This window comes from Chryseobacterium sp. FG46 (assembly GCF_057809135.1).
This window is the reverse complement of the sequence record NZ_JBMDJJ010000031.1, coordinates 1-43,840: the sequence shown is the minus strand read 5'-3', so window position 1 is coordinate 43,840 and position 43,840 is coordinate 1. Positions and strand designations below refer to the sequence as shown.

The window sequence follows — 43,840 nt, the reverse complement described above, 5'->3', positions numbered from 1 at the left end:
ATATTGAATATCTAAAAACAAAAAGTCGGAAGAAAAATCTTCCGACCATGACTGGGCTAAAGCCCGTTTTTTTTATGTAGTAAGTAAAATCGGTAAAATTTAAAATTGATGGTCCAAACTATAAAAAGTGTTCATAAAAGATCCTGTTTTACCACATAAAAAAAGCATCTTTTTCAGATGCTTGTGTTTTTAGATATTCTTTTTAAACTTCGTCGTCAGAATCTATTGTGTAAGATCTGCTCTTAAAGTCTTTGTCATGTTTTTCTGAAATTACATCCTCACCCTTTTCATTAATGATGAAATCTGTGGACTCATTAAACATCTCCTGGAAACTCTTAAAATCTTCCTTGTAAAGGTAAATTTTATGCTTCTCGAATGTAGCTTCCCCATTCTCTCCGAAATTCTTCTTACTCTCAGTGATTGTAAGATAATAATCTCCTGCTTTCGTCTCGCGCACATCAAAGAAATAAGTTCTTCTCCCTGCTTTTAACACCTTCGTGAAAATCTCATTTTCATGGCGTTCCTTGTATTCACTCATTGTTAGATATTTTTTAATCTTGTTAAGAACAAATATAAAAGAATTCTTTTAATCACAAAATTTTTTTTATGATTTATTTAACAATTGAGAACGAAATGGCTATGCGGTTACAGAATTGGCAATTTCGGTAAGGTTGATAATTTGATGGGCTTTTTGAGCGCTAGACTCTCTGTGTGTGATAATTATGGAAGTAGCATTGCTGATTTTTTTATCAATATTTTCCAGAATATTCTGCTCCGTTTCAGTGTCTAATGCAGACAAAGAATCATCAAAAATAATGATATTAGGGTCTTTAATTAAGGCTCTTGCAATACAAATTCTTTGCTTTTGTCCCCCCGAAAGCATTACTCCGCGTTCACCTACAAGTGTTTTATATTGATCCTTAAATTCTACAATATTTTTGTGAACATCTGCAATATTTGAATACTCTACTACTTTATCGTGAGAAGGATTATCGATGGCAAAACCAATATTATTTTCGATAGAATCAGAGAATAGATAGCTCTCCTGGGGAATATACCCGATAAAGTTTCTGTAGTTCTCCAGATTATGGTCTTTCAGGTTTTTACCATCAATTAAAATTTCCCCTTCAGTAGGATCTATTAATCGGCATAATAGCAGGGCAATTGTTGACTTTCCACTACCGGTTTTCCCCATAATAGCCAATGATTCTCCGGCTTTTACCTTGAAACTTAGATTGTCCAGGGCTTTGATTCCTGTATTGGGATATACATAAGAAACATTTCTGAATTCTATATCTCCTTTGATCGGATAGTTTTCAAAATTTGTATTAATGATTTCAGATTTTTTATCCATGAACTCATTAATTCTTTGCATGGATGCTTCAGCTCTCTGGTTAACAGAAGTTACCCATCCTACCATAGAGAAAGGAAAAATCAGGGTGTTGATATACATGAAGAAATCGGCAATTTTACCAATGCTTAATTCTCCGGCAATATATTTTGTTCCTCCAATCAAGATAATGGCAACATTTAATAATCCGATGACAAAAAGAATAATGGTGAAGAAATAGGCTTCTGTTTTGGCAAGATCCAAAGCTTTATTCTGATAATCGGTGACTTTGATTCCATAGTTTTTTTCAATGTATTTTTCTCTGGCGAAAAATTTTACTACACGGATTCCGGAAAAGCTGTCCTGTACAAAAGTAGAAATTGCAGACTGGCTTTTCTGCATGATCTTTGACTTTTTGTTGATAATAGAACTTACCTTATAAATAGCAAAAGATAAAATAGGAAGAGGAAGCAGGGTCCACATCGTCATAGAAGCATCCGTTTTTACCATGTAAATGGCTGTAATCAGAACCAGTACAATAAGGTTGGCTACATACATCACCCCGGGGCCAAGATACATTCTTACCGCGACAACATCCTCACTTAATCTGTTCATTAAATCTCCAATGGTGGTTTGTTTATAATCCGTTAAAGATAAATCCTGATAATGTCTGTAGATTTTATTTTTAAGTTCATATTCTATTCTTCTGGAGGCAACAATGATAGTCTGTCTCATCATAAAAGTGAAGAATCCAGTCAAAAGAGAACATCCTACAATAATTCCGACATAAATCAGAACCTGATTGTTAAAGCCAAGATTCCCACTTTTTGTAAGTTCATCCACAGATTTTCCTACAAACTGGACTTTATATATATTAAAGAAATTACTGGCGATGATAAAGAGTACCCCCCAAAACAGTAGTATTTTGTGTTTCCAAAAATAAGGGTTTAAGGTTTTTAGCGCTTTCATATAGTTGCACAAATTTACAAAAATGTCATCACACTACGAATTTCATCAATTTTAAATTTTGTATCTTTGCACCCATAAAAAAGCTCTTTGAATGTTAGGAAGACGACAAATCCGTGAAAAAGTAGTACAGACCGTGTATTCTTACTACCAAAATCCTGTAAAATTTGATGTTTTAGAGAAAAACATGTTTGCCGGGATAGAGAAAATCTATTATCTATACATCTATCAGCTCAACTTTTTGGTGGGTCTGAAAGATTTGGCAGAGAATCAGATCGAAATTGGTAAGAATAAATTTCTTAAAACTGATGCTGATATTAATCCTAACCAAAAATTCATCAACAACCAGGTATTGCTTAAGCTGGAAGAAAATCCTGAAAGATTATTTTTTACAGGGCAGCATAAGCAGCTGAAATGGGATATGCATGATGATTTATTGGTAAAAACTTTCCAGAGAATTACTGCTGGGAAACGTTATCAGGATTTTATGAAAGAAGAAGGATACTCCTTTGAAGAAGATCAGAAATTTATCGGGAAATTATTCTTAAGATATATTGCTGAAAATGAAGATTTTCATGACTATTTGGGTGATAAGGAACTTTCATGGTATGATGATATCCATATCGCCAACTCAATGGTACAAAAAACAATCGGCTTCCTGAGAGAAGATGAAGAAAGCAGAACTTTGATCAAAATGATTAAAGATGAAGAAGATAAAACATTCGCTGCAAAATTGTTAAGAGATACCCTGAACAACTGGGAAAACAATGAAAAGAAACTGGAAGAAAGACTGGAAAACTGGGATTTGGAAAGAGTTTCTCTAATGGATAAAGTAATTTTATCTACAGCAATTGCAGAGCTTGATAACTTTGCTTTCACGCCTTCAAGAGTGATCATTAACGAATATATTGAAATTGCAAAAGTATTTGCTACAGACCGTTCCAATATCTTCATCAATGGTATTTTAGATAAATATTGTAAAGATCAAAATAGAATATAAAATGAAAAAGACGTTATCAATTATCGCCTTGTCAATTATAGGCTTTGGGTTAGTTTCATGTAAAAAAGAAAACAAAGAAACTCAAAGTGCTGAAACTGCAACTACTGATTCTTCATCTGTTGCGGCCTCGGTAACCACTGATTCTGCAGCAGCGCCTGTAACTGGTGAAACAGCTGCTCCGGTTTCTAACGAACCCTCTACCTCTGTTGCTCTATCTGAAAACAGCTTCGATTTTGGAAAAATCAAAAAAGGGGATAAAGTAGAACACATATACGAAATTACCAATACGGGTAAAAACCCATTAGTCATTTCTGAGGTGAAGCCAGGATGCGGATGTACGGCTCCAGACTTTACAAAAGAACCAATTATGCCTGGTAAAAAAGGAAAAGTTACGTTACACTTTGACTCTTCAAGCTTTGACGGAAACGTTCAGAAGTATGCAGATGTTTTTGCTAATGTAGAAAAAGCTCCAATCAGATTAACGTTCACAGCGAACATTCAACCATAATATTTAAAATATGTTGACACTATTTTTACAGGCACAGGGTGGGTCTTCACCTATGATGCTTATCATGATGGGGGTAATGTTTGTAGGGTTTTATTTCCTGATGATCAGACCTCAGATGAAAAAGCAAAAGCAGGAGAAAAACTTTCAGGAAAACCTTAAAGTGGGAACAAGAGTAGTTCTTACATCAGGTCTTCACGGAAGAATTGCTCAGGTTCAGGATGACGGTTTTGTTATCGAAACATTATCCGGAAAACTGAAATTCGAAAAAGCAGCAGTTTCAAGAGAAATGACAGAAGCTCGTTTTGGAGATAAAGCAAAAGCTGCTGAGAAGGCAGATGACAAAAAAGAAACAGCAACTGAAGAAAAAAAATAATTCAGTCTGAAGATATTGAGCTGCGGCGGGTGAACTTTGTTCACCCGCCGCATTTTTTTCTACACTAGTTTGAAAAATTGTGTCCATTTGTGAAAAACAATTAGTGAAATTAGTGTTTAATAAAAAATTATCTTTGCTTCATGAATCAAAACACAAACAAAACCGTTCTTATTCTGGGCGCTAATTCAGATGTAGCAAAACAATGTTTAGTACAATATGTTGAAAAGGGATTTACAGTTATTGCTGCTTCCCGAAATACAACCTCTTTGAATAATTTTATTGATTCAAACTATCTGGATCGCTCAAAAGTATTTGTTTTGTATTTTGATGCCGCTGATTTTGATTCTCATCATCAGTTTTATTCCAGTCTTTCTGTAAAGCCTCATATTGTAGTTTATGCCGCAGGTTTTTTAGTGGACAATCAAAAAGCTTTAACTGATTTCAAAGGAGCGAAACAAATGATGGAGGTTAATTATATGGGTGGAGTTTCTATCCTGAGTATTATTGGAATGGATAAGAGCAATACCAACCTGGAAAGAATAGTCGGGCTCTCTTCCTTGTCCGGAGTAAGAGGACGAAAAAGCAATTTTGTCTATGGCAGTACAAAGGCTGCGTTTACACAGTTTCTGGCAGGATTGAGACAGGAGCTGGCTTCCCGAAAAATAATTGTGAATGCCTTGGTGATTGGCTATATCAGAACAAAAATCAATGAAGGATTAGAACTGAATGAATCCCTGATCATGGAACCTGATTATGTGGCAAAATTTATTGTTAATGCAGGAAGTTCCTTTACCATTGTCCCGAACTTTAAATGGAAAATTATCTATCATATCCTTAGACTTTTACCTGAAAGCCTTGCTGCAAAATTACCTTAAGGAATGTCTACTAACATTATTTTTCTTTGAAGATAACTACACTTCGGTATCGTTTTTGTAATTCTATGACCGAAAAATTATTTCTTCCTGCAAGATTCAATTTCTGAATGATATTGAGTAAAGCGGAAATATTCTGTTCTGCTGCCAATCTATTTTAAAGGATAAAATATAATTTACTTTCACTCATTACAGTGCAAGGTAAATTCCTTTTTTCAAATCCTGCAGAAGATGTCAATGCTTTTATTGATATAAATAGTAAAACACATAGTAAACAATGGACGATTTAGAATTAAACAAGATTCAACAACACTGGGATACCTTAATTTCTTCAGCTATCTCATGGGCGCCGAGAATTTTTACAGCAATTATATCTGCATTATTAATTTATCTTATCGGATCATGGATGATCAGAATGATTAAGAAATTGGTGGAAAAAGCTTTCAAAAAAAGAAATATGGAAGCTTCACTGCAGCATTTTCTTTTAAATATTATCAATTGGGGACTTAATATTCTGCTGTTTATTGTTGTTGTTACACAGCTCGGAGTACAGACTTCTGCATTTGTTGCAATGATTGGTGCCGCAGGTCTTGCAGTAGGTTTAGCTTTGCAGGGATCCTTAACGAATTTTGCAGGCGGAATCTTAATTCTACTATTAAAACCTTTTAAGATTGGTGATTTTATTTCTACCAATTCAGGCGTTTCCGGAACTGTAGATGCCATAGATATCTTTCATACGAAACTGATCACCCCACAAAACCAACTGATCATTATTCCTAACGGAGTAGTTTCAAATAACAGTATTACCAATTTTACCCAGCTGGGGACAAGAAGAACATCACTGGATATCGGAATTGCCTATGATGCGGATCTTAGACAGACCAAGGACGTTTTAATGAATGTCATTAAGAATAATCAATATGCTCTCGCAACGCCTGCTCCACAGGTGGTGGTTACTGAACTTGGAGACAGTGCTGTCAATGTATCCGTAAGAGTAAGTACTTCCACTGAAAATTTCTGGGCAATGAACGAAGAACTAATCATAGGTTGTAAAGAGGCTCTCGATAAAGCTGGAATCGGAATTCCTTTTCCACAGAGAGATATCCATGTTTACAATCAATAATTATATTTAATTTTTTTAAGAAGCTCCTGCATTATTGTAATGTGGGAGTTTTTATTTGGAAGAAGATAAAGATGTCTTGTTTTTCTCTGTAAACATATTTATTAAGCTTTGTTGCCAAATGACAATTGTTTTTAACGTTGACTTTTATACCTTTATATTTCCGCAATCCGTGGGTACAACATAAATATGGAAGAGCTTTTTACTTATATCAAAAAATTTGGAACACTGAATCCTCAGGATGAAATTTTGATTGCTGAAGGAATTCAGGAAATTACTGTAAAGAAAGGAGATCCTTTTGTGGAAGCAGGAAAAGTGAGCCAAAGAATTGCTTTTGTAAAAAAAGGTGTTTTCCGGTCTTTGTATTATAACAAACAGGGTGACGATTTTACCCGGTATTTCATTTATGAAGGTAGATTTATAGGAGATTTTCAGGGTTTTACAGATCAGCTGCCCGCTCATGAAGATATTGAAGCCATTACTGATGCTGTACTGCTGGTGATTGATCTCCAACATTTTAAACTCCTGGAAGAGAAAATTGCCGTATGGCCGGTTTTGTTTGCAAGAATCCATGCGTTTGTTGTTGAGAATAAACTGAAAGTTGCCAGTATCATGCTCAATCAGGATGCAAAATCCCGTTACATTCATTTTTTAAATCATTATCCCGGCCTTGCCAACAGAGTTCCGCAATCTATGCTGGCTTCTTATCTTGGCGTGACACCTTCTTCACTGAGCAGGATCAGGAGAAATATCGTCTAGAATTATTAATAATAAATGATAAATGATCTTAATGAGTATGCAAGGTCAATAGAGTTTGTAGATTTTACAAACTTCAAACATCTCATAAATCTCTTTTTGTCAAATGACAATGGTCTTTCCCGCTGACTATCATAGTTTTGCTTCATAAAATTTAAAGTACAAATATGGATATTGTATTAGGACTGCAATGGGGAGATGAAGGAAAAGGAAAGTTCATTGATCTGATCAGTGAAAATTACGACATTACAGCACGTTTTAATGGTGGATCCAATGCTGGGCACAGCATTGAAAGAAACGGACGTATAATAACGCTTAAAATGATTCCTTCGGGAATCTTTATGAATGGTGTGCAGAATGTTATCGGTACCGGAACTGTTATTGATCCGGTAAGTTTTAAAAAGGAAATTCTGAATCTTCAGGTATTTGATAAAGCCATTCAGCCGGAAAACAATATCATTATTTCCCGGAAAGCACATCTGGTAATGCCAACGCATAAGCTTCTGGATATTTTTATGGAGGAAAGTTCTTACTATACCACGATCGGAACTACCAAAAATGGGATTGCTCAGGCATATTCAAACAAAATATTAAGACAGAATCTGAGAGTAGGGGATATATTTTCATCAGATTTTCAAAGCAGAGCGCAGCATATTCTGGATAGAGATTACAGAATGCTGGAAGAAGAAGGAATGATTGTTTTGCCTGCTTTAGAAGAAATCAGTAAAGAGTTTTTTGATGCAGTGGAATTCCTTAAAAAATTCAATTGTACAGAAACTGAAATTTATCTTAACAAAGCTTTATCTGAAGGTAAAAAAGTATTGGCAGAAGGATCTCAGGCAGCAATGTTGGATATTGATCATGGTACATACCCGTATGTGACATCTTCCTCAACGACAGCATCAGGAGCGAGTAGCGGCTTAGGTGTATCGCCGAAAAAGATCGGTGAAATTTACGGAATAGCGAAAGCGTATTGTACGCGTGTGGGAAATGGTGCATTTCCAACGGAACTTTTAGATGAATTTGGAGATGACCTCAGAATGAAGGGGAATGAATTTGGTTCCAATACAGGACGTCCGAGAAGAACAGGATGGCTGGATCTTCCTGCTCTAAAATATGCAGTAATGATCAACGGTGTAACTCAGCTGGTTCTGACGAAAGCTGATGTGTTAAGCGGATTGAAATCTGTAGCAGTTTGCACCCACTATGAACTGGAGAACGGCGAACTTGTAGCTGTTTCCGGGATTCTTCCAGAAAATGGCAAGCCTATATTTAAATGGTTTACTGGTTGGAAAGCCGATTTTTCCAGGATGAAAAGTTCTTCAGAATTGCCAAAAGAAGTTAATGAATTTCTGTCATTCTTAGAAACAGAATTGGAAATTCCGGTGGCTTATCTTTCTATCGGGCCGGGAAGAAATGAAATGTTGAAATTAACAGATAAACACTTATAATACAAGAATGATGTGCTAATCTCATAGAACAGAAGAGGTTGTCTCAAAAGTCAAATAAGTTGACGCTGTTATTCTGAACGAAATGTAGTGGAGTGAAGAATCTTGTATCATCAATTATGAATGAGATTCTTCCTTCGTCAGAATGATACTTTGAGACAGCCTCTTTGTCTGTAATAATAGTTTAGTTAACTTTTGTAAGTTTAAAGCGCTGTTTTACAGAAGGCTGAACTGTTTGATCCGTAGTTCCGATGACAATAGGGGTAAGATTGGTTGTTAAGCCGTCTTTTACCTCTAATCTCAATGCCGGTGCATTTTTAGGAGCAAATCCAAATCCGTTATTCCCTAAATTGAATAATAACCATTTTTGAGAATCTGTATTCGCATTGGTTCGTAATTCAACAGCTGTTCCATTCGTTGTTCCGTTACCCTTTACTGTAAGCACTTTTGCGGGGTCCAGTATAGATTTGATGATATAATACCCGTGATCTGATTTGCTGAAAGTAAATCTCTGGTTATTCCCTGTAGAAGCTGAATATAGAATTATACCGGTGCCATCAGTAGTGGAACTTCCTGTGATATCTACATTTTTATCATTTGCTAAAGCGGTCGTCATCGTATAAGTTCCGTTGATTGCAGAACTGGCATTAACAGGTCCGTACAAATGATTTATTCCGGCATAATCACCGGCAGACAATCCTGTCCTTTGCTTGGTAAATGTAGATCCGTCAAGCTTGGTCATTACAGGCTGGCTTGGATCTATCGCAAAGTCTGTAGACTGATACATCATCACTGAACCGAAATCGAATGCCCCATGTCCTGCATAATCATTATAAAGATTGAAATTATGGCGGCTTCCTTCCACCGCTTTATTAACATCTACGATAATGTACTGATCTCTATCTGGGCGGCACTGTTCGTGCATGATTCCCATAGAATGCATTATTTCGTGAGCGATAATGGCGGGATACGTGATATTATAAATTTTAATACCGTTTACTCTGTTTTTTTGCCATCCAAGTGGAGAGCTGTTGGAGGTTGTATAAGTAAAGGAGATGTATTCTGTTTGATTCGTTCGTTGAACAAACTGTATACTGGTTTGAGAAGAGATCATATCAAACGCTTTGTTGATATTGGTAAGGAATGTATTATAATTCTGAGTGCTCATAGTTCCCTGGCTGGGTAATGTGTAATAGACGATTGCATTGGGCCATGTCTTAATAAAGGAGCTTACAATGGTACTTTTTTCTGCTGTTGATGTTCCAGGGTTGGCCTGCTTTTGTAATGTATTAAACTGTTCGGGGCTGATCGTAATATCTTCTGCATAAAAATATTCACCATTTACTTCATTAACATAGGTGTATTTTCCGTCAATTAATAATTTGTGAATCTTTGCATTGTCTAGCTTTGTCGTTGTCTGGTCTATCGAATCTGACTGTGCATTTTCAATATCCGACCTGCATGAATTCAGTGCCAAAACAAGGCATCCTGATAAGAATAATAGTTTGCTTTTCATATTATTTAATATTGGTTTGGTGATCAAGGTGTAAAATATGAACAGCTATATTATTATCATACGCATGAGATTATAAAATACATCAATTCCTAAGTTTTGATTAAGTCTTCATTATAATTCAGCTGTGTAACGTAAATATATTAATAAAAATCATATTTACATATAACATAATATAATGATTGTTTTGTTGTTTTTTTATTTGAAAAATGTATTTATTTCGTTAATATAATTGTTTTAATTTAATTTTTACTATTAAAATTTAAATTAAGTTATTTCACGAATATTTGACATAGTGTATAAAAATGCGTATTTTACTAGTGTAAAGTTTGTTTTGTTAGTAAATTGATAAATTACAATGGGATTTGTAATGTTTTTTGATTCTAAATAATACTACTTTATTAATACTTGTTTTTCAAAAATAGTATTGTCTGTATAAAGCATCAGGAAGTTCAGGATAAACTTAAGGTTCCTGTATGAGAATATCAAAAAAGCGAGGCATTTGCCCCGCTTTACATTATGCTTTTAAATTCAATTGTAATTCCAGTTCGTCGAGCTGTGCATCTGCAATAGAAGCAGGTGCATCGATCATTACATCTCGTCCTGAATTGTTCTTAGGGAAAGCGATATAATCTCTGATTACTTCGTTTCCGTCAAGAATCGCTACCAGACGGTCAAATCCGAATGCTAAACCTCCGTGTGGCGGAGCACCATATTTGAATGCATTCATCAGGAATCCAAACTGAGCTTCTGCCTCTTCTCTGGTAAATCCTAATAAATCAAACATTTTAGACTGAAGATCTCTGTCAAAAATTCTGATAGATCCTCCTCCGATTTCGTTTCCGTTCAGAACCATATCATAGGCGTTGGCTCTTGCTTTTCCTGGATCAGTTTCCAGTAAGTGGATATCTTCCGGTTTTGGAGACGTGAAAGGATGGTGCATTGCATGATATCTTTCAGTGTCTTCATCCCATTCCAATAGAGGGAAGTCAACAACCCAAAGTGGTGCAAATTCGTTTCCTTTTCTTAATCCCAAACGGTTTCCAAGTTCCATTCTTAATGCAGAAAGCTGAGCTCTTACTTTATTTTCGTTTCCGGAAAGAATCAACATTAAGTCGCCTTCTTTTGCTCCGAATTTTTCAATAATTTTCGCTAGATCTTCTTCGTTATAGAATTTGTTTACCGATGAGGTTTTTACTCCGTCATTCTGGAATTTTACCCAAACCATTCCTGATGCTCCGATCTGAGGGCGTTTAACCCAATCAACAAGCTCATCGATTTGTTTTCTTGTATATTCTGCGCATCCTTCTACATTGATTCCGACAACCAATTCAGCATCATCAAATATTTTAAAGTCTTTTCCTTTTACCAGTTCATTCAGTTCTACGAACTCCATTCCGAAACGGATATCCGGTTTGTCATTTCCGTATTTTCTCATCGCATCAGCGAAAGTCATTCTTGGGAATTTTCCGAATTCCTGACCTGTAATATCTTTTAAAAGCGTTTTAGTCATTCCTTCGAATACGTTCATAACATCTTCCTGCTCTACAAAAGCCATTTCACAGTCGATTTGTGTAAACTCCGGCTGTCTGTCTGCTCTTAAATCCTCATCACGGAAACATTTTACAATCTGGAAGTATTTATCCATTCCACCTACCATCAAAAGTTGTTTAAAAGTTTGTGGAGACTGCGGCAATGCATAAAACTGTCCCGGGTTCATTCTGCTTGGTACCACAAAGTCTCTTGCTCCTTCCGGAGTAGACTTGATCAAAACAGGGGTTTCCACTTCAATGAAACCTTCTTCAGATAAATAATTTCTTACTTTCTGTGCCATTTTGTGGCGGAAGATCAGTTTATCTTTTACCGGATTTCTTCTGATATCCAGGTAACGGTATTTCATTCTTAATTCTTCACCTCCGTCTGTTTCATCCTCAATAGTGAAAGGTGGAAGCTGAGAGTCGTTCAGAATTGTCAGTTTTTCTACCAGAATTTCAATTTCCCCAGTTGGAATATTAGGGTTTTTGCTTACCCTTTCAATAACTCTTCCGGTAGCCTGAATCACAAATTCACGGCCCAGTTTTTTAGCTTCTTCCATCAATTGTGCAGAAGAACGCTCCTGATCAAAAACCAGCTGGGTAATTCCGTAACGATCCCGAAGATCTACCCAAATCATAAATCCTTTATCACGGATAGTCTGTACCCATCCTGATAGTGTAACTTCTTCATTCAGATTTTTCAGAGATAGCTCTCCGTTGGTGTGTGATCGAAACATAATTATTTGTTTAAAGTTCAATGTTTAAGGTCCAATTCCGGACCTTGAATTTTTCGTTGGCAAAGATAGGATTTTTGCAGGTTTTATAAATAAAAAAAACTTCCTTTCGGAAGTTTCATATATTGTTTTTAGTTTTTAATCTCTATTACCGCCTTTTGCAATAAGAATTCTTTTTACTTCTTCGCTGCCTTTAGTTTCATCAGCTACTTCAAGAGGTGTTTTGTTCTGGCATTTTTTATTTACATTAGCCTTGCTGTCCAAAAGGAAGTTGATAATATTCTTTCTGTCAGACATTACACTGAAACCAAGGGGTGAATAAAGTATATTTCCAACAAGGAAACATTTGTTGTAATCTCCCGGGGCAAACTGTTTTTTAAATGTTGCTACATCATCAGAATAAATGGCTTTCATCTTTTCCTGACTCATCTTCTGGGCAGAGAACATGCTGCCGGACAGTAACATTCCAAATAGAAAAGTAGTAGAGATTATTTTTTTCATAAGGATAATTTTTAAGAATATACAAATCTAAATTAAATTTTATTATCAATTGCTAAGTTTTTCTAATAATTGGATTTGTATTTTTGGGATTACATAAAATATTAATTGCGAAATGACAAAATATATTGAATTTTTGAAAAAAGCATTCAGCGGTGAAGAAACTGATTTTACGAAAGTGAATATCAGAAGTGCTGTGCTGCTTTTAGCAATTCCCATGATGCTGGAAATGGCAATGGAATCTGTATTTGCGCTTGTGGATCTCTATTTTGTCGGCCATCTGAAAGAAAGCGGATTTGCTATCCAGACCGTAGGACTTACAGAATCTGTACTTTCCATAATGTATTCTATTGCGATTGGAATGAGTATGGCAGCCACAGCGTTGGTGGCAAGACGAATTGGTGAGAAAAATCCGGAACAGGCTTCCAGAAGTGCGGCGCAGGTATTACTCGTTTCCTTTGCTGTCACTTTTGTTTTAAGCTTACTCGGAGTAATTTTTGCTGAAGAAATTCTGATTCTGATGGGGGCAAAACCGGAAGCAGCTGCTTATGGAAAGAATTTTACCAGAATTATGATGGGAAGCAGTACAATCATTATGCTTCTATTTTTAATTAATGGGATTTTCAGAGGAGCGGGAAATGCAATGATTGCGATGAAAAGTTTATGGATAGCGAATATTGCCAACATTATTCTCTGTCCGGTTCTGATAAAAGGCTTAGGACCTGTTCCGGCTTTAGGATTAACAGGAGCTGCTTTGGCAACAACGATAGGACGCAGCATTGGTGTTATTTATCAGTTGTACCATCTTTTGGTAGCCGATACTCAGATAAGAATTAAACTTCCTTATTTTAAACCGAATTACGAATTAATCAAATCTATTATAAAAATTGCAACTCCCGGTATTTTTCAGTTTGTCATTGCCTCGTGCAGCTGGATTTTCCTTGCGGAGCTGGTAGCGACCACGGGAGGGGAGAATGCATCGGCAGGTTATCAGACCGCTTTGAGACTGATGATGTTCTTTATGCTTCCTGCCTGGGGTTTGAGTAATGCTGCGTCTACATTGGTAGGACAGAATATGGGAGCAAATGAAATGATGAGAGCAGAGCAGTCCGTAATGAAAACCGTAAAGTATAATGTCATCTTTATGTTGATCGTAAGTCTGATCTTTCTTTTTATGGGGAACTTTTTAGTAGGCTTTTTTACTCAGGAAACTGCCATTAAAGATTTTGCTAAAAATGCTCTTCAGATTATGAGTATAGGGTTTATTTTCTATGGAATCGGGATGGTGATGATCAATGCTTTTAATGGAGCTGGTGATACATGGACTCCCACCTGGGTTAATCTTTTTGGATTCTGGCTGTTTCAGATTCCGCTGGCCTATTTTTTATCAAAGTATCTTGATATGGGGCCAAAAGGTGTTTTTATCTCAATTCCAGCCGCAGAAACTTTAATTACCATTGTTGCTTTTGTCTTGTTTAAAAAAGGAAAATGGAAGACAGTAAAAGTTTAAAAGGCTGGGTGCTGGAAGCTGGAAGAAGGAGGTACTGGTAGTTTGAAATATTTAATCTAGCCTTTGGTAACAAAATAAAAAAGATAAGTAATCTGCTGGTTGAGAATTGAAAATAGTAACCTGATAGTCACTTCCAGCTTCCCTCTTCCAGCTTCCATTCCTAATTTATAAAACTTTAACAGCTTCATGAATTGGATTTTAGTATTGTATTTTTTAAATTCGTAGAACAACAAATACATAATACTATGGGAAAAGGAGACAAAAAATCAAGAAGAGGAAAAATCAATTCCGGAAGTTATGGTAAAAGAAGACCTAAAAAAGCCTCAAAATCTTTTACAGCTTCTGAAGAAAAATCTAAAAAGTAATCAAAAATAAAAAGACCGAAGATCAGATCTCCGGTCTTTTTTATGAAAATTAAATTAATTATTTACCTCCCAGAATATTACCAAGGATGCTGCCTAATCCACCGCCGCCTTGTTGTTGGTTTCCACCACCGCCCAATACACTTCCAAGTATATCGTTCAGGGGATTTCCAGACGATTGAGATTGTCCTCCTCCTAAAACACTCCCAAGAATGTCATTCAAAGGGTTGGACTGCTGAGCTTGAGCCTGATTGGAAGCATTTCCAAGAATTCCTCCTAAAAGATCTCCCAAGCCGCCTGCTCCTACATTACTCTGTTGTTTCTGCTGTCCGATATAACCCATTACTACAGGTGCAAGCATCGCAAGGATAGGGCCTATTTTGTCAATTGAAATTCCTGTATTTTGTGACAATTGGTTTTCAACAGTACTTTTTTGCCCGCCAAAGATATGATCAAGAATAGATCCTCCTTCAGCCTGTCTTGCTTCAATTTGTGAGGCATCATTTAAAATACTGCCGTTATGGTCTTTATCTAAAGCATTATTTAAAGCTTCAGCTTCTTTAGCATCCTGAGATTTATTTCTAAGATAAGAAATGATAAGAGGTGTAGCAACAGCCAATAGGGCGATTACCTGATTTTTGCTGATCCCGAATTTGTTCTCAGCCTGTTCAGCAACCTGGTTGCCGGTGTTCCCTGTAAGTAGGTCAATTAAACTCATTTTTGTGTTTATTAAGTATTAAGTAACCAAAGTTATCAAAAAATATGTCTCAGAAAATGACCGGCATTCACAATTATTGTTAAAGTTTCGGATGGTACTTCAGAAGGTTTTAGTTTTTAATGATAGGAACGTTTGAACATGCTTCTCCGAACATCAGAGATTTTACAATAGGTTTTAGCTGTTCTACCAATTCAATATAAGCATTTTCGGGAATTTCTTTATCTGAACATCCTTTTACAAGGACTCTTTTTCCTCTCATTTCCTCAAAATCATGAGTCTGAATCGCATTGTGCATTAAAATAACTTCCATATCCTCGCGGCTTCCAAAAACTATTTTCTTCGCTACATCTGTAAGTTTTGCGGTTAAAACGAAATAAGCCCAAAGAGGAATGATAGTATCTACAGAGTTGTAGATGTATATGTATGAATCTTTATATTGTTCAGTATCTATTGCCTCTACCTTTTCGCGGAAATCTTTTTCTTTCAGTATCATTTCCTGAAAAAGAAAATCTTTAAGGTCAATACCTTTTCTTTCCCCTTTTGGCAGTAAAGTGGTAAGGTCAAAATTGATAAGGCCGCTTTCTGCAACTTTATTCCGGATTTCAAATTCTTCTGACATTTTTTATCATTATCTTTGAACAAATTTACGAATTAAGATCATATCTGTCTTAATTTGTTCTCTATCCTTACTATAGAAATGAAATATTATATTATTGCTGGAGAAGCTTCCGGTGATTTGCATGGAAGCAACCTGATGAAAGCTTTAAAACAAAAAGATCCCCATGCGGAATTCAGATTTTGGGGTGGTGACCTGATGAAAGCTCAGGGCGGAACTTTGGTGAAACATTACCGTGATCTTGCTTTTATGGGATTTCTGGAAGTAGTGATGAACCTCCGTACCATTCTGAATAACATTAAATACTGTAAAGAGGACATTCAGAAGAACAGGCCTGATGTCTTGATTTTGGTAGATTATCCAGGATTCAATCTGAGAATCGCAAGATTTGCGAAAGAGTTAGGAATCAAAGTTATTTATTATATTTCTCCACAACTTTGGGCATGGAAGGAAGGCCGCGTAGAAATTATCAAAAAATATGTGGATGAAATGATGGTGATTCTTCCTTTTGAAGAAGATTTTTACAGAAAACACGGTGTTCATTCTCATTTTGTAGGACATCCTTTGCTGGATGCTATTTCGGATCTGCAAGAAATCAGTATTGAAAATTTCAAATCGGAGCATGGGCTTAACGAAAAAGAAATTATTGCATTGCTGCCGGGTTCCAGAGAACAAGAGGTGGAAAAAATGCTTGAGATGATGCTTTCCGTAAGACCACACTTTAAAGATTATCAGTTTGTAATTGCCGGAGCACCAAGTCTTCCAAAAGAATTTTATCAGAAATATGTAGATGATAATGTTCATTTTGTCTCTAATAAAACCTATGATCTGCTGAGATGTTCAAAAGCTGCTCTGGTGACTTCCGGAACGGCAACGTTGGAAACTGCTTTGCTGAATATCCCTGAAGTAGTTTGCTATCGTGGAAGCAAAATTTCCTATGCTATTGCTAAAAGATTGGTGAAAAATATCAATTATATTTCTCTTGTTAATCTGATTATGGACAGGGAAGTGGTAAAAGAATTGATCCAGAATGATCTGAATACTAAAAATCTGGTAGAAGAGCTCAATAAAATTTTGTCAGGAGAGAAAAGGGAACAGGTTCTGAATGACTATCATCTTCTGAGAGAAAAGCTTGGCGGAAAAGGAGCCAGCGATCATGCTGCTGAGGTGATATTGAAAGTATAGTTCGTACTGAGTTTCTGATCATTTAATTTTTAACTATGAATTATTGTAACCGTTTTCTGTTATTACTAACTTTTACATTGTTTTTCTCAAACAGTTTTGCCCAGCAGAATACTGAAAGAGATAAAGTTCAGATATTTTATTACGGCTGGTACGCCAATCCGGCAACGGACGGAGATTATCAGCACTGGAATCACGAAATCCTTCCTCACTGGAGCAACCCGAAGTGGAATAATCTGGGGCATTATAAAGGAGTAGATGATATCGGAGCTAATTTTTATCCGGCCCTTGGCAATTACAGTTCCAATGATCCGAAAATCATTGAACAGCATATGAAAATGCTCAAAGACTCCGGAGTAGGAGTGGTTGTTGTAAGCTGGCTGGGAAAAGATTCATTCACGGATAAAAGTCTTACCAAATATCTGGATATTGCAGACCGTTTTGATTTAAAAATAGCCTTTCATATTGAGCCATTCTATAAAAATATATCAGAATTAAAGGAACAGCTTTCTTATCTGGTAAAAACGTATTCCAGTCATCATGCTTTTTATAAAAAAGAAGGAAAGCCTTTGTTTTATGTGTATGACAGCTATAAAATTCCTAAAGAAGAATGGGTGAAAATGTTGTCCGAAAATGGAGAAAAAACAGTCAGAAATACAGATTTAGATGCTCTTTATATCGGACTTTGGGTTGAAAAAGATGATGCTGAATTTTTTGATTCCTCTGGTTTTGATGGTTTCTATACCTATTTTGCCAGCGAAGGATTTGTATACGGAAGCACCACTGCGAATTGGGATTTTATGGCAAGCTTCGCTAAAGACCACCATCTGATATTTATTCCTTGTGTAGGACCAGGTTATTCCGATACAAGGATACGTCCATGGAACGAAGCGAATTTTAAAAGCAGAGATCATGGAAAATATTATGAGAAAATGTTTGATGCTGCTATTAAAGTGAATCCGGAGTTGATTGGCATTACATCATTCAATGAATGGCATGAGGGAACACAAATAGAGCCTGCTGTTCCTAAAAAAGCTGGTGTTTTCAAATATGAAGATTATGGGAAAGATCCTTTATTTTATATCAAAGAAACAAAGCGATTGACGGATAGATTTCTGAAAAAAAGATAGTATACTTTCAAATATTATTTTTAAAGAATAAAATTAAGCGTTCTGTTGACATTTTTAATGAAGGCAGAACGCTTTTTTAGTTTGTAAAGAGATCATAAATTTCCCATTCATTACCTATTTTGAAAGAATAATTAAGGGAAATTGGACAAGCAGCCTCTACTAATTCTGTCAGTATGTTTTATCCTTGGGATTTTTTTTCAGGATAAAATGATATTGTCGGAGACTGTTGTTTATGGAGTCTGCACAATCTGCTCAGCTCTGCTTGTCTTAATCTGTTTTCATTCTTATGTTCTGCATAAAACCAAAACTGTTTTACTGATGCTTCTGTTGTTTGGTGCAGGAATTATTCTTCATTTCTATAATACCAATTTGCTGGATGGGAAGCTTTCTGTCAAGAAAAATGAAACGCTTACATTTAAGATCTCTCAGAAATTAAATTCTTCAGGAAAATATAGAAAATACGAAGGCATTGCACAGGTGGGAAATACAGGTTTCAATTCAATTTTTTATGTTCCAAAAGATAGAAAAGAGCTGGATTTTATTCATTACTACAAAGCTGAGGCTTATATTGCGCAGCCTCAGGCATCATCATATGATTTTCAGTTCAATTATGCTCAATATCTTAAAAGAAAGCATATTGATTATCAGGTTTATCTTTCAAAAGAAATTGTATCTGCAGAACGGAATGACTTAACGTTGGCAGATCAGCTTAGGCAATATAGGTTTGAAGTTCTTAAGAAAATAGATAAAACAGAAATTTCGGAAAAAACCAAAGAATTTCTGAAAGGTATTATTCTGGCAGACCGAACAGAGATTGATGCAGGCACTGTAAGGGATTTCAATAAATCAGGATTGGTTCATTTTCTGGCTATTTCCGGAACTCATATTGTGGTTATTTTCGGGATGTTCTATTTTTTTCTGATTCGTTTTACTCCTTTACAATTCAGAAAATATGCTGTTGTTTTCAGTTTGGTTTTTATATGGCTGTTTGCTGTTTTTATTGGATTTGGTAATTCAGTATTGCGTTCCTGCATCATGTTGAGTGTTTATTTTATTTTTGTTCTGCTTCAGCGGAAACCAGATCTGCTTCACTCATTAGCCTTGTCTGCTTTTTTTATTCTAATCGGAGATACGCAGCAGCTTTTTGATGTGGGGTTTCAGCTTAGCTTTTTGGCTGTTTTGGGAATATATTGGCTGAACCAGCCTCTGTTGAAATACTTCCCGAAACAGGATAATTATGTCAAAAAACTTTTGTTTAATACCATTGCAATATCGTTATCAGCACAGCTGGCAACCCTTCCTCTGGTCCTGTATTATTTTCATCAGTTTTCATTCATATCAATCATTGCTAATGTTGTTATTGTTCCTTTTTCTGAGATCATTATCGTTTTCTCCTTTATAATGACTGGTCTTATTTCTTTTGGAGTTGATTTTGAATTTATAAATGGAATGTATGATGAGGTTATTTATGTCTTACTGAAGGTAATCCATTGGTTTGCTGAGATTGATCTGTTGTTTTTTGACAATATCCCAATGAATGGGATAGAAGTGATATCAGCATCAGTTTTTGTATATTTACTAAGACCCGTTATTCTGAATTTCAATTTTAAAAACAGGATAAGGCTGTTGATAGCAGCGTTACTATTTCTGGTGATAAGAACCGGAAGCACTGCGTTTGAAAATCAGAAAGAAGAGATATTGGTCCATCATTTTTATAAAAACAAAATTTTTTCCGTAAAAAATAATAATAGAGTATGTTTCTGGATTTCGGATATGAAAAATAAGACGAAGATTTTACAGTATATAGTCAATCCCTATTGTGCTTCCAGAAGAGTAGATCATTTTGAGATAAAACGCATGTCTTCCTCTGTTCAAAAAGTAGTTTTCAGGAATAAAACTTATGATCTGAAATGATGGTTCTTAATTTAGCCATTTTCCTGTATCTATAATGGATAAAGTTCTTATTTAGAAAGATTACAAACTGTCTATTTGTGAGATTTCTCACTTTTCGATATTGTTAAACTTTCTTAATTTTGTAGAAATTCAAATTTAAACTTATATGGCAGGTTTAACGAGTTCTACGATAGGTAGAAAATATGCTATGGCATTATCAGCTCTATTTTTGCTGATTTTTCTTATACTGCATTTGACGACCAATTTGTTATCAGTTCTAAACAAAGATGCATTTAATACAGCATCTGACTTTATGGGCTATAATCCTTTTGTGCAGTTCTTAATGCAGCCTATTCTTGGTTTTGCAGTAATTTTTCATTTTGTAATGGGATTTGTACTTGAAATCAAGAATAATAAAGCGCGTCCGGTAAAGTATGCAGCAAACAACGCATCAGTGAATTCTTCATGGATGTCCAGAAATATGATTATTTCAGGAGCTGTCATCTTAGCTTTTCTGGCGCTTCACTTATATGATTTCTGGTTGCATGAAATGAATTACAAGTATGTAGAAGGATTGACTCCTGATGCAGAACGTTTCTGGCCGGAACTTCATGAGAAGTTCGCTGATCTTTGGAGAGTGGCTTTATATGTGATCTCTTTTGTATTACTAGGATTACACCTGGCACACGGATTCCAGTCTTCATTCCAGTCTATCGGAGCAAGACATCCAAAATATACGCCGGTGATCAAAGCTTTCGGGACTTGGTATTCCATCCTTATTCCTGCAGGATTTATCATCGTAGCAGTTTTCCATTTTATAACTCAATAATATCAATATACTAATATGAGTAAATTAGATTCAAGAATTCCAGCGGGTCCTCTTAAAGACAAGTGGAAAAATCATAAAGACCATATGAACCTTGTTGCACCAAACAACAGAGATAAGATTGATATTATTGTTGTAGGTACAGGTTTGGCAGGAGGTTCTGCTGCGGCTACATTGGCTGAGCAGGGATATAACGTAAAAGCATTCTGCTACCAGGATTCTCCAAGAAGAGCGCACTCCATTGCCGCTCAGGGAGGGATCAACGCAGCGAAGAATTATCAGGGAGACGGTGACTCTACTTACAGATTATTCTATGATACCATTAAAGGTGGTGACTATAGAGCAAGAGAAGCCAACGTTTACAGATTAGCTGAAGTTTCGGCCAATATTATTGACCAGTGTGTTTCCCAGGGGGTTCCTTTCGGTAGAGATTACGGCGGACAGCTGGATAACCGTTCATTTGGTGGGGTTCAGGTAAAAAGAACGTTCTACGCAAAAGGACAGACAGGACAGCAGTTATTATTAGGTGCCTATTCTGCAATGAGCCGTCAGATCGGTAAAGGTAGAATCAAGATGTACAACCGTCATGAGATGTTAGATCTTGTTATTGTTGACGGAAAAGCAAGAGGGATTATCGCAAGAAACCTTGTAACAGGTGAAATTGAGAGACACTCTGCTCACGCAGTGGTAATTGCTTCAGGAGGATACGGAAACGTATACTTCCTTTCTACCAATGCAATGGGATCCAACGTTTCTGCGGCATGGAAAATTCACAAGAAAGGAGCTTACTTCGCAAATCCTTGCTACGTACAGATTCACCCGACTTGTATTCCTGTTCACGGAACACAACAGTCTAAACTGACTTTGATGTCTGAATCATTAAGAAACTCAGGAAGAATCTGGGTTCCTAAGAAAATTGAAGATTCAGTAGCGATCAGAGAAGGCAAATTAAGACCTGAAAATATTAAAGAAGAAGATAGAGATTATTATTTAGAAAGAAGATATCCTGCATTCGGTAACCTTGTACCTAGAGATGTAGCTTCCAGAGCTGCTAAGGAAAGATGTGATGCCGGATACGGAATTGAAAATAATGATACTAAAGAAGGTGTTTACCTTGATTTCTCTACAGAGATCATGAAAAAAGGTAAAGAAGCCGCTATCGAAAAACATATTCATAATCCTACAGATCAGCAGATCTATGATCTTGGTAAGAAGTGGGTTGAGGAGAAATACGGTAACTTATTCGTAATGTACGAAAAAATTACAGCTGATGATCCTTACAAAACTCCAATGAAGATCTATCCTGCAGTTCACTATACAATGGGTGGTGTATGGGTTGATTATAACCTTCAGTCTACGATCCCTGGATGTTTCGTAATTGGTGAGGCTAACTTCTCAGATCACGGAGCAAACAGATTGGGTGCTTCCGCATTGATGCAAGGTCTTGCTGACGGATATTTCGTACTTCCTTACACAATTGCAGACTACCTTTCTGCGGATATCAGAACAGGAACTATTCCTACTAATTCAGCACCTTTTGATGAGGCTGAAAAAGGAATTAAAGATAAAATTGATTTCTTCTTAAACAATAAGGGAACTCACTCTGTAGACTATTTCCACAAACAATTAGGAAACATTATGTGGAATAAAGTTGGAATGGGAAGAACTCCTGAAGGATTAAGAGAAGCAATCAAGGAAATTGAAGAAGTAAGAAACAATTTCTGGAAAAACGTAAAAGTACCAGGAGAAGGAGAAGGTATGAACACTGAGCTTGAAAAAGCATTCAGAGTAGCAGACTTCCTTGAACTTGGGCAATTAATGGCTATCGATGCACTACACAGAAACGAATCTTGTGGTGGACATTTCCGTGAAGACCATTCAACTCCGGATGGAGAAGCGGAAAGAGATGACGTAAACTACAAATACGTCGGAGCTTGGGAATATCAAGGGAGCGATATCAACGCGGAAGTGTTGCATAAAGAAGAATTGATATATGACAACATCGAGGTTAAAACTAGAAGTTATAAATAATCTCCAACCTATAAATATAACATTATGAGTGCAAAAAAAGGCTTACATCTTACGCTGAAAATTTGGAGACAAAAAAATAGTAAAACTAAAGGTCAGTTTGAGACCTATAAAATATCAGATGTATCTACAGACTCTTCATTTTTAGAGATGTTAGATATCCTGAACGAAAATTTAATTAACGAAGGAAAAGAACCTATCGCTTTCGACCACGACTGTCGTGAGGGAATCTGCGGGATGTGCTCTCTTTACATCAATGGTAGAGCTCACGGGCCTGATACGGGGATTACAACTTGTCAGCTTCACATGAGAATGTTCAAAGATGGAGAGACTATCGTTATTGAACCCTGGAGAAGTGCCGCTTTTCCTGTTATCAAAGACTTAATGGTAGACAGAAGCGCATTCGACAGAGTAATGGCAGCAGGAGGGTTTATTTCTGTAAACACCTCTGGTAATACATTGGATGCTAACGCAATTCCTGTTCCCAAAGAAGATGCAGATAAAGCAATGGATGCAGCAGCTTGTATCGGATGTGGAGCTTGTGTAGCTACATGTAAAAACGGATCTGCAATGTTATTCGTGGGAGCTAAAGTTTCTCAGTATGCATTACTTCCACAAGGTAGAGTAGAAGCTAAGAGAAGAGTTCTGAACATGGTGAAAGCTATGGACGAAGAAGGATTCGGAAACTGTTCAAACACCGGAGCATGTGAAGTAGAATGTCCTAAAGGTATTTCTCTTGAAAACATCGCAAGAATGAACAGAGAATACATGGCTGCTCTTGTAGATCAAGGATAGAATTGATTCAAATACATGAAAAATCGCCTTCACTTTTGGAGGCGATTTTTTTATGAAATAAATACCCCTGTTAAAGTTTGTTAACTTATTGACTGATCTTCGTTATTCTTTATTTATTAAGTATATATTTGAAAGGTAATTGAATCGTTTTCGGAAAAGACCTTCAAATACTTTTTACCTTCAAAAAGACAGTATTCCGTAATTGAAATATCCTTTTTGAACGGTAATAATAAAATTTTTAAAAAAAATAATTAGAGTGAATTAGCAAGCCCTAAAAAGCGTATTTTTGTGTAATATTAAAAATTGAAATGAAAAAATATCTTTTATTGTTTATCATCACATTCTTTGTGATGTCTTGTTCAAAAAAAGTAGAAGTAAAAGGAAAAATTACTGGAAGCTCACCATTAGAAAGAATTGAATTTGTAGAAGCTTCAGGAGTAGGAACCCTGCCTTTGATTAATATAGGTCTGGATAAAGACGGAAACTTTTCAGGAAATTTTGATGCTCCTAAAGATGGGATGTACGTAATCAACTACGCAGGCAGACAAAGTCTGATCTATCTTGAAGGAGGACAAAAAGTGAATATCTCAGGAAACGGAGCTACTTTCCCAAATGAATATGTAATTACCGGAGATGCTAAAAAGAACAATGATTTCCTTACGGCTTCTCAGAAGTTTTTAGCTGAGTATGGTAATAAAGTTAACTTAGGCGCTTTGATGGCAGGAGATGAAGCTGCATTCTTGAAAGGGATGCATAAAATCGAAGCGGATATTAATAAAAACGTAGATGACCTGGCTAAGAAAAATAATCCAAGCAAAGGATTATTAGAATGGAAGAAAAACGATGTGAAAGTAACCATTCTTAACTTGCTTGCGAACTATGAAATGTCTCACGGTCCAATGTCTGGAAATCCATCTTTCAAAGCTTCTAAGGCTTTCAAAGATTACGAAACCAAGTTGGAAACAGATAAAGAAGCAATGGTGAAAACTATTCCTCTTTACAGACAATATCTTCTTGTAAAAATGACTCCTGATTTCCAGAAGTATGCGGAAGCAAACAGCAAAGGAAAAACAGGGATTACAACTTCTGAGATGTTCGCTCAGTATTTAAAAACTAAAAAAGATTTATCTCAAACAACAAAAGATTATCTTCTTGCATTTGTAATGGCTCAGGCTGATATTCACCCAACAAGTCCGGCTGCCAATATCGACAAGATTAAAAAGATCATCGATTCAGATATTAAAGATGCTACTATTAAAAGTGACCTTTTAAAAATGCAGGTGGCTATTACAGGACTTAAAATCGGAGAAGCAGCTCCTGAAGCAGCTTTAGCAAAACAAGACGGAAAAGCTTACAAGCTTTCTGAAAACAAAGGGAAACCTTATATGTTATTCTTCTACGCTTCATGGAATCCTTACATCAGCGAAGCTACCGTACCTGTATTAAAAGAAGTGGTAAACTTTTATAAGTCTAAAATGAATTTTGTATTTGTAAATGTTGATGATACAAAAGATCAGTTCATTAAAACAAGTAATTCTTTATTGAAAGGAATTCAGGGAATAAATGTTTACGGAGAAGGAGGATTGAACTCAGATATTGCTAAGAAATATGGAGTATACGGATTCAAATTACCTTGTTTTGTAATCATTGATAAAGACGGTAAAATTGCCAGCAGATCTTTCGTAAATCTTGGTGAGCAGGAATTGGTAACGATTCTTGACAAGCAGACAGGTCTTTCGGCTCCGAAAGTAGATCCTAATGCTCAAATGCAGCCACAACTGCAGCTTGATCCATCTGCTATGCAGCAAGCACCACAGAAGGCAAATCCACAACCGGCTCCAACAAAATAATAAACTTTAACACAGTATAGAAACCTTATCTTCGGATAAGGTTTTTTTTATTGTATTTTTGCAAACTGGAACGTAAAAGTTTCAATTAGGAAAATAGAAAATTTTAGAATGAGTAGGAAGAAAAAAAGAGATCTAGTTCTTGAAAATATAAAACTATTGACAGCCGGAGCTAAAGGCGTGGCAATAGGGAAAACAGACGAAGGTAAAACTGTAATGGTTTCCGGGGCAATTCCCGGTGATATTGTGAATGTAAGAGTGAAAAAAGCAAAGTCAAAATATTATGAAGGCGAAGCAATTGAAGTTCTTGAAAAATCACCATACAGAGTAGAGCCTAAATGTATCCACTTTGGTACTTGCGGAGGATGCAAATGGCAGAATATGAGCTATGAAAAGCAGCTTGATTTTAAACAGGAAGAAGTATATAATAATATTAAAAGAATCGGAGGAATTGATGACTTTGTAACCGTGCCAATTCTAGGATCTGAAGAACAGTATTTTTATAGAAACAAAATGGAGTTTTCCTTCTCTAACGCAAGATGGCTTACTCAATACGAAATCAGTTCCGAAGAGAATTTCGGGAGCAAAGATGCTTTAGGTTTTCATATTCCTGGAATGTGGAGCAAAATTCTGGATTTGAAGGAGTGTTTCCTTCAGGAAGATCCTTCCAATGCTATAAGATTGGCTGTAAAAGAATACGGTGTTAATAATGGCTTGGATTTCTTTGATGTAAGAAATCAGGAAGGTTTCCTTAGAACCTTGATGATGAGACAGAACTCAAAAGGAGAGTGGATGGTTCTTTTCCAGCTTTACAGAGAAGAAAAAGAAAATAGAGAAAAACTTTTTGAATTCTTATTAGAAAAATTTCCGCAGATTAAAACGTTGGTATATGCCATCAACCCTAAACAGAATGACTCTATTTATGATTTAAATATCAATGTGTACTTCGGGGAAGGTTATCTTATGGAAGAGATGGACGGGCTGCAGTTTAAGATAGGACCGAAATCATTCTTCCAGACCAACTACAAACAGGCATTGGAACTATACAGAAAAACATTGGAATTTGCAGATCTGAAAGGTAATGAAGTAGTATATGACCTTTATACAGGAACAGGAACAATCGCCCAGTATGTAGCAAGAAATGCAAAACAGGTCATCGGGATAGAATCTGTACAGGAAGCCATAGATGCAGCAATAGAACATGCCGCATTGAACGGATTGACAAACACAACATTCTATTGTGGAGATATGAAAGATATTTTCAATGATGAATTCATGGCAAACCACCCTAAAGCAGATGTATTAATCACAGATCCACCAAGAGATGGAATGCATCAGAAGGTGGTAGAACAGATTCTTAAGCTTTCACCGGAAAAAGTAGTTTATGTAAGCTGTAATTCAGCAACACAGGCAAGAGATCTGGCATTGATGAAAGAACATTATACTTTAGTGAAGATCTTACCGGTAGATATGTTTCCGCAAACACACCATGTTGAGAATATTGCATTGCTGATTAAAAAATAAATTTATTTAAATTTGAATTTCAAATCTTAATATGAAGTACTTTAAATTTCTCATAGCGATCTGCTTTTTAGGAATGCTTTTTTCCTGTGGAGGTGACGATGATATTTGTGAAAGCGGAGAAGGAACTCCCAGAATGAAGGTAGCCTTCAGGTCTATGGATAGTGGAAAAGAGAAGACTCTGGATTCACTCTATGTTGCGGTAGATTATGGTGCCGGAAAGGTAGATCTGGGAGGAGTTGCAAAGATTGATTCCAGATTAATTCCTTTACGGGTAGACAGCTCACCGTATACAGACGTTTATTTCAAACTTACCAAAAAGGGTGCGGAATCTAAAGTAAGGATTAAGTATACTACGAAATCAACTTATGTATCTCCGGGATGCGGGATTAAAAAGTCATATGAGAATTTAAGTTCAGAATTGTTAACTCCTAATCCGGTGCTAAAGCTGGAGGCCGGACAAAATCAAATAGAGAATGAAGACAAGACTAATCTTTACCTTTCTTTTTAGTTTATTTGGGATAATAAGCTGGGCTCAGGACAAAAAAAAGGAAGCAGAGAAGAAGGTTCACGAAAAATATGAACCTAATTTTATGGTTGGCCTTGATGTATTGAATACCGGAGCCGGATTTTTTTCGGATAGAAAACTATATCAGGGATTTATCTCTTCAAAGATCAGAGGAAATGTTCATGCCATTGCAGAAGCCGGTTTTGAGAAAAACGTATATCAGAAGAATGGATATGATGCCAAGGCAAACGGTCCCTTTGTTAAGTTGGGAGCATTCTATATGCTCGCAAAAGATGCTGAAAATGAATTCAACGGTTTTTATGCAGGAGGAAAAGTGGGAGGATCATTTTATAATCAGGAGTATATGGCGGTTCCTGTTCGTGGATTTGGAGGAAGTAACTCCTCTGAAGCATTTCCCTCATCCTCTCAGTCTTCTTTTTGGCTGGAAGGAACTATAGGAGGAAGGGTGCAGTTATTCAGCTCCAATTTTTATATAGATGTAAATCTTCAGCCAAGATATATGGTATACACTTCCAAACAGGATGATATCTCTCCGATGATTGTTCCAGGTTTTGGAAAAAGTTCTTCCAAGTTTAATATGGGATTTGCATGGAATATCGCGTATAAGTTCTAAAAATAATAATACATAACGTTTAAAATACATAAAACACAAACTTTAGATGAGTCTAAAGTTTGTGTTTTTTTTAATAAATATGCTTATTGGATGTATGATATTAAAAAATAACAACTTATTTCGTTTGTGTAATTTATAAATTAGTTATATTTGGCGGAAATTATAATTGTGTTTTAATTTATGAAAAGAGTATTTACTGCTTTAATGTTTACTTTTATTGGAGGGGCAGTGTTCGGCCAATGGACACCCACTTCTCTTAAAAAAGGAGACGATAACAAAAGAAGTACAGGATTTAGAGTAGATCAATCTAATGTAAGAGGTAACGGGTACTATAAACTGGACCTTAACTTACTGAGATCTCAGCTGAAGAATGCACAGGAAATGGGAGCAAATTCCACTCCTGTAGTAATTTCTCTTCCTACTATGAGTGGGAAGATTGAAAGGTTTAACGTATACAGTTTTCCGGTAGTTGTAAAAGAGCTGGCAGACAAGTATGAATTAGGATCTTATGTTGGAACAAGTGTCGAAGACCCTACCAAATATTTAAGATTCAGTATCGCTCCTAATGATTTTCAGTCAATGATTATCCATGGAGATAAATATGAATTTATTGACCCTGCTTCAACAGACAAAACAGTGTATGCTGTTCATCCTAAAACAAAAAAGGAAAAGAATGGTTTCTTGTGTTCTACAGAAGAGTCTCCTGCTGCTAAGAAGGAAATAGATGCTTTATTAAAAAACGGACAGTCATTCTCAAATCAGCCAACAACTTTTAACAAAAGTTCTGATAAGAAATACAGAACAATGAGACTGGCAATGTCAGTTACAGGTGAGTATACACAATACTTTATGACACTTGCCGGAGTTCCTGCTACTGCTACTGATGATCAGAAAAGAGCTCCTGCTCTTGTTGCCATCAATAACACACTAACCAGAGTAAATGGAGTTTTTGAGAAAGATTTTGCATTGCACCTGAACCTGCAGAATTTTCCTAATGTAATTTATATTGACCCGGCTAACGATCCGTATGCTGCAGCTGCCACCGGATCACAGGGAGCATGGAATACACAGTTACAAACTGCCTTGACAAATAATGTAGGAAATGAAAATTATGATATCGGACACTTGTTCGGTAAATCAGGAGGTGGAGGAAATGCAGGATGTATCGGGTGTGTATGTATCAATCCTACCACTACCGTTCCTAAAGGGAAAGGTTCAGGATTTACTTCTCCGGCAAATGGAATTCCATCAGGAGACAGCTTTGATATCGATTACGTTGCGCACGAAATGGGGCATCAGTTAGGAGCTAACCATACTTTCTCTCATAATCTTGAAGGAAGCGGGGTGAATATGGAACCAGGTTCAGGAACTACCATCATGGGATATGCAGGTATTACGGGTCCTGACACAGATGTTCAGGCAAATTCTGATCCTTATTTCCACAAAGCAAGTATCGGTCAGGTACAGGCTAATTTAATTGCAAAAACTTGTGATGTAGAAACTACAATTACCAACAACCCGCCGGTAATTGCTGATCTGCCAACATATACTATACCTAAAGGTACTGCTTTTGCATTAACAGGTACTGCTACAGATCCTGAAAATGACCCAATGACCTATTCCTGGGAAGAAGTAGATGATGCATCAGTTTCTATTGATAAGTATAACTTAGGAAATACAACATCAGGAGCTTCATTCAGATCTGCTGCTCCCAACGCAAGCCCAACAAGATACTTCCCGAAATTTACTTCTGTAATGAGTGGAGTATTAAATAATGCAAATAATACCTGGGAAGCAGTATCTACTATAGCAAGAACTACAAATTTTGCATTAACGGTAAGAGATAATAATTCCAATGTGGCTCAACAGCAGTCAGCTTTTAAAGTTCAGACAATTGTTGTAGGAGATAATGGTCCTTTCAGATTAGCTAACCAATATGCTGATGTGAATACGCCAACTCCGGTTCAGTGGATTGTTGCCAACACCAATGCAGCTCCTTATAATGTTGCTAATGTAAAGATCGACTATACTACAGATAACGGAACAACCTGGACTGTTCTATCTGCTTCAACACCTAACGACGGATCTGAAAACTTTACTTTCCCTTCTTCATTGAACGGTCAAACGATTAAAGTAAGAGTTTCTTCAATAGGAAATGTTTTCTATGCAGTAGGGCCTGTTAGTATTGCTCCTCTATCTGCTTGTAGCAGTGCTGCTCCAACTAACGTTGTGGTAAGCAATATTACTGTTTCTTCAGGAAGCGTGTCTTGGATGTCTTATACCGGAGCAACTTATAAAGTACGTTACAGAAAAGTAGGTACAACTGTATGGACTGAAGCTGATACTGCAGTTCCTTCAATTAACCTAAGTAATTTGATTGATGGTACTACCTATGAAGTACAGGTGGCTTTAGTTTGCGGTACTACAGTAGGAACATATTCTGCATCTGTAAACTTCAGTACACCGGCACTTACTTATTGTACAGCTTCTACAGCTAGTTCAAGTTATGAGTATATTGCAAATGTAACACTTGCAAACGTAAATAATACTTCCGCAAATAGTACCTATACAAATTATACAACGAATTCAGCTCTTCAGATTAACTTAACAAAAGGAAATGTTTACCCTATGTCTGTTACTGTTGGTAACCCTGATGTTGCAGATTATGATGCAGTAGCAGCATTTATTGACTTTAACAAGGACGGTGTTTTCAGTGATTCCGAAAGAGTATTGAATTATCCTGTAACATTAACGCAGCCATCAACGGTGATCAATTCAAATGTTACAATTCCAAGTAATGCAGTAGAAGGGCAGCCACTAAGAATGAGAGTTGTAGCATTCTATGTTGGAGCTGGTACCGGAAACGGAAATGTTGGCCTTTCATTGCCTGCAGACTATGTATGTGGAGACCTTTTCGATTACGGAGAAGTTGAAGATTATAACGTAGTTATTACAGGAAACCTTGCTACTTCTGAAACAACTGTTAAGAATGATGGTATCCAGATTTATCCGAATCCGGTAGTTGATGTTCTAAATGTTACTAAAGTTTCAGATAAGGCAACTTATAAAATTTATAGTGCTGCCGGACAATTAGTAGATAGAGGAAATATCAATAATGGAAAGGTTAATGTTTCAACATTAGTTAAAGGTGGATATATAATTACCATAGATGATAAAGGAATTGAACAATTCAAATCTAAATTTATTAAAAAATAAAGATAACCTTTAAATATTAGTAAATCCCCGGGAAGCCTCGGGGATTTCTTTATTTAGAGCATAAGCGGAAAAAATATTGTTTTTTTTCAGAAAAAACCCAAATGCACTTATAAATTAATAATAAAAAATGATTAGATTTGTGTGATTAATATTATAATGAAAACATTATGAAGAAACTCTTTACCTCTTTAATTCTGTTTCTCTGTTTGATTTGTACAGGCTTTGTATCCAAAGTCTCGGCTCAGGCAGGGCAGATTGGGACAGGAACAGGTACCTCTGTGTATCTCCCCATACGTTCCTATTATGGGTATAGTTATTCCCAGCAGATCTACACTGCTGCGGAACTTACGACTGCCATCGGTACGTCGAACTATATCACGGCTATAAAGTTTTATTCCACCACTGTTGCAACCTCTCAGGCTGTATATAAGGATTGGGTGGTATACATGGGAAACACAACCCAGAATAACTTTGCCTCCAATACAAACTGGATTCCATTAAGTTCACTGACTCAGGTGTATGACGGAAATTTACCTACCCTATCAAATGGAAACTGGGTAACTCTTCAATTGGCTACTCCATTTTTATGGAATGGAACAGACAATCTTGTGGTTGCTGTAAATGAAAAAACCCCAGGATATGCATCTTCACCAGGTACGGCCTGGGGATCTTATAATGCCGGGGCCAACCGAGGGATCATCTATTATGAGGATACTGCAAATCCGGACCCTGCAGCACCTCCTTCTGCAAAAGACAGACTTGCAGATATTCCTAGAATACAGTTGGAAAGCCAACCGCTTTCAGCTTGTTCAGCGGCTCCGCCTACCAATATTGCAGTTTCAAACCTTACAACAACTTCTGCTAATGTGAGCTGGTATCTTTCTGCAGGAGCTACTTATGTTGTAAGATACAGGCCTGTATCAGGTGGACCTTGGATAACAATCAATGTTACAACTCCATTGGTCGGAAACCAGCTTATTACCGGATTAACTGAGCAGACTCAGTATGAAGTTCAGGTAGCCACTGTTTGTGGTGGTTCACAGGGAGCATTCTCTTCCAGCATCAACTTTACAACTCCAGCACTCACTTATTGTAATTCCGGTGCTACGAGTACTTTTATTGATGGATATATCAATCAGGTTTCTGTTAATGCACAAGGAGCTCCGTCCATGTACAGTAACTCTGGTCAGAGTGGTTATACAGATTACAGTACAGATCCTACAAGAGTAGTTACTTTGGTAAGAGGTGGTACTGCTACGGTTTCTGTTTCAAAAGCTTGGCCAGGTTATCAATATAGTTTCTTAACGGGAGTTTGGATTGATTTTAACCGTAATGGTGTTTTTGAAGCAACTGAAAGAGTGCTTACTTCACCAAGTAATACAACAACTCCGGTTACAGCAACCTTTACAATACCAACTGTTGCTGGTGGTGTTTACACTGGAAACCTGACTACAAAAATGCGTGTTGTATTAAACGAATACAGCCCTATTAATGCTTGTGGAACATACTCTTACGGTGAAACCGAAGACTATGCTGTAAAATTTATAGACTTATCAACTTGTACTACAGCACCACCATCTAATATTACGGTAAATAACATAACTCCTTCCTCAGCTAATGTTACCTGGACATCAGCTACTGGGGCTACTTATATAGTAAGATACAGAGTTTCTCCTTCTGGTGCATGGCAGCAGATTGCAGTAAATACACCATTAATCAGTAACCAAATGCTTACAGGATTATTGGAGCAGACTACATATGAAGTACAGGTTGCTACTGTTTGTGGAGGAACAACAGGTGCTTTCTCACCAAGTGTTACCTTTACAACACCGGCTCTTACTTATTGTACGGCTGGCCCTACAAGTAATACTGCTACAAGCGGATATATTAATAATGTAACTGTTACTCCTACGAATACTCCTATTATGTTAAGTAATTCCGGATCTGACAATTATAAAGACTATACCGCAGATGCTACAAGAGTAGTGATCTTTGAAAGAGGTTCAGCAAATAATAAAATTTCTGTAAACAAATACTGGCCAGGTTCTCCTACATCTTATGGAGTTTCTGCATGGGTAGATTTTAACAGAAACGGAACATTTGAAACCAGTGAAAGAATTCTTAATACTACCTATAGCACAACTACTCCTGTAACGGCTACTTTCGCAGTACCTACAGTGGCAAGTGGTAATGTGTATACAGGAACTCTTCCTACCCGTATGCGTGTAGTAATGAGATATTTTGATAATGCTAATCCTTGTGGTACATTCAGCCAGGGAGAAGTAGAAGATTATGCAGTAAAATTTGTAGATGCTCAACCTTGTTCAACAGCTGCTCCAACAAATATTACAGTGAATAATATCGCTGCTACTACAGCAACTGTATCATGGGTTGCTACTGCTGGTGCTACGTATAATATAAGATGGAGAGTTGCCCCAAGTGGAGCTTGGCAAACAGCAACAGTTCCTGCCGGTCAGAACTTCTACGGAATTACTGGTCTTACAGAACAGACTAATTATGAGGTTCAGGTTTCTACAACTTGTAACGGTTCTACAGGATCTTACTCATCATCGGTAACATTTACAACACCTCCATTGTCTTACTGTCCAATGACAGGTACCGGAACGAATGACCATATTTCGAATGTAACAGTTACCTCTTCGAACCTGGGTGTTCCGCCAATGAATAATACTTCAGTACAGACAAATTATATCAGCTATACTACTCCGGAGACTCTTATTACTCTGGATGTAGATTCTCAGAATAATAAAATCTCTGTAGCAAAAGGATGGACAGGTGCAACAGGTAACGATGCTGTAACAGCTTGGATCGACTTTGACAGAAACGGACAGTTTACTGATGCTGAGAGAATTTTAATTTCTCCAGCCAATACAACGACTCCGGTTACTGCTACTTTTCCAGTTCCTTCAAATGCTTACACAGGGCCATTAACAACTACAATGAGAGTTGTGCTGAAGCGTACAAGTGCTCCTACAATGTGTCAGAATGCAATAGATGGGGAAGTAGAAGACTATAGAGTAAGAATCAGACCTTGCAGCAATGCAACTCCTAATGCACCAACATTTACAACAACGCATACAACAGCTACTGTAACAATCACAGGAGCAGGAGTGAGCTATGTGGTGAGATACAGAGTTCAGGGAACAACTGCCTGGACGCAGGTATATGCTTCCGCACAATTAGGTAATCTTCCGTTAGTAATCAGCGGTCTGACACCAGCTACTACTTATGAAGTAGAAGTTGCAGCCATTTGTGGAGACATTGTTGGAACAGCAACACCAATCAAAACGTTTACTACAAGATGTGATCCTACTCCTCCAAATGTAACTGTAAGTACTATCACCCCAACAACTGCATTGATTACATGGTCTCCGCTTGCGGCAAGTTCTACATATACAATGAGATGGAGAAAAGTAGGTGCTACAACATGGGCTACAATAAGTTTACCGGCCGCTCCTGCAAATACTTATGTATTAGGAAGTGTAACTCCTTTAGAGCCATATACTACCTATGAAGTTCAGATTGCTAACCAGTGTAACGGTGAATCTACATTAAATCCATATTCTAACCCTAAAGTATTTACTACAGAAAGAATATGCCAGATTCCACCTCCAGGATTAACAATTACTCAATTGCTTCCTACATCAGCGGCGATCCAATGGGATCCGTTCCCGGGAGCAACGTATGTTCTTAGATACAGAAAAGTGGGTATTCCAAGCTGGACAGAAGTACCATCATTAGTTAATAACATTGTATTAACAGGTCTTGCAGAATTAACGAAATATGAAATGCAGGTAGTGAATATCTGTAATGGTACACCAGGAAACTATACTCCTCCTTACTACTTTACAACACCTACAGTAATTTACTGTAAGATGAAAGCAGAAAACTCTACAGGTGAGCATATTTCCAAAGTTACAGTGAAGCCTACGGGTAAGAAAACAATGGAGAATGAATCCGGAGCATCTACATATACAGATTATACCGGAGTTCCTAAAACATTCATCGAAATGATCCAGGGATCTACTGACAATGAGATCATTATTGAGAAAAAATGGACAGGAACTACTTATAACGAAGGAATCGCAGTTTGGATTGACTTCAACAGAAACGGAGAGTTTGATATCAATGAAAGAGTATTCACTTCTTCACCAAATTCAAACAGCCCTGTTTCAGGTAAATTCAATGTTCCTGCTGATGCTTTTGTAAGTATGACAGATTATAAGTATGTAGTGATGAGAGTTGCCATGTCTAGAGACGGTATCCCTGTAAACTGTGCTGACTTCAAAAACGGAGAGGTAGAGGATTACACGGTAAGAATTTCTAAACCGGTTGTTGCTAACCCAATTGATCAGACCAGTGTTATGATTTATCCTAACCCGGTAAGCTCAGTATTGTTTGTGAAAAATGTTAGCAAAAGAGCTAAGTATAAGATCTACAATGCTACAGGACAAGTTATCGCTGACGGTATCTTACTGAACAACCAGATCAACGTAAGCAGATTGATTAACGGTGTTTATGTTATTGATATTGATGATAACGGTAATACTACTCAAAAGAAATTTATCAAAGAATAAGATATTTAAATTTCAATAGAATAAGCCTCCAGAAATGGAGGCTTATTTTTTGCACAAATCTCTCAGGTGAACCTGCTGCTCCTAAGAAATATTTTTTGCAGAAAAAAACTCGTTAGAAAAGCTTCTAACGAGTTTTTATTTATTCAATACTGAAGATCACTTTTTCAGTTTGTTCTTTTAATTCTTCCAGATTGGTATTGTTATAGATAATACAATCTGCCATTTTAATTTTATCCCTTTCAGGCATTTGTTTTTCCATGACAGTTTCTACCTCACGATAGGTTTTATGATCCCTGTCCATTACTCTTTTGATCCTGATATTATCCTCGGCAGTTACCAGAAGAGATTTATAACATTGTCTGTTAAGCTTCAGTTCAAATAATAAAGCTGTTTCTTTAAAAACTAAATATTTGCTTTGTTTCCTGACCCAGTTTTCAAAATCAATTTTTACAGCGGGATGAATAATCTCATTCAATTGCTGAAGCAGATCTCTGTTATTAAAAACTTTATCTGCTACAAATTTTCTGTCATACAACCCGTTCTCATCATACGAATCTTCGCCTAGAAGTTCTTTGATTTTTATTTTCAGATCTTCACTCTCATTGATAATGGCTTTTGCTCTGTCATCGGAATAATAAACCGGAAAACCGAATTCCTCTATAAAGCGCGCTACTGTGGTTTTTCCAGAGCCTATTCCTCCTGTTAAACCAATGATCTTGGGTGCTGGTTCCGGCTCTGTCTGTGGTGTTTCTGAATGTAATTCTTCCATGATTAAAAATTAATATCCAAAAACATCATTAAAGCTAAACGTTTCATCGAGTCTTACCCCTTTATCGGTCATTTTAAGACTGGCAAGCTCATTATGGGCATCATGCTCAAAGAACAATAAATACTCGTTGTCTACACACTGTTTAAGGAATTTTCCTTTTTCTTCCAGTGTTAAAAGAGGTCTTGTATCATATCCCATCACATATACTTGGTTGATATGTCCTGCTGTAGGAATAAGATCTGCAGCAAAAACAACTGTTTTTTCCTGATACTGGATAACCGGAAGCATCTGCTTTTCGGTATGCCCGTCTACGAAGATAACGTCCATTTTCAGATCCGGAGCGAAACCGTAGTTTCCGGTAGTGGGAAGTGGCAAAAAGTTAAGCTGCCCGCTTTCCTGCATGGGCATAATGTTTTCCTTCAGGAAGCTTGCTTTTTCTCTTGCATTGGGTTCTGTTGCCCACTGCCAGTGATTTTCATTAGTCCAGAAATTAGCATTTTTAAAGGCTGGTCTGTATCCGGTTCTGTCATCATTCCATTCTATAGCTCCACCACAGTGGTCAAAGTGAAGGTGAGTAAGGAATACATCCGTAATATCTTCCTTTATAAAGCCATATTTTTTAAGATTTTTATCAAGACTATCATCTCCCCAAAGAGAGTAGTGACCGAAAAATTTGTCATCCTGTTTATTACCAAGACCGCAGTCTACAAGGATCAGTTTTTTTCCATCTTCAATAAGAAGGGAACGGGTTCCCAGCTCGATTAGGTTTTTTTCGTCTGCCGGATTCGTTTTTTCCCACAGACTCTTCGGGACGACTCCGAACATAGCACCGCCGTCCAGTTTAAATTTTCCACATTGTATTGGATATAACTTCATATGTATATTTTGATTATTTCTTTATTAATTTCATTTTCTCCGCAATTTTTCTCGCGTTATCATCAGATTGTTCAAGCTGGCTGATAATAGTATTAAAATCAGATTCTTTTCTGTTTTGAGAAAGTTTTTGCTTGATAAATATTTCAGTAGGAATTATTTTAATCCCAAAAGCTCCTTTCATTTCTTTTTCCACAAATTCCCTTCCCATGTCTTCTACCATCATTGGACATCGCTGAAAACTTTCGTATTTGGACGTTAATTTATCCAAATGAGCATAGAGTTCATCATGATTCATTATTTCAACTTTTCCATGAATCTGCACCGCTTCGTAATTCCAGGTGGAAACATTAATATGATCATACCAGCTGCTGGATATATAAGTGTGAGCTCCCAAAAAATCACAAAGAACTGAATCTCCATCATTTAAGGTTTTTGCCTGAGGATTGGCCCTTGAAATATGAGTTTCAATATAAGCATTTTCAGGATCATCTTCATTAAGCATCATCATAGAATGAGTAGCTCTAATCTTATCAACGGAAGAAATTAGTAAAGCAAAAGAATTTTCTTTGATAATCTCTCTCATCAAATCATAATCTTCGCTTCTGTATAATTTAGGTATAAACATAAACTAATCAATTCGCATTAATATTAAACCTTAAACTCAAAATTTTGAATTAAAATAGTTCTCCCGGGTTTTTAGGTCTTGTAATATTCAAATGTTTGTAAGCCTTGTCGGTAACTTCCCGTCCTCTGGGAGTTCTGATAATAAACCCTTCCTGGATCAGAAACGGTTCATAAACTTCTTCCAGTGTTTCAGGATTTTCAGCAATAGATGTTGCCAGAGCAGAAATCCCGACCGGTTTTCCTTTAAAGTTTTCAATCATGACACGCATGATCTTATTGTCCATTTCATCCAGACCAAATTCGTCCACATTTAAAGAATCCAAAGCATATTTGGTGATCTTGATCTCAATTTCACCATTTCCTTTAATCTCAGCGAAATCACGTACCCTTCTCAGTAATGCATTCGCAATCCTTGGTGTTCCACGGCTTCTTCTGGCAATTTCTATGGCAGCATCTTCATAAATGACAACACCCAAGACCCTTGCACTTCTCTGAATAATGGTTGACAAAAGTTCAATAGAATAATATTCCAGCCTGCTTTGAATTCCGAATCGGGCAAGCATAGGCTTTGTAAGCATACCACTTCTTGTCGTAGCGCCTACGAGAGTAAAAGGATTCAGCCCTATCTGTACACTTCTGGCATTAGGACCTGTTTCCAGCATGATGTCAATCTTGTAATCTTCCATTGCAGAATAAAGATATTCCTCTACTACAGGAGACAGACGGTGAATCTCATCAATGAAAAGAACATCATTTTCCTCAAGATTGGTCAATAAACCAGCTAAACTTCCGGGCTTATCCAATACAGGACCCGACGTAACCTTACAGTTTACCCCAAGTTCATTAGCGATAATATTGGCCAAAGTTGTTTTACCCAGTCCCGGCGGACCGTGTAATAAAACATGATCTAGTGCTCCGCCACGTCTTTTTGCAGCGGTAACAAAAACCTCAAGGTTCTCCAGCGTTTTTCTCTGCCCCGCAAAATCTTTAAAGCTCTGGGGACGGATCTGTTCTTCCTGCATCAGCTCCTCGTTTGAGTAGTTTTCCTTATCTGGATGTAAAAAATCTGGCATTAATTCATTTCATTTACTTCAAAGATAGCAAATTTAGACAAAGGTTGAAGGGCAGATTGAGAAAACGTTGAGATTGATGCAGAGGTTTAAGCCAGGGTTGAAAAGGAGAACAGCTAAGATTTAAATAATTGGGATATTTTAAGTATTTTTGAGAGAAGAAATTATTAATAAAAATTAATAAAATTTTGAATGTTGAGAAAACAGGTACTGATGTAAGAATGTGTCAGCTTGAATCTAAACATCACATTAACTTTAAACTAATGAAATTAATAGGACCATTCAAGCAGGTGGTAACACTTGCTAACTTACCCTTAAGAGGAAAACTTTCTGATGACCAGCTTGAAATTATTGCAGACGGAGGAATTGTAGTAGATCAGAATACTATCCGGAAAGTTGGAAATTTCGAAACATTAAAAACAGAAAATCCTACTATAGAAATTGAATATATTGAAGGAGAGCAAATTGTTCTTCCTGCTTTTGTAGATTCACATACCCATATTTGTTTCGGAGGAAACCGTGCCAACGATTTTGCCATGCGTAATGCCGGGAAAACTTATCTTGAGATTGCGGAAAGCGGCGGCGGAATCTGGAGTTCCGTACAGCATACGAGAAATGCTTCAGAAGAAGTATTATTAAAAACTTTAGTTGAAAGAATCAATTTTTTGCTTGATCTGGGAATTACCACGATTGAAGTGAAGAGCGGTTATGGTCTGGATGTGGAAAATGAGCTGAAAATGCTCAGAATAATTAAAAAAGCACGGCAAGAAACAAAGGCAACTTTAGTTCCTACCTGTCTTTCGGCCCACTTAAAACCCAGAGATTTTGAAGGTAGCAATCCTGAATATCTTGAATATATCATTACCAAAATTTTACCAAAAGTAAAAGAAGAAGGATTGGCGAACAGAGTCGATATTTTTATTGAAAAATCTGCTTTTCAGCCTGATGAAAGTAAGGATTTCTTACGTAAAGCAAAAGAATTAGGCTTTGAAATCACTGTTCATGCAGATCAGTTTACACCGGGAAGTTCAAGAATTGCAGTAGAAGTGGGAGCAAAATCTGCGGACCATTTGGAAGCAACCATAGATGAAGATATTCAGTTTCTGGCAGAATCTGATACCGTGGCGACAGCTCTGCCGGGGGCGAGTCTGGGATTAGGTGAGAAATTTACTCCGGCTAGAAAATTATTAGATGCAGGAGCTATCGTAGCGATAGCAAGTGACTGGAATCCGGGATCTGCACCCATGGGGAATTTGATTACCCAGGCATCTATTCTGGCTACATTTCAGAAGCTGACTACGGCCGAAGTGTTAGCAGGAATGACTTTCCGTGCTGCTTATGCATTGAACCTTAAAGACAGAGGACAATTGGAAGCAGGAAAAAAAGCCGATTTTGTCACTTTTAAAACCAATAATTTCCAGAATGTATTGTATAATCAGGGAAGCTTGAGCGCGGAAAATGTTTATATCAATGGAAATAAGAAGTAGTAAAAAAACACGATCATGAAAATTAAATTAGAAGAGATTAAAGAAAAATATGTCTCTATTGGAGTTGCAGAAAAAAACGTTGATTATGCATTAAATGCTGTAAAAGCGGGCACAAAAAAAGATTTTATTATAAAGAATTTGACTTCAGATATTAGAAAAGTGGATGCAACTACTGCCAATAGCATGCTGGATGAAATGTTTGCTGCAAACGGCGGAGAATTTAAATATGAAAATAGAGGAGGATATCTTTATTCTACCTTTTACTTAATTGCTATTGTTGCTTTAGGCGTTGTGACTTTTTATTTTAGTAAAGAAAATAGAAGCATGCAATTTAAATTCGGTGGTGCTTTATTAGTGTTTATAGTTTTATTTTTCAGAACATTTATACCTACCATCAGAGGGAGGTTTAGAGAATAATTTAGATTATGATTTGGCAAGGCAGATTAGACGGAGAAGAACTTCTCTATCACAGATTATTTCAAAGGGTAAAAGAAGAACACAATTACGATAATATTTCTACAGGAGATTTTGCACTACATGGTTTTGCTGTAGATGAAGGAGTAAGGAGAAACAAAGGCCGTCAGGGCGCGAAAGATGCTCCGGATGTGATCAGGAAAAATATGTCTAATTTTCCGGTGATTCTTCCTGACTTTTCAATGCTGGACTTTGGAAATGTTACCTGTGAAGACGGTAATCTGGAAAATACTCAGAATAATCTTGCCAAAAATGTCTCAAAAGTACTTTTGAAAGGAGGGAAATCTCTTGTTTTGGGTGGAGGTCATGAAGTGACTTATGCTCATTATCTGGGCGTAAAAACAGCTTTTCCGGAACAAAAAATAGGGATCATCAATATTGATGCCCATTTCGATAACAGACAGCCGGAAAAAGGAGTAGGACCAAGCTCCGGAACAGGATTCTGGCAGATTGCTCAGGAAGGCCCAATCCATTCTCTGCATATTGGAATTCAAAGAAACTCCAATACATTGAAGCTTTTTGATACAGCCCATCAGTATGGGATGAAATATATCCTGGCAGACGAACTGTTTTTTGAAAATCTTAGCTCCATCTATCAACGTATTGATGAACTGTTGAACAGTGTAGATTATGCCTATCTTACCATTTGCATGGACGTCTTTAATGCATCCGTCGCTCCGGGAGTTTCTGCTGCGGCATATAATGGTATCTTTGCAGATACAGCTTTTATGCATTTTTACAGACATATCTTAAAAAATAAAAAATTGGTAGCGCTGGATGTGGCAGAAGTAAACCCTTCTTTTGATATCCAGGACAGAACCGCAAGACTGGCAGCATGTCTTGTAAATGAATGGCTAATGATGTAAGATAAAGTTATATTCTTCCGATAGAGAAAATCATTATTTTATTGACCCTTAAGGAATGGAATTTGCTAATTTCACCGTGCTTTTAAAATAAAAGCGCTCATAAATTCATTAGCTGAATTTAAAACAGAAATTTATATTATGGAACAATTAATTGAAAGCAAGCTTATTAAAGCAGATAAAGCGTTTTCAGTGTGGAGAAAAGTGCCGTTTGAGGAAAGGCAGAAGTTAATTGCAAAAGCAGCGGGAATTTTAAAGAATAATTCGGGGAAATTTGGAAAAATAATTACAACAGAAATGAATAAACCCATTTCAGAATCTATTGCTGAAGTGGAAAAGTGTGCTTTAATGATGAATTATTATGCAGACGCTGAGAATACTTTACAACCTGAAAAAGTAGAATCAGAATTTGCTTATTCTGAAGTTAATTATGCTCCAAAAGGGGTAATCTTAGGGGTGATGCCATGGAACTTTCCTTTCTGGCAGGTACTGAGATTTGCTACTCCTGCAATTTTGGCTGGAAATACAATAGTTTTGAAGCATGCTTCAATTTGTTTTGGTAGTGGAAATGCCATTGAAGAAGTTCTTTTGGAAGCAGGTTTTCCGGAAGGTGTTTTTCAGAATCTTGAAGTAGGACATAAAGCAGTAAAAGAAATTCTTGAACATGACACTGTAAAAGGAGTAAGCTTAACAGGCAGCGGAAAAGCAGGAGGAGAAGTAGCTTCAATAGCAGGCTTAAATATCAAAAAATCTTTACTTGAATTAGGCGGAAGTGATGCTTTTATCATTTTTGATGATGCAGATCTTGAAGAAGCCGCTAAAGCCGGTGTAAAATCAAGACTTCAAAACTGCGGACAAACCTGTACTGCAGCAAAAAGATTTATCATTGATGAAAAGATCGAGGATACATTTTTACCAATCTTCATTGAAGAATACAAAAAGTATGAGATTGGTGATCCTTTAGATAAAGAAACTAAACTTGCAGGGATGGCAAGACCGGATCTTGCTGATGAACTGGAAGCCCAGTTCAACAGAGCATTGGAAAACGGTGCTGAAATTATTATTCCTTTGGAAAGAGTTTCTGAAAATGAATTTAAGCCTGGTTTAATCAGAGTTCAGGAAGGAAATCCAATTTTGAAAGAAGAACTTTTCGGACCTCTTGGAATGATTATGACAGCAAAAAATCAGGAAGAAGCTTTACAGATGGCGAATGATATTCCTTTCGGTCTTTCCAATTCTGTCTGGACTAAAAATAAAGACCGCCAGTTATTCTTCATTGAAAACCTTGAATCCGGAACAGTCAATATCAACCGTATGACAAGCTCTGATCCACGTTTCCCGTTTGGAGGATCAAAAGCTTCCGGATATGGAACAGAGTTATCTCTATTAGCTTTAAAAGAATTTGTGACCGCTAAAACAATTGTAGGGAACTAAATTAAGTATAATGTCATTCCGAGAAACCGGGGAATCTTATAGATTCTTCACTTCACTTTCGTTCAGAATGACAAATTATATAAAAAAATAAAACTCCCGAAAATTGATTTTCGGGAGTTTTTTATGTTTTGACAAAAAGTAATTTTGCTAATTGCTAATTGCTAATTGCTAATTGCTAATTGCTAATTGCTAATTGCTAATTGCTA

37 protein-coding genes are annotated in these 43,840 nt (G+C 36.8%); 25 read left to right on the top strand and 12 right to left on the bottom strand.

The window, feature by feature from the left end; all coding sequences use genetic code 11:
* Positions 1 to 202 precede the first annotated feature (202 nt).
* Together ACODR7_RS18575 and ACODR7_RS18570 are read right to left on the bottom strand one after the other, a co-directional pair.
* Positions 203 to 538 (bottom strand): DUF3276 family protein, encoded by a 336-nt coding sequence (locus ACODR7_RS18575; RefSeq protein WP_002976288.1) that lies wholly within the window; start codon positions 536 to 538, stop codon positions 203 to 205.
* Positions 539 to 637: 99 nt separating this feature from the next.
* Complete coding sequence (locus ACODR7_RS18570; RefSeq protein WP_488841388.1) at positions 638 to 2,299, bottom strand: ABC transporter ATP-binding protein; 1,662 nt, start codon at positions 2,297 to 2,299, stop codon at positions 638 to 640.
* A gap of 91 nt (positions 2,300 to 2,390) precedes the next feature.
* Here ACODR7_RS18570 and ACODR7_RS18565 point away from each other — a divergent pair, with 91 nt between their 5' ends.
* The 7 genes from ACODR7_RS18565 to ACODR7_RS18535 all read left to right on the top strand — a co-directional run bounded on the left by ACODR7_RS18565 (position 2,391) and on the right by ACODR7_RS18535 (position 8,376).
* Positions 2,391 to 3,296: a transcription antitermination protein NusB gene (locus ACODR7_RS18565; protein WP_034693040.1), complete on the top strand. Its 906-nt coding sequence runs from the start codon at positions 2,391 to 2,393 to the stop codon at positions 3,294 to 3,296.
* A 1-nt stretch (position 3,297) separates the two neighbouring features.
* Positions 3,298 to 3,804 (top strand): DUF1573 domain-containing protein, encoded by a 507-nt coding sequence (locus tag ACODR7_RS18560; RefSeq protein ID WP_488841386.1) that lies wholly within the window; start codon positions 3,298 to 3,300, stop codon positions 3,802 to 3,804.
* A gap of 10 nt (positions 3,805 to 3,814) precedes the next feature.
* Complete coding sequence (gene yajC, locus ACODR7_RS18555) at positions 3,815 to 4,177, top strand: preprotein translocase subunit YajC (protein WP_488841384.1); 363 nt, start codon at positions 3,815 to 3,817, stop codon at positions 4,175 to 4,177.
* Positions 4,178 to 4,317: 140 nt separating this feature from the next.
* Complete coding sequence (locus ACODR7_RS18550) at positions 4,318 to 5,052, top strand: SDR family NAD(P)-dependent oxidoreductase (protein WP_488841382.1); 735 nt, start codon at positions 4,318 to 4,320, stop codon at positions 5,050 to 5,052.
* Between the two features lie 274 nt (positions 5,053 to 5,326).
* Positions 5,327 to 6,172 carry a mechanosensitive ion channel family protein gene (locus ACODR7_RS18545; RefSeq protein WP_076594941.1) on the top strand — a complete coding sequence of 282 codons (846 nt, stop codon included), beginning with the start codon at positions 5,327 to 5,329 and terminating at the stop codon, positions 6,170 to 6,172.
* A 186-nt stretch (positions 6,173 to 6,358) separates the two neighbouring features.
* Complete coding sequence (locus ACODR7_RS18540; protein ID WP_488841380.1) at positions 6,359 to 6,928, top strand: Crp/Fnr family transcriptional regulator; 570 nt, start codon at positions 6,359 to 6,361, stop codon at positions 6,926 to 6,928.
* 164 nt (positions 6,929 to 7,092) lie between these two features.
* Positions 7,093 to 8,376, top strand: a complete 1,284-nt coding sequence (locus tag ACODR7_RS18535; RefSeq protein ID WP_488841378.1) for an adenylosuccinate synthase — start codon at positions 7,093 to 7,095, stop codon at positions 8,374 to 8,376.
* A 181-nt stretch (positions 8,377 to 8,557) separates the two neighbouring features.
* On the opposite strand, the gene ACODR7_RS18530 is transcribed toward ACODR7_RS18535, so the two are convergent.
* The 3 genes from ACODR7_RS18530 to ACODR7_RS18520 form a co-directional block, all read right to left on the bottom strand.
* Positions 8,558 to 9,889 (bottom strand): M12 family metallopeptidase, encoded by a 1,332-nt coding sequence (locus ACODR7_RS18530; protein WP_488841376.1) that lies wholly within the window; start codon positions 9,887 to 9,889, stop codon positions 8,558 to 8,560.
* A gap of 514 nt (positions 9,890 to 10,403) precedes the next feature.
* Positions 10,404 to 12,158 (bottom strand): aspartate--tRNA ligase, encoded by a 1,755-nt coding sequence (gene aspS / locus ACODR7_RS18525; protein ID WP_488841374.1) that lies wholly within the window; start codon positions 12,156 to 12,158, stop codon positions 10,404 to 10,406.
* A gap of 135 nt (positions 12,159 to 12,293) precedes the next feature.
* Positions 12,294 to 12,656: a hypothetical protein gene (locus ACODR7_RS18520; RefSeq protein WP_488841372.1), complete on the bottom strand. Its 363-nt coding sequence runs from the start codon at positions 12,654 to 12,656 to the stop codon at positions 12,294 to 12,296.
* A 112-nt stretch (positions 12,657 to 12,768) separates the two neighbouring features.
* Here ACODR7_RS18520 and ACODR7_RS18515 point away from each other — a divergent pair, with 112 nt between their 5' ends.
* Positions 12,769 to 14,163, top strand: a complete 1,395-nt coding sequence (locus ACODR7_RS18515; RefSeq protein WP_488841370.1) for an MATE family efflux transporter — start codon at positions 12,769 to 12,771, stop codon at positions 14,161 to 14,163.
* A gap of 56 nt (positions 14,164 to 14,219) precedes the next feature.
* On the opposite strand, the gene ACODR7_RS18510 is transcribed toward ACODR7_RS18515, so the two are convergent.
* A complete protein-coding gene (locus ACODR7_RS18510; RefSeq protein ID WP_262484558.1) occupies positions 14,220 to 14,351 on the bottom strand; it encodes a hypothetical protein in 132 nt (43 codons plus the stop codon).
* Between the two features lie 57 nt (positions 14,352 to 14,408).
* Here ACODR7_RS18510 and ACODR7_RS18505 point away from each other — a divergent pair, with 57 nt between their 5' ends.
* The gene (locus ACODR7_RS18505; RefSeq protein WP_081983639.1) at positions 14,409 to 14,528 is read left to right on the top strand and encodes a 30S ribosomal protein THX; all 120 of its coding nucleotides are present in this window, start codon (positions 14,409 to 14,411) and stop codon (positions 14,526 to 14,528) included.
* A gap of 58 nt (positions 14,529 to 14,586) precedes the next feature.
* On the opposite strand, the gene ACODR7_RS18500 is transcribed toward ACODR7_RS18505, so the two are convergent.
* Together ACODR7_RS18500 and ACODR7_RS18495 are read right to left on the bottom strand one after the other, a co-directional pair.
* Positions 14,587 to 15,243: a DUF937 domain-containing protein gene (locus tag ACODR7_RS18500; protein WP_110368363.1), complete on the bottom strand. Its 657-nt coding sequence runs from the start codon at positions 15,241 to 15,243 to the stop codon at positions 14,587 to 14,589.
* Positions 15,244 to 15,352: 109 nt separating this feature from the next.
* On the bottom strand, positions 15,353 to 15,862 hold the full coding sequence (locus ACODR7_RS18495) for a DUF2480 family protein (RefSeq protein WP_488841367.1): 510 nt from the start codon (positions 15,860 to 15,862) through the stop codon (positions 15,353 to 15,355).
* 78 nt (positions 15,863 to 15,940) lie between these two features.
* Here ACODR7_RS18495 and lpxB point away from each other — a divergent pair, with 78 nt between their 5' ends.
* The 12 genes from lpxB to ACODR7_RS18435 all read left to right on the top strand — a co-directional run bounded on the left by lpxB (position 15,941) and on the right by ACODR7_RS18435 (position 36,037).
* Positions 15,941 to 17,044, top strand: a complete 1,104-nt coding sequence (gene lpxB, locus ACODR7_RS18490) for a lipid-A-disaccharide synthase (RefSeq protein WP_488841365.1) — start codon at positions 15,941 to 15,943, stop codon at positions 17,042 to 17,044.
* Between the two features lie 35 nt (positions 17,045 to 17,079).
* Positions 17,080 to 18,171: a glycoside hydrolase family 99 protein gene (locus ACODR7_RS18485; protein WP_488841363.1), complete on the top strand. Its 1,092-nt coding sequence runs from the start codon at positions 17,080 to 17,082 to the stop codon at positions 18,169 to 18,171.
* A gap of 318 nt (positions 18,172 to 18,489) precedes the next feature.
* On the top strand, positions 18,490 to 20,085 hold the full coding sequence (locus tag ACODR7_RS18480; protein ID WP_488841361.1) for a ComEC/Rec2 family competence protein: 1,596 nt from the start codon (positions 18,490 to 18,492) through the stop codon (positions 20,083 to 20,085).
* Positions 20,086 to 20,230: 145 nt separating this feature from the next.
* The gene (locus ACODR7_RS18475; protein WP_076594954.1) at positions 20,231 to 20,893 is read left to right on the top strand and encodes a succinate dehydrogenase cytochrome b subunit; all 663 of its coding nucleotides are present in this window, start codon (positions 20,231 to 20,233) and stop codon (positions 20,891 to 20,893) included.
* Between the two features lie 15 nt (positions 20,894 to 20,908).
* Positions 20,909 to 22,921, top strand: coding sequence for a fumarate reductase/succinate dehydrogenase flavoprotein subunit (locus ACODR7_RS18470; protein WP_488841359.1), 2,013 nt, complete (start codon positions 20,909 to 20,911; stop codon positions 22,919 to 22,921).
* A 24-nt stretch (positions 22,922 to 22,945) separates the two neighbouring features.
* Entirely contained in the window at positions 22,946 to 23,713 is a 768-nt protein-coding gene (locus ACODR7_RS18465) for a succinate dehydrogenase/fumarate reductase iron-sulfur subunit (protein WP_062675785.1), read from the top strand.
* Positions 23,714 to 24,021: 308 nt separating this feature from the next.
* On the top strand, positions 24,022 to 25,563 hold the full coding sequence (locus tag ACODR7_RS18460) for a TlpA family protein disulfide reductase (RefSeq protein ID WP_488841357.1): 1,542 nt from the start codon (positions 24,022 to 24,024) through the stop codon (positions 25,561 to 25,563).
* A 108-nt stretch (positions 25,564 to 25,671) separates the two neighbouring features.
* The gene (rlmD, locus tag ACODR7_RS18455) at positions 25,672 to 27,084 is read left to right on the top strand and encodes a 23S rRNA (uracil(1939)-C(5))-methyltransferase RlmD (RefSeq protein ID WP_488841355.1); all 1,413 of its coding nucleotides are present in this window, start codon (positions 25,672 to 25,674) and stop codon (positions 27,082 to 27,084) included.
* Positions 27,085 to 27,115: 31 nt separating this feature from the next.
* Positions 27,116 to 27,592 (top strand): DUF6452 family protein, encoded by a 477-nt coding sequence (locus tag ACODR7_RS18450; RefSeq protein WP_076594959.1) that lies wholly within the window; start codon positions 27,116 to 27,118, stop codon positions 27,590 to 27,592.
* Positions 27,558 to 28,223, top strand: a complete 666-nt coding sequence (locus ACODR7_RS18445; RefSeq protein ID WP_488841353.1) for a DUF6048 family protein — start codon at positions 27,558 to 27,560, stop codon at positions 28,221 to 28,223. The genes ACODR7_RS18450 and ACODR7_RS18445 overlap by 35 nt, the downstream gene beginning before the upstream one ends.
* Before the next feature lie 180 nt (positions 28,224 to 28,403).
* Positions 28,404 to 31,439, top strand: a complete 3,036-nt coding sequence (locus ACODR7_RS18440; protein ID WP_488841351.1) for a reprolysin-like metallopeptidase — start codon at positions 28,404 to 28,406, stop codon at positions 31,437 to 31,439.
* A 167-nt stretch (positions 31,440 to 31,606) separates the two neighbouring features.
* A complete protein-coding gene (locus ACODR7_RS18435; protein ID WP_488841349.1) occupies positions 31,607 to 36,037 on the top strand; it encodes a GEVED domain-containing protein in 4,431 nt (1,476 codons plus the stop codon).
* A gap of 139 nt (positions 36,038 to 36,176) precedes the next feature.
* On the opposite strand, the gene coaE is transcribed toward ACODR7_RS18435, so the two are convergent.
* Genes coaE through ruvB form a run of 4 tightly spaced genes read right to left on the bottom strand, consistent with a single transcriptional unit; the run spans position 36,177 to position 39,379 of the window.
* Positions 36,177 to 36,806, bottom strand: a complete 630-nt coding sequence (coaE, locus tag ACODR7_RS18430; protein ID WP_488841347.1) for a dephospho-CoA kinase — start codon at positions 36,804 to 36,806, stop codon at positions 36,177 to 36,179.
* Positions 36,807 to 36,815: 9 nt separating this feature from the next.
* On the bottom strand, positions 36,816 to 37,682 hold the full coding sequence (locus ACODR7_RS18425; RefSeq protein ID WP_076594964.1) for an MBL fold metallo-hydrolase: 867 nt from the start codon (positions 37,680 to 37,682) through the stop codon (positions 36,816 to 36,818).
* 13 nt (positions 37,683 to 37,695) lie between these two features.
* The gene (locus ACODR7_RS18420) at positions 37,696 to 38,307 is read right to left on the bottom strand and encodes an FMN-binding negative transcriptional regulator (RefSeq protein WP_488841344.1); all 612 of its coding nucleotides are present in this window, start codon (positions 38,305 to 38,307) and stop codon (positions 37,696 to 37,698) included.
* A gap of 49 nt (positions 38,308 to 38,356) precedes the next feature.
* Positions 38,357 to 39,379, bottom strand: a complete 1,023-nt coding sequence (ruvB, locus tag ACODR7_RS18415; RefSeq protein WP_488841343.1) for a Holliday junction branch migration DNA helicase RuvB — start codon at positions 39,377 to 39,379, stop codon at positions 38,357 to 38,359.
* Between the two features lie 260 nt (positions 39,380 to 39,639).
* On the opposite strand from ruvB, the gene hutI reads away from it, so the two are divergent.
* From hutI to ACODR7_RS18395, 4 genes are all read left to right on the top strand, one after another.
* Complete coding sequence (hutI, locus tag ACODR7_RS18410; protein ID WP_488841341.1) at positions 39,640 to 40,863, top strand: imidazolonepropionase; 1,224 nt, start codon at positions 39,640 to 39,642, stop codon at positions 40,861 to 40,863.
* A gap of 15 nt (positions 40,864 to 40,878) precedes the next feature.
* A complete protein-coding gene (locus ACODR7_RS18405) occupies positions 40,879 to 41,280 on the top strand; it encodes a hypothetical protein (protein ID WP_488841339.1) in 402 nt (133 codons plus the stop codon).
* An 8-nt stretch (positions 41,281 to 41,288) separates the two neighbouring features.
* Positions 41,289 to 42,203: a formimidoylglutamase gene (hutG, locus tag ACODR7_RS18400; RefSeq protein WP_110368375.1), complete on the top strand. Its 915-nt coding sequence runs from the start codon at positions 41,289 to 41,291 to the stop codon at positions 42,201 to 42,203.
* Between the two features lie 138 nt (positions 42,204 to 42,341).
* Positions 42,342 to 43,634 (top strand): aldehyde dehydrogenase family protein, encoded by a 1,293-nt coding sequence (locus ACODR7_RS18395; protein WP_488841337.1) that lies wholly within the window; start codon positions 42,342 to 42,344, stop codon positions 43,632 to 43,634.
* Positions 43,635 to 43,840: the final 206 nt, after the last annotated feature.

Bases quoted from the DNA above. Each gene is read 5' to 3' on its own strand.
- ACODR7_RS18575 (WP_002976288.1), bottom strand. From the start codon at position 538: ATGAGTGAATACAAGGAACGCCATGAAAATGAGATTTTCACGAAGGTG.
- ACODR7_RS18570 (WP_488841388.1), bottom strand. From the start codon at position 2,299: ATGAAAGCGCTAAAAACCTTAAACCCTTATTTTTGGAAACACAAAATA.
- ACODR7_RS18565 (WP_034693040.1), top strand. From the start codon at position 2,391: ATGTTAGGAAGACGACAAATCCGTGAAAAAGTAGTACAGACCGTGTAT.
- ACODR7_RS18560 (WP_488841386.1), top strand. From the start codon at position 3,298: ATGAAAAAGACGTTATCAATTATCGCCTTGTCAATTATAGGCTTTGGG.
- yajC (WP_488841384.1), top strand. From the start codon at position 3,815: ATGTTGACACTATTTTTACAGGCACAGGGTGGGTCTTCACCTATGATG.
- ACODR7_RS18550 (WP_488841382.1), top strand. From the start codon at position 4,318: ATGAATCAAAACACAAACAAAACCGTTCTTATTCTGGGCGCTAATTCA.
- ACODR7_RS18545 (WP_076594941.1), top strand. From the start codon at position 5,327: ATGGACGATTTAGAATTAAACAAGATTCAACAACACTGGGATACCTTA.
- ACODR7_RS18540 (WP_488841380.1), top strand. From the start codon at position 6,359: ATGGAAGAGCTTTTTACTTATATCAAAAAATTTGGAACACTGAATCCT.
- ACODR7_RS18535 (WP_488841378.1), top strand. From the start codon at position 7,093: ATGGATATTGTATTAGGACTGCAATGGGGAGATGAAGGAAAAGGAAAG.
- ACODR7_RS18530 (WP_488841376.1), bottom strand. From the start codon at position 9,889: ATGAAAAGCAAACTATTATTCTTATCAGGATGCCTTGTTTTGGCACTG.
- aspS (WP_488841374.1), bottom strand. From the start codon at position 12,158: ATGTTTCGATCACACACCAACGGAGAGCTATCTCTGAAAAATCTGAAT.
- ACODR7_RS18520 (WP_488841372.1), bottom strand. From the start codon at position 12,656: ATGAAAAAAATAATCTCTACTACTTTTCTATTTGGAATGTTACTGTCC.
- ACODR7_RS18515 (WP_488841370.1), top strand. From the start codon at position 12,769: ATGACAAAATATATTGAATTTTTGAAAAAAGCATTCAGCGGTGAAGAA.
- ACODR7_RS18510 (WP_262484558.1), bottom strand. From the start codon at position 14,351: ATGAAGCTGTTAAAGTTTTATAAATTAGGAATGGAAGCTGGAAGAGGG.
- ACODR7_RS18505 (WP_081983639.1), top strand. From the start codon at position 14,409: ATGGGAAAAGGAGACAAAAAATCAAGAAGAGGAAAAATCAATTCCGGA.
- ACODR7_RS18500 (WP_110368363.1), bottom strand. From the start codon at position 15,243: ATGAGTTTAATTGACCTACTTACAGGGAACACCGGCAACCAGGTTGCT.
- ACODR7_RS18495 (WP_488841367.1), bottom strand. From the start codon at position 15,862: ATGTCAGAAGAATTTGAAATCCGGAATAAAGTTGCAGAAAGCGGCCTT.
- lpxB (WP_488841365.1), top strand. From the start codon at position 15,941: ATGAAATATTATATTATTGCTGGAGAAGCTTCCGGTGATTTGCATGGA.
- ACODR7_RS18485 (WP_488841363.1), top strand. From the start codon at position 17,080: ATGAATTATTGTAACCGTTTTCTGTTATTACTAACTTTTACATTGTTT.
- ACODR7_RS18480 (WP_488841361.1), top strand. From the start codon at position 18,490: ATGCTTCTGTTGTTTGGTGCAGGAATTATTCTTCATTTCTATAATACC.
- ACODR7_RS18475 (WP_076594954.1), top strand. From the start codon at position 20,231: ATGGCAGGTTTAACGAGTTCTACGATAGGTAGAAAATATGCTATGGCA.
- ACODR7_RS18470 (WP_488841359.1), top strand. From the start codon at position 20,909: ATGAGTAAATTAGATTCAAGAATTCCAGCGGGTCCTCTTAAAGACAAG.
- ACODR7_RS18465 (WP_062675785.1), top strand. From the start codon at position 22,946: ATGAGTGCAAAAAAAGGCTTACATCTTACGCTGAAAATTTGGAGACAA.
- ACODR7_RS18460 (WP_488841357.1), top strand. From the start codon at position 24,022: ATGAAAAAATATCTTTTATTGTTTATCATCACATTCTTTGTGATGTCT.
- rlmD (WP_488841355.1), top strand. From the start codon at position 25,672: ATGAGTAGGAAGAAAAAAAGAGATCTAGTTCTTGAAAATATAAAACTA.
- ACODR7_RS18450 (WP_076594959.1), top strand. From the start codon at position 27,116: ATGAAGTACTTTAAATTTCTCATAGCGATCTGCTTTTTAGGAATGCTT.
- ACODR7_RS18445 (WP_488841353.1), top strand. From the start codon at position 27,558: ATGAAGACAAGACTAATCTTTACCTTTCTTTTTAGTTTATTTGGGATA.
- ACODR7_RS18440 (WP_488841351.1), top strand. From the start codon at position 28,404: ATGAAAAGAGTATTTACTGCTTTAATGTTTACTTTTATTGGAGGGGCA.
- ACODR7_RS18435 (WP_488841349.1), top strand. From the start codon at position 31,607: ATGAAGAAACTCTTTACCTCTTTAATTCTGTTTCTCTGTTTGATTTGT.
- coaE (WP_488841347.1), bottom strand. From the start codon at position 36,806: ATGGAAGAATTACATTCAGAAACACCACAGACAGAGCCGGAACCAGCA.
- ACODR7_RS18425 (WP_076594964.1), bottom strand. From the start codon at position 37,682: ATGAAGTTATATCCAATACAATGTGGAAAATTTAAACTGGACGGCGGT.
- ACODR7_RS18420 (WP_488841344.1), bottom strand. From the start codon at position 38,307: ATGTTTATACCTAAATTATACAGAAGCGAAGATTATGATTTGATGAGA.
- ruvB (WP_488841343.1), bottom strand. From the start codon at position 39,379: ATGCCAGATTTTTTACATCCAGATAAGGAAAACTACTCAAACGAGGAG.
- hutI (WP_488841341.1), top strand. From the start codon at position 39,640: ATGAAATTAATAGGACCATTCAAGCAGGTGGTAACACTTGCTAACTTA.
- ACODR7_RS18405 (WP_488841339.1), top strand. From the start codon at position 40,879: ATGAAAATTAAATTAGAAGAGATTAAAGAAAAATATGTCTCTATTGGA.
- hutG (WP_110368375.1), top strand. From the start codon at position 41,289: ATGATTTGGCAAGGCAGATTAGACGGAGAAGAACTTCTCTATCACAGA.
- ACODR7_RS18395 (WP_488841337.1), top strand. From the start codon at position 42,342: ATGGAACAATTAATTGAAAGCAAGCTTATTAAAGCAGATAAAGCGTTT.